Raw genomic sequence first — 57,671 nt, 5'->3', positions numbered from 1 at the left:
GCATTAACAGCGGCATGGCGCGATGACACACAACAACTGGCGATTAAGCTAACGCACCAAGCGATCCCATTTCAAGGTTTTCCTAACCAATACATGGATATGACGGATAACAAGAGTTACGGCGCCCTAGTCCGTTACCTGCGGGATTTAGATAATGACGGTGAATTTAGCGCCCAGTTAAACTGGCACAGTGTGAAGCATGAAATGGGCTTCTTCACCCCAGAAAAAACTGGCAAGATGCCAATGAATACAGAGGGTAGCGATTACAGCTACCAACTGCATTGGCGCTTACCTATGGGCGATAACAGCACGCTACTCATCGGCCAGGAATTTTATAACTATCAACTCGATGATACTTGGCCAGCGGTGCCCGGCACTATGATGGCCCCCAATGACTATATCAATATCAACGACGGTGAGCGCCGCCGCGCCGCAGTTTATGGCGAGTGGCAGCAAAACCTCACGCCACTCTGGTGGTTGTCTGCTGGGGTGCGTTATGAATATGTCACTACAAATACTGGCGAAGTGCAGGCCTACAGCAATATGCCCATGATGGGCATGCCCAATGTGGATGCCGAGGCGGCAAAAGCCTTTAATGCCATGGATAGAAGCCGTGACGACAACCTAATCGATGCGACATTGCTGGCACGTTATCAATTGTCGGCCAAACAACAATTGGAATTTGGCTTAGCCCGTAAAAACCGCGCACCAAACCTGTACGAGCGTTACAGCTGGGGCCGCGGCGTGATGGCAACCACAATGATCGGCTGGTATGGCGACGGTAACGGCTATGTCGGCAACCCAGATCTTAAGCCTGAAACGGCGCATACTCTGAGCGCGGCCTACAAGTTTAATGGCGATGAATGGCAATTCTCGACCACGGCTTGGTATAGCGCTGTAACCGACTATATTGATGCCGAGGTGATTGGCAGCTTTAACCGTACAGGCCTTGCCAGCGGTAAACGCAATATCCTTAAATTCACCAACGAAGATGCCAATTTATATGGCGCTAAGTTTAGTGCGGTCTACCTATTAGCCAATACCGACAGCGGAAAATGGCAGATGCTGGGTAAGCTCGATATCACCCGCGGCGAGCGTGATGAGGGTAATGAGGGTAATGAGCCACTTTATCAAATCAAACCGCTACAAACCGAGTTAGCCCTTAGCCATCAACTGGGTGATTGGGAAAACCGCCTATCATGGCAATGGGTAGCGACTAAGGATAAAGTCGATGAGCGCCGTTTAGAAAATGAGACCGACAGCTATTCGCTGTTAAATTTAAGCAGCAGTGTTAAATGGCAAGAGCTGAGTTTAACCCTTGCAATCAACAACCTGTTTGATACTTACTACGAACTACCACTGGGTGGTGTCAACCTTGCCGAATTTAAGGCCGATAGTACTGGTGGCTTTAGCCAAGTCGCAGGTTCGGGTCGCTCATTTGAATTAAGTGCCAGCTACAAATTCTAATGAGCACCGCCGCTAACAAGTGGTGATGCAATTTAGGGCGGGTCAGTTAAATCAAAAAGGGCAAATGCAGCTGCATTTGCCCTTTTGTGTTTCAATTGACTGAACCGTTATATGCCGCTGGCTAGTTACCCGCGACCTTCATCTCGGATAATAAAATTCCGCCGGTGCGGATAGATGAACGTAAATCGAAGTCTTTACTGACCGCCTGAATCCCACGGAACATATCCTTAAGATTGCCAGCAATGGTAATTTCTTCAACGGGGAACTGGATTTCACCATTTTCGACATAAAAACCAGCGGCGCCGCGGGAATAATCCCCCGTTACCATATTCACACCTTGGCCCATCACTTCAGTGACAATCAAGCCCGTACCCATGCCTTTGACTAGCTCATCAAAACTTTGACCAGTGTGCGCCAGCGTCCAGTTGTAAATCCCGCCCGCATGACCTGTGTTAGGTAGGCTCAATTTGCGCGCCGAATAACTGGTTAGTAAATAGGTTTCTAATATGCCGCGATCGATAATGCGTCTATCTTGGGTCGCCACGCCTTCGCTATCGTAGTTGGCACTGGCGAGTGCGCCTAATAGATGCGGCTGTTCTTCAATATTGAACCAGTCAGGGAAGATTTGGGTGTGAATGGCATCGAGTAAGAAACTTGATTTACGATACAAACTACCGCCACTGATGGCACCAATCAAATGGCCGATTAAGCCAGTCGCAATCTCTGGCGCCAGTAATATTGGCAAACGGGTGGTGGCAATCTTACGTGCCCCTAAACGGCTCACGGTTTTCTCGGCGGTTTTTAGCCCCACCGATTCAGGTGAAAGCATCTCATTGAATTTACGGGCGATAGTGTAATCGTAATCCCGCTGCATATTGCCGTCACTGTCTTCACCGATCACGCTGCAACTTAAGCTATAGCGCGAGCTGCAATAGCCATTTAAGAAGCCGTGGCTATTACCGTAAACCTTAACCGACGTATGGGCGTTTGCGCTGGCGCCATCAGAGTTATTGATGCGCGGATCGGCATCGAGCGCCGCGGTTTCGGCGCGAATGGCCAATTGGGCTAATTCGTCGGGGGAAATATCTTCAGGATAATAGAGTTTAAGATCGCGGATCTCAGTCGCCATTAAGGCTTTATCGGCTAAACCGCTAAACGGGTCGGCCGAGGTGTAACGGGCGATATCATCTGCCGCTTTAACCGCAAGAGCAATGGCTTCAGGACTGAGATCTGAGGTAGATGAACTGCCCTTGCAACCATCGCGATAAACCGTAATACCGAGGGCGCCATCTTTATTAAACTCTACCGTTTCAACTTCCTTTAAACGGGTTGAAACCGATAATCCCTGTTGTTTACTGATCGCCACTTCAGCGGCATTTGTCCCTAATTTATTCGCATATTCGAGGGCCACAGCAACCGCATCTTTCAGCGCGGTCAATTCACTATCGATTCTGTTCAAAGACACAAAGCAACTCTTTCGTTATAGGCAATGGCGCTAGCATAACAAACACCTATCCCATTCTCATTATTTATTGCGCGCTTTACTGATTGAATCGCGCTTTAACTAGGCGAATTTTGGCGGGAGATGTTATTATTAGCGCGTTATTTAACTGAGGTTTTATCTATATGAAGATTGTTGGTGATTCAGAACATTTTAAACAGCCCTATGACAGTAACGACGATTATGTCAGTAAAACTGAGGATAAGCGTGACTGCGAAGCGGCTCAAAAAGTCGGTATGGAACTGGTCTCACTCAGCAAAACCCAGCTAGATAAAATCGAGCTGGACGAGCACTTGTACGACAGCATTCAGCAAGCTCATAAGATTAAGCCAAAGACCGAAGCCTATCGCCGCCATATGCAGTATATCGGCAAGCTGATGCGTAACGTCGATATTGAACCTATCAAGGCGTCGCTCGCGGTCGTGCTTAACAAAAACAGCAACGAAACCGCCAAGTTGCAAATGTTCGAGAAAATGCGTGAGCGTTTACTCACACAAGGCGACGGTGAAATCCAAACGTTAGTGGAACATTACCCACAGTTGGACAGACAAAAACTGCGTACCTTAGTGCGCCAAGCAACCAAAGAGCTGGCAAAAGGTCCTGAGTCTAAATCCTCAAAAGAGCTGTTTAAATATTTACGCAGCGAAATCCAAGACTAGCGTGTTGAGTTTTTGAGATTACATTTTACTGTTCAAGCAAGCTCTAGCTCGCGAAGCGAGGGATAACACATCGTTATTCAACTCAAATGACGGGCGGCTCTTATGATTAAAAGTAAGAGTAAGAGCTTGCCAGAACACCCTCTTGGCCAGCATATGGCTGCAAAATAACCCTGAAAGTCAACACGCCCCAATCCCCGCACTTCGGAATATTGCCTTAGGCGCTAGGCGCGATTTAGCAAAAGTTAATGTCTCTAACCTTGCTTTCTATGGGTCAACAAAACTGGGAAAATTTTATCCACGAGTTTTGCAAACGAACAACATGGCGTCTCCAGTCGGCGTAAAAAAATGTCGTTCACTCTTAAGCGAACGACATTAGCATACCTCAGTGCTGTTACTTTATGAGTCAATACCTTAGTTAACTCTGCAACTCTACTGCTTTGCGCAAACGTAGGCTGCGCAGCGCCAAATACAACATCCCTACAGCTCCCCAAATTAAGCCAAGTTCTAAGGACTGAGGCTCGAGGTTAATCCACAGCACGCCAATGGTTGCCGCACCACACAGGGGCAAGATGAAATACTGCAAATGTTCCTTAAGGGATTGATTACGTTTTTCTTTAATATAAAACTGCACTATCACCGACAGGTTAACGAAGGTAAAAGCCACTAAGGCGCCGAAATTGACCAAAGCCAAGGCCATTTCTAAATCAAATGACACCGCCGAAAGCGCCAGTAACCCCACCAGAATCACGTTAAATGCCGGAGTACGCCATTTAGGGTGAACATAACCAAAACCTTTATTGGGCAGCATATTGTCGCGCCCCATCACATAGAGGATGCGCGCCACCCCCGCATGAGCCGCCATGCCCGATGCTAGCACCGCAATCGTTGTCGCCACCAGCACGATAGACTGGAATAAATTACCCCCCACATACAGGGCAATCTCAGGCAGCACAGCGTCTAACTGCTGGAAGCGAGAAATATCAGGGAAATAGAGTTGTAAGAAATAGGACACGCTCACAAAAATCACCCCGCCAATCAGCGCTGTCAGTACAATGGCGCGGGGGATCACTCGCTTAGCGTCCTTGGTTTCTTCACTCAATGAACTTAAGCCATCAAAGCCTAAGAAGGAGAAACACAGAATGGTTGCACCGGTAAAGAGCGGCGCTAAGGTTATCTGCTCCGAATAGAATGGACGCACGCTGGCAATGACCCCTTCACCTTCGCCAAGGGACAAGCTATGGGCCATTAAACCGATGAAGACTAAGATAATGGCTATCTGAGCAAATACGATAACGCCATTAAAATTCGCAACTAAATCAATGCCTCTCAGGTTGAGTACCGTCATGACGGTGACTAAACCAAAGATGAAAATCCAAGGCTCCACGTTGGGGAACATGGCAGTAAGGTAGATTTTGGCCAATAGCATGTTGATCATCGGCATAAACATGTAATCGAGTAGCGATGACCAACCCACCATAAAACCGACATTTGGGCTAAAGGTTTTTTGGGCATAGGTATAAGCCGACCCCGCATAGGGATATTTACGCACTAAATGACCGTAGCTAAAAGCGGTAAACAGGATACCCGCTAATGCGAGCAAGTAAGAGGTGGCCACGTGGCCAGAGGTGATCTCAGAGACAATTCCGAAGGTGTCAAACACGGCCATAGGCGTGAGGTAAGCGAGCCCCATCACAACCACTTGCCATAGATTAAGGCTTTGCTTTAAGCCCGGTTTTTGTTGGCTCATATACCACCTCCGAGTGCCGTCGGTGGAATGACTAACGCAACATCTTGATTGACGGCAATGACCGAAAATCCGGTAAACAACAGCCCCATTGAATTGTCCTCAGTAAAGTAGGTTCAAGCGAACCTCGTATCATTTCCGGATGTTTACCGGCCTCTATTGGTTTAAAACCCATATATTCAAAAAGAAAATAACCGAGGCAATGAATACCTCGGTTATTTTTTCGGCGCGCATTTTCGCCTTAAACAAGCAGGAAGACAAGCAAAAAACCATAGTTTGCTTCACAGTCCTTATCTTTGTCTCAAAAATTGGCTTTTCACGTCTTTGCTAAATCACATTGATGACACTAAAAGCCAAAAGTCACATTTACCACAAAATTGACACTGCCAAACAAATGACTAATAAATGCGAACTTCAAATAAAATAAACCACAAAATCATTTTTTATATAAATTTTTAAGACTTTATGCATAATAACCATGAACTAAGAAAGCATATAAAAACAATAAAAGCTCACTTAAACCACCAGTTAATCAGAATTAACACTGTTTTTCACCAAACTAAACACAACTTAAGCACCTTAGGCTATTTTGGTTGTTTTTATCGATAAAAAGGCAAGACTCAATGAAATCTTTTAAATTCAATACCCTGTTTAGTTGCATAGCACTTACCACCGCTGTGTTGGCCGCCCCTGCAAGCGCAGAGGGTTCTGCAATGGTCAACCCGCAAGCAGGCGTTGTCGTGGGTTACTGGCATAACTGGTGTGATGGCGCAGGTTATAAAGGTGGTATCGCCCCCTGTGTGACCTTAGCGCAGGTCAATCCGCAATATAACGTTGTCGATGTTTCATTTATGAAAAGCTATGGTGCCAACGGCAGCATTCCGACCTTCAAACTCGACCCCGCAATTGGGTTAACTGAGGCACAATTTATTGATCAAATTAGTGAGCTCAATCGTCAAGGCCGAGCAGTATTAATCGCCTTAGGTGGCGCGGATGCTCACATTGAACTGCGCAATGGCCAAGAGCAAGATCTGGCAAATGAAATCATTCGGTTAGTTGAAAAATATGGCTTTGATGGGCTTGATATCGACCTCGAACAAGCCGCAGTCACCGCTGCAGACAATCAAATCGTCATTCCCGCGGCGCTAAGGATCGTTAAAGATCATTACCGTAAGCAGCAGAAAAACTTTTTAATCACTATGGCGCCTGAATTCCCCTACCTCACCACCGGCGGGAAATATGTACCTTATATCAACGCCCTTGAGGGCTATTACGATTGGATTAACCCGCAATTTTATAACCAAGGTGGCGATGGTATTTATATCGATGGTATAGGCTGGATTGCGCAAAATAATGACAATTTAAAACAAGAGTTTATCTACCATATCGCTAATGCACTCGCCAATGGCAGCCATGGGTTCACAAAAATTCCCCATGACAAACTGGTCTTTGGCATCCCGACTAATATTGATGCGGCAGCCACAGGCTATGTGAGCGATCCACAAAAACTGTTTGCCGCATTCGAACAATTAAAAAATCAAGGGCAGCCACTCCGTGGCGTAATGACATGGTCGATCAACTGGGATATGGGGAAAAATGCTGCAGGCCAAGCCTATAATGAATCATTTATTAAGGCGTACGGGCCCTTCATCCACAATCAAGACATTACCCCACCAGAGCCAGAAAACGGCAAACCCATTTTCAGCGGCCTAGGCCATGTTCGGGTCAAATTAGGTGGCGTATTTAATCCACTGGATGGCGTTAGCGCCTATGATGCCGAAGATAAAGATCTGACGGCCGACATCCAAGTGACTGGTGATGTGAATACTCAGCAACTTGGCCTTTATCCACTAACGTATAAAGTCACCGATTCAGATAACAACACTACGGAGCAAGTACGCACTGTTGAGGTGTATAACACTAAACCTGAGTTGAGTGGCATCCATAATACTAGCATCACAGTCTCAGCCCCCTTCGATCCAATGGCAGGCGTTAGCGCCACCGATGCCGAAGATGGCGATCTGACCCATAGCATCCGTATTGAAGGTGAAGTCAATAGCGACCGTATCGGCCAATATGAGCTGGTCTACAGCGTAACTGACAGTGCTGGCGAGCAATCCCGCGCAGTGCGTATCGTAACCGTCAAAGAGCAAGGTGCAGTGTGCGAAAATTTATGGAATCCAAGCAAGATTTACTTAGGCGGTGATACGGTTAGCTACGCAGGCAAAATCTGGTTAGCGGGTTGGTGGACTCAAGGTGAGCAACCAGACTTAGCCGGTCAATGGGGCGTGTGGAAATCCCAAGGTGACAGTGATTGCGATTCAGGCTTGCCTCCGGTTATCACGCCGAACTTTACGATAAGCGGTTTAGCCTCGAGCTACCCACTCACCCAAGGGCAAGTTAGCATTAACTTTAACGTCAATACCAATCAAGCGATGGAATTAACGGCTAGCCTTGTGCAGGATGAGCGCATCCACGCGAGCAGCACAGCTAACATTAATGGTAATGGCGCCATGGTATTGCAGGGAGCATCACTCGACGCAGGAGCTTATCAGCTCATCATCAGCAACAAAGATAACAGCCTCAAACAACAGTTTGCCCTGTCCTTAGTTGCAGATGACGGCGGTATCGAGCCCGGAGAATACCCAGCATACAATGCAGGTACCCAATACCAAGCCGGTGATATTGTTACCAACGCAGGTGGCGTTTACCAATGCCGACCTTGGCCAAACAGCGGATGGTGTAGCGGCTCAGCGCCTTACTATGCCCCTGGCACTGGCAGCGCTTGGCAAGATGCGTGGACTAAGCATTAATACTCGCGTTGCGGTCATATTACTTTGACAACAAGCCCTGCGGCATCTTGTGATGCCAAAGGGCAAATCTTTGGATTCATCTCACAAGCAATTCAATACCAAAGTAAAATTTCGCCCTTAAAAATCTTCCTAAGCACACTCTCGCCACCAGTTCACAAGCTAAACCCAAGCCCGCGCCCGGCGGTGAATACCTAAGAGAGCTAAGCCAAAAAATGCCGCAAATAATCCCCAAAGCTGTAACCACTTTGGCAGTACACTTGCCCACGTCGCGCCCATTTGGTTCAGCTCCAACATCCCCATAATGGCGGGCACCGCAGGGATAATCTGCGAGCCCAGCACAAGCGGCTCAGGGATTAAGGCAATCGGCCAGACAAAGCCTGAGACAAACAGGATTGGCATTGAAATTAATAGCAATACTTGAGTAGGCAAATCGCGGCGGGTAAACAAGGTGCTCATTGCGACTCCAGCCGCCGCCGTCGCCAGTAAAAACGGTAATAGCCACAGTGCGACCAGGCCAAAGCGCGCTTGAATACTCACGTTATACCAGTGGTAGCAATAGCCCACATAAAAGCTGGTAAACACCATATAAATCAACATAAACGCCATAATTCGACCGCAAACCAATTGCAGCGGCGACACCTGTTGCCAATAACCCTGATGACGCCACTGGCCTGCACCTAAAATGCCAGTACCGATCAGCAATGTTTGATGCAGGATCAGTAAAAATAACCCCGGCACGACATAAGGTGTATAGCCTAGACTTGGGTTAAACGCAGGAACACTATTTAAGTGCAGCGAGTTGAGGTTCTGCTCGGCCTCTTTAGGATTTTTCCCCTGGGCGAGCATGCCAATCCATTGAATTTGTTTACCGGCATCCATCCCCGCACTGACAAGACCTTCGGCCACAGCAGAGTAAATCAAGAAGTAACTGGCATCACCGCCGTAGCTTAAGGTTACGCCCTTACCGAGCAACAAATCGCGGCGAAATCCTTCGGGGATCACCAATAAACCGTGCGCCTTACCCGTTTCGATAAAGCGTTTCGCCTCGGAGATAGAGCCGACTTGGCCTATCACTTGGATTTTTGCACTGGCATCCGCATGGCGAATAAGTTGACGACTCAGGGAAGAATGGTCTAAATCCACCACGATAAGCTGCTGTTCTGTTGGGACTTGGTGCAAATAAGGCAAGGGATAGAGCACCGAATAAAACAGCACACCGCCAAATAGGGTCACAGCGATAGCCTTATCGCTAATAATCGCCTTTAATTCAGTGAGCACTAACTGCCATAAATTCATGTTATTGCCCCTTCACTGATAGAGATGTATCGGTGTCAGCCGCTACCGAATTGGGGGTTAGCGTTATCGGCAGTAGTTTACTCGCCAAGGTATAAATCACGGGGAGCAGGCAAATAAATCCCCAATAACTACTCAATTGCTGCGCCATCGCTGACCAAGTAGCACCGTAACTGACCACGCTCACATGGGATTCAATATAATGGCTCGATGGCATAATGAGCCGCCACCACTGGGCAAGTTGTGGCATTTCGTGGGTAGGAAAAGTGATCCCCATAAAGGCAAAGGCAGGTGCAAATAATGCGGTACAAAAACTGATGACCCGCGCACTATCACGCATCAGCACAAACACCAGTAACACCAAACTCCATACCGCCAACAGCATGATCAACTGGGCAAACAGCAGCAGCGCTATACTGCCCGCAAAAGGCAGGGCCAGATACAAATACAACCAAGCGAGGATAAACCCACCCTGTAACATCAAGATAGGCGTAAACAACAGGATCTTAGCCAACACCTTAGGCCAAAAATGCTCGGTCAATTGATTGGAGATCCCCTCCTCTGACTGTGCGGCATTAAGGTGTAACTCGCGATTTAAGCTGTTAGCCATCACCAGCATAGATAACAACTGCCAAAGGGCTACCAATACCGGCGGCACTAAAAAGCCAATGTAGTTATTGTTACGATTAAACAATGCCGTGGTCTGGCTTTTGACCGGGCTTAAATTCACCGCCACTTGTGATTTTGGTGTGCCCGTCATCAGTTGCTTAAGGCCTGCGACCTGCAACAACCCATCGCCGAGACTCAACTGAATTTGACTCGACAACAGCTTACCCACCAACAAAAACTGGCTGTTGTAGCGCACATCGATTGTGGGTGTATGGCCGGTAAGCAAATCCTTTTTCATATCATAGGGAAATACTACCACCGCATAGACCTGCGCCTGCTGCATAGCCTCGACGGCCGAGGAGAGATCGGTAAAACTCTGGGGATCGGTCACAGGATTGGCTTTGAGTTGACGGGTCAGCATCCGGCTGAGTTGGCTATGGTCTTGATCAACAATCGCCACGGGTAACTGCCGCGGTAAACCCGCACTAAATAACCACCACAGGCACAAAATCCCCAGCAGCGGAATGTAACTGATAAGGGCTAGTTGCCAAGGATCGCGCCATAGCGCCTTAAGCTCGCGGCGCACCAATGCCATGAACAACGCCATAAAGCCTACGGAGGCAGACTCTGTCGCATCGGCGTTAGTGCCATGCTCGCTCAATGGCTTAGGCTCGCTCGGTAACTTGGTCACAGTCGTTACTCTGCACTGAGCAACACAGACATACCGACGCGCAGATCCGCAATGGGCGCCGTTGGGCGTAACTCCACCTCAAAGGTGCGCATATCAAAATCGTGGCCGCTTTCGGTCGAACGCCAAGTCGCAAAATCACCCATCACACTGATATGGGAGACAGTAAACTCTACCGTTTTATCCAGCGCTGGCAGTGTTAATTGCAGTTTATCGCCCTTTTTAAAACGCTTTAGTTGATCTTCACGTACTTGGAATACCGCCCAAGCGTCCTGCATATCAATCAGACTCACCACAGGGAAACCACTCGGCGCCAGTTCACCTGCTTGCAATAATACTTCGCTGATTTCCCCAGACTTAGGCGCACGCATTTGGCTATCAGCCATAATGGCACTGACTTCTTTCACCGCGCCTTCGGCCATACGCGCATTCCCCGCCGCAGCAGCTTTGGTTTCGACCCGCGCGCCTTCTTCGGCCATTTGATACATGGCTAACGCCGCTTGTTCTGTGTATTTTGCCGCTTGCCACTGGGTAAAGGCTTCATCGCGTTTTTGCCGTGCGGCGACTCCTTCGGCAAATAAGTTTTCGACGCGGGTATAGGTAGTTTTTGCCAGTGTTGCCGCCGCTTGCGCCTTGAGCCATTGCTCTTTAGCTGCCATCACTTCTTGGCTACGGGCACCATTATTTGCCTCTTGTTGCAAGGCTTTAGCGGCATCACGGCCACCTTCGGCCTGCATCAACTTGGCATCTAGCTCTGGACTGTGGATAGCAAACAGTAAATCACCTTCATTGACACTATCGCCACGGCGCACAAGCACTTGTTCGACCCGTCCTGGCACCTTAGAGGATACGTTATATTCGCGGGCTTCAATCTGCCCCTGCAACACACTCGGCTTTGGGCTATAAGCCAGTTTGAGCCCATAGGCTAAAATAAGGCCTAATGCGACCAACGCCGTGAGAGCAAGAATTCTGTTAGCGCGCATTGATAGTCTCCTGCGATTGAGTGCCTGTGGCACTGCGACCGATAAATTCATCTAATTGACCACTGATGGCCATTAATCTGGCATAGGCTTGCACATAGCGATAACTGGCACCGAGCTGCTGGGTTTTAACGGCGCTCAGTTTTAATTCGGCATCGACCCTATCAATAGAGGTTGAAAGCCCTTGATTAAAGGCGATTTCCCTTAAACGCAGGTTCTCGGTGGCCAGTTCGAGTGAGGTATTCAGGGCCTTGAACTCTTCTTCGGCCTGTAATAACTGGCGGTAACTTTGGTCGAGCAGCAAACTTAAGTCTTGGCGTGTCTGCGCCTTAGTGTAACGGGCTTGCAGCAAGGCACTCTTAGCCGCTTCCACTTTACCGCTGCGGCCATCGCGGCTCAGCAAGGGCACTTTTACACCGACACCGACCATCCAGTCCGGTTCTACCTTAGAAAACAAGCTGTCATCTTCGTATAAGGTGTAATTACCAAAGAGGAAAACCGTGGGGTGATATTTACCTTTCTCTAAGGAAACCAAACCATTCGCCTGCGCCTCTTTAGCCTCAAGTAGCTTAAGCGCCGGGTGTTGATTTAAGGTCATTTGGGTCAAGTCCCCCAATGACGGCGCCTGTGGCAGCACAAATAGCGGCGAGTTAGTACTAACATCACTCCGTTGCAACATACGCGATAGGGCGATAACGGCCATTTCATGTTGGCGGCGGGCGCTGCCTAAATTGACCTTAGCGTTGTCTAAGGCCACTTGAGCATTGAGGCGCTCGACCTTAGCGATTTGCCCCTCGCGCTCTAGCGCTAGCGCGTGGTCAACGTGCTTAGTTAAGGAGGCCACCAGCTCGGTTTGGGTGCTGACGAGGGATTGAGTCACATCGACGGCATAATAACGATCAACCAACTGAGTGAATAAGTCGCGAGTTGCTAACTGTAATTCCTGTTGTTTCTCGGCCACCATGGCGGCATGAATGCCTTGAGCCGCAGTGATCTGGCCGCCGGTATAAATCGGCCACATCGCCTGTAAGCTGGCGCGAAAAATATCTTGCTCGGTAAAGGGCGTGACAAATAATGAACCCGGAATACTCGCCAATATGCCACCTAATTCAGGAGGTAATGGCAATGAACCCGAGGCAAGGGGATTAAGATCCCTTAAATCTAATTCAATTGGTTTTTCGAGGTGGGTATAACTGCCATTCAGACTGAGGGACGGCAGATTTAAACTTTCGCCCGCCTCTTGCTCGCCCTTGGCGCGATTCACCTCTTGGGATTGAGCCTGGAGTTTATCGCTCACCTTAAGCACTTGCTGCCAAGCCTCAGTAAAGCTACTGGGCTGGGCATAGGCCGCTAACGGCAATAGTGAGGGCAAAGGCAATAAACACAGCCATGCCAAACGTGATAGTTTCATTAACACCTCTAGAGTAGTTACTCTAATTTCCTTTGCAAATGATAACATCCATCATGGAAGGCGGCTAGAACCCACCGCTGGAAGTGTAAGATGGGTTCTAAAATAAGTACTTAGCCAATAAACGTAGGAGCTTCTAGCTTCTAGCTTCTCGTTTTACGCAGTACCGCCTACGGTCAGCTTATCGAGCTTAAGGGTCGGTTGACCGACACCCACAGGCACGCTTTGGCCATCTTTACCACACACACCAACGCCCTTATCTAGGGCCATGTCGTTACCCACCATGGAAATCTGGCTCATGGCTTCTGGGCCATTACCAATCAGGGTAGCGCCCTTAATTGCTTGAGTCACTTCACCATTTTCAATCAGATAGGCTTCAGAGGCGGAGAACACAAACTTGCCTGAAGTGATATCGACCTGGCCGCCACCAAAGTTAGGCGCATAAATGCCCTTCTTCACCGACTTGATGATCTCGCTCGGATCAGACTCGCCCGCCGTCATATAAGTGTTAGTCATACGAGGCATAGGTAGATGCGCATAGGATTCACGGCGACCATTGCCCGTTGGTGCTACGCCCATCAGGCGCGCATTTAATTTATCTTGTATGTAACCTTTGAGAATACCGTCTTCGATTAACACGGTTCTCTGGGTTTGTACGCCTTCATCGTCGATGCTCAATGAGCCTCGACGATTCGCAAGCGTGCCATCGTCCACCACTGTCACCAGTTTCGACGCCACTTGCTGGCCGACCATACCACTAAAGGCGCTGCTGCCCTTGCGGTTAAAGTCACCTTCCAGACCATGGCCTACAGCCTCATGCAATAACACCCCTGGCCAACCATTACCGAGCACCACGGGCATTTCTCCGGCGGGCGCATCAATGGCATTGAGGTTAACTTGTGCCTGACGCACCGCTTCACGGGCAAAGGCAAAGCACATCGGCAAACTGGTTTCATCATTTACCATAAACACGCTGTAATCGTGACGACCACCGCCACCGGCACTGCCACGTTCACGCTTGCCATTTTCTTCTAAAATCACGCTGCAATTAAAGCGCACTAACGGGCGAATATCGGCAGCCAAGGTGCCATCGCTGGCAGCGACCAAGATTTCTTCGTGCACACCAGCAAGGCTAATCACCACTTGAATAATGCGACTGTCGAGGCTACGAACATAAGCATCAGCCTCTTTCAGCAGGTTGATTTTTTTCACTTCTTCCATGGCGGCGATAGGGTCGAGACTATCGTACAGCGCCAAGGCTTGTTGGCGTTTGAAGGCCTGAACCTTGGCCTGCTCACCCGCCCCTGCAATACCGCGCGCCGCCTCGGCCGCAGCGCTTAAGGCCGCTGGCGTAATATCATCGGCATAGGCAAAACCGGTTTTCTCGCCGCTGATAGCACGCACACCGACACCACGTTCGATATGGAAGCTACCATCTTTAATAATGCCATCTTCGAGCACCCAAGATTCGTGGCGACTGCCTTGGAAATAGAGATCGGAAAAATCGACTTTATGTTGATGTATGGTGTTTAAATAACTTTGTAACCCATCTAGGGCTAAGCCACCCTTTAATAAACTTTGCTCTACTTGTGCTAAAAAAGGCATCGCGGTTCTCTCTGAAAGCTTGGCTAAAATTGGCAACTCACTCATTTTTAAAATAACTTAAATTCGCTGTGAGTCTATTTCATCTAAATCTGTTGAAGGCTTAATCTGTTCAAGGTTTAAGGTTCGGTGCAGTAAAGCGATTATGTTGCGCCACGGGCATTTTACTGCGGATGCTGTGCACCTCGGCCACATCGATATCGGCATGTACCCAACCTGTACCGGTTTTCTGCTCGGCAATTACCTCGCCCCAAGGGCCTATCACCATGCTCTGCCCCCAGGTCTCACGACTACCTTCGTTATGGGCGCCCCATTGGGCTGCGGCCAAAATAAAGCATTGGGTTTCAATGGCTCTGGCCTGTAATAACACCTGCCAATGGGCTTCTCCCGTGACCTTAGTAAAAGCCGAAGGCACGGTAATAATCTCGGCTCCCGCAAGGCGCAGCGCCCTAAATAAGTCCGGAAAGCGTAAATCATAACAGATGGTCAAGCCAATTTTGCCAAAAGGGGTGTCGATGACACTGATATGATTGCCGGGGCAGAAGGTTTCACTCTCGCGGTATTGCTTAGTGCCGTCGGCGACATCCACATCAAACAGATGCAGTTTATCGTATTGCCCTAAGGTATCACCTTTATCATCAAACAGATAACAGCGGCTGTAGACGCGCCCATCCGCCGCCAGCGCGGGGATGGTTCCCGCCACCATATACACGCAGTAACGGGCGGCTAAGGCACTTAAGGCGGATTTTAACGGGCTAAGATGACTATCACCCGCATAGGCGAGTTGTTGACTCTCATGACCACCAAACAGCAAGCTGCATTCTGGCAGCACCACTAAATGCGGGGCATTTTTGTCCCATTGCAGGCGCTCACGGGTTAATTCCTCAAGCTGCGATTCGATAAACAACAGATTCGCGCTGACGTCGCGACTGCTCTGACATTGCAACAGGCTGATGCGCATGACTATCTCCTTGAATTGTGTTTATCGACAATACCACCTTGGGGCTCACAGGCTTAGGTTGTTCTGGTTCGGCTTTAGGCGGCTCAGCAGGCTCAACCTTAGGGAGCGTCGGCGTTTGCGGCGATGTCTCTTCCTTAACAGCTTTTACAGGTTTCTCTTTAGCTTTATCAGCATCTAGCGCAGGTTGCTCGTTGTTTTTTTCGGGCTCGACGGGCGGCTTATCGTCTGTCTTGGTCGGGGCGCTATTCTTGACGGGTGGCGCATCATTCGGCTCAGCACCCTCGGTTAGCGCTGGCAATTCGCCCCCCACCATAGGCAGAATCGACTCGGGGATTTCAATCTCTTTACTCTTACGTTCCAGTTCCTCTACCACAGGCTCAGACATAGTGCCCGTTACTCGGAAACGGATCTCAGAGATCACCTCAATCACAGGCTCTAACACTTTGGTTAAGGCAAACGCCCCAAGCCCGAGCGTCCACGCACTGGTACTGAGCAGCACCACAGTTGGCACACTTGAGGCCAGTTGCGGAACAAAACGGATATCGTAATTTAAGCTTTCGCTGGTGAGATCCGTATAGCCGCGCACCTTCATATTACCTGCAATCGCATCCATTTCAGTGTCCGTAGTTTTCACTACACCATTATCGATTTGCAGATTACCGGTAAAGGAATTGAAGTACATGCCTTGACCAAATACATCACTGAAATCTAAGGACAATTTACGTACTAATGAATCGAGGCTAAACAGTGAGAAAATCCGTGCGCCCTTATCGCTCACTTGGGATAAATGGCCTTTGCCCAATTCAAATTTGACTTTACCATTCAAGGTTTCAAGGGAAAACGCATAGGGTGCACCTTGCCAAGCTAGCTCGGCATTCACCTTCAATGGAGCTTCATTTACACCGGGATCGATCCCAAGTTGGTGACTCAAATAGCTAAACTGACTAGCATTCAAACTGACGGATAACTCGGTTTGATTTTGACCATTCTGCTGTTGCCAAATTCCATTCCCCTGCAAAGACACCTCAGGAGTGGTTAAAGATAACGTCTGAATGCGGTAACCCGAGGCTTGCGGACTTGCTTGCACCACTAACTGGCCAAATGGCTTATCGAAAAAACGAAAATCCTCTACATTCACCGCAACAGGCGGCAAATTAGTGAGCACCTGCTCCGCCGCAAAATCCGCTTCACCTTCAGGCTTCACATTGGGTGAAAAATAGAACTTACTGGCAGTCACTTTTAAACCTTGCGTCAACCAATTAGGGTAAAAATCTACCGTTCCTTCAAACTCACTGGCTTTGGCATCGAAGCGCCAACCATTTTCATTGGGTTTGGCGCTGAGTCTCAACTCTGTAAGCCCTTGCCCTAATAAATCAAACTTGCCGATATTTGCATCAATCCCAGCCACTGAAGGGAATAAGTTAGCGTTATTTGCCTCTTCCACCAAAATACCAGTGCGAGTCGGTTTGTTATCTGAAGCAACAAAGGCATTAATTACGGGTAACCAATTAGCTAACTTGCCACTGGTTACATCAATCTTAATATGTCCAAGCTCGGTATTGGGCACCTCGGTAGCCTCGAAGAGTCGCCCTAATAGCAGATCGAAATAACTGAATTGCGTACCTTTTTCAGCCTCAAAGCCGCCAATAAACTCAGCTTGTTTATCGAGTTTGACCCTCAGGGTTGAAGTCTGCTGATCACCAGAAAACTCGGCCATTAAAGGCCTAGGCTCGTCAGCAGGTTTTGCGAAAATGCCCGGTAATGTTAAGGTGGCACCGACCAGATCGGAACCTAAATTGGCTTGAATTTGATAGCCTTGCTCATCGAATATCATGCTCAAGTTACCGCCCCAAGCGACTTTACCTTGGTAAAACTTACTTAAGGGATTTTGTAACTCTAAGGGTAAACGACTGAGATCCCAACGACTCTTCATATCCACATTCAGCGCAAAATCTTTACCTTCGGGTTGAGTGGCAAAACTAAACTCCAAGGGCTGCTCAAACAGGCGAGACTTAATCCCTTTGCCTTCGACTATCTCGTTGGCAAATTGCACTGTGCCCGTCACCGCCTTGAGTTGTAACCCTGGCTGCGCAATAAACACCGGCGTGTTATCAAACATAATTTGACCGCGGATATCCTCAGCCTCACCCTCATACAAGGGAATACTAATATCTAAATTCCCCGTTACCGCGCCCTGCACTTGCACAACCTTTAAGGTTTTGCCCACAGTATCGGCAAGGGGAGAAGCCTGTAGCGCTTGAGTCGCAGCACTGCCTTGGGTCGCAAGATCGGCCTGAATTTTTAACAGCGAATGCTCGCCTAACTCGGGAATAAACACGTGGGCACCATCGGCAACCACATTCATCAACTTACCTTGGTTAACCCAGATATCCATGCGGGCATTTTCAAACAAGGCATCGAGGGAAAGATCAGTGACTGCGGGCCAATCCGGTTGGAATTGGTATTCGGCATTGTTTAAGGTAAATGCCGCTTGGAACACACCGCTATTATCCTCAAAGGGAAAACTCGATAATGCCCCCTGCCATAATACTTGGGCGTTTTGACTCTGCCCCGCTTTAATCGCACCATCCAGATACTCAACCAGTGACTCGCCCATGGCTTTGATCGGGAAGTATTTATCCGCATTGGCGGCATTTTTGACTTCAACATTGGCGGCAAGGGACATACTGGTAGCAGCGCTAAAATCCAGCTTTAGAGCAGCAGCAAGACCAATATCGTCGTTTTCGAACTGCACCTGAGGCACAGATAAGGTTGCCCTTTGGGTATCGAAGGCACCGGTTAACGCCGCGCCATGCAGCACTAAAGGCGCTGAAAATTGATCGCCAAAATCGAGAGTATAGGTCTGCTCTGGCAGCGAAAACACTAAGCTGTCATTCTGCCACTGCAACTTAATGTCTAATGGGTTGGTGTTAGGTATGCCTTCAACTTTCTGCCAATGCAATTGCTGGATATGTGTACTGGCGAGCAAGGGTTGCTTGGCGCTTTGATAGAGGCGAATCGGCCCAACACTGCCTTCGGGCGCGAGCTGAAACCATTGCTGCAATACGGCTAAGTCGACACCAGGGAAAAGCGGTAGCAATGGAAATAACGTGTCTAAATCCAAACGGCTAACATAGGCATATAAAGCATCGTCTTGCTGCTTGGCCGCAAACTTCAGCTCGGGCCAATGCACCCCATTGGTGATAAAATCCAAATGAGTGCTGCTGATCTCCCAACCTGCCGCGTTTGGCTCCCAATGAATGCTACCGGACTGGATCTCAAACTTTTGCGGTTGACCTTGCATCGACCATTGCAACCAACTTGGCTCAAACTGCACGAGTCCAGAACGTAAACTTCGATGGGCAAAATCAAACCACGCCTTAAGATTGACTATCCCTTCTAAGGGCAGTTTTTTGCTCGGATCATAGGGATTAGGTTGGCGTGATGCCCATTCGCCCAAATCTAAGGACTGAGCCGCCAGATAAACTTGTCCAGTTAAACTCTCGGGCGCTGTAGCATCGCCGTTAATATCGAGTTGCAGGCTGAGCGATTCCTTAACCAAGGTATTGTTATCGAGGTAAATTTCCCCCGCGCCGCGGTGGCGCTCACCACTATTACGCCAGTTAAGGTGGCGAACGTGGATGGGTCGATATTCATGTTGCAAGCTAAGCAGTTGCACCGAAGCATCCGTCAGCGAGAAACGCTCGAGCTGCTTTAAGAGCAGCTTATACAACCAATCGGTTTGCACCGTTTGATTGGCCGCCCCCTGCGCCTTATTACCCGATAATTTATCGATATCAAGGGCAATATGAACACCATCGAAATTGACATCTTCGATGCGTGGACTGGTGGTCAGTAGCGATTGCCAAAAATCCAATTTGATTTGGACATGCTTCACCAACACGGTAACAGGGAGCTTGTCCTGCGTAGGGATCACTAAATTATCAACTGTTACCGCTGGGCCAAAGGCCTGCCACTGGGCGGATAACTCGCCAACTTGGATATCAATTTGATATTCGCTTTTTACATACTCAACTAACTGCTGGCGTACTTCATCGACCTGAGGCAATAATCCACGGATCAAGCTTACCGTCAAGGCAAACAAGACTAAGATCAGTGCCAGTAATTGCCAGCAAAAACGGCTTAGTTTTTTAGCAGTAAAAAGCGTTGCCACTACATCATCACCACGTCGTATTTATGCTGGGAATACATAGGCTCATTTTGCAGGCGAATACGCTTACCTATATAAACTTCAAGCTCGGCGACCAAATGACTTTCATCTCCACTTAAGCTGTTATAGACAGCGGGCGAGCAGTAAAGCAAAAACTCGTCGGCGTCATAGGCCCGATTCAAGCGAATAATTTCGCGGAAGATTTCATAAGAAACAGTTTCTACCGTCTTCATGCTACCCGTGCCCTGACAGGCTGGACACTCACTGCATAGCACATGCTCTAGGCTCTCGCGGGTGCGCTTACGGGTCATTTCAACTAGACCCAACCCAGAGAAACCACTGACATTAGTCTTAACTCTGTCCTTGGCGAGCGCACTATTTAAGCTATTGAGTACCCGCGTTTTATGCTCGTCGCTCAGCATATCGATAAAGTCGATAATGATGATGCCGCCGAGATTTCGCAGCCGCAGTTGCCGTGCAATCGCTTGGGTAGCTTCAAGGTTAGTGTTAAAGATGGTTTCTTCAAGATTACGGTGGCCCACAAAGGCACCAGTGTTGATATCGACCGTAGTCATAGCTTCAGTCTGATCGATAATCAGATAGCCACCAGATTTAAGCTCCACCTTACGTCCCAGAGCGCGCTGGATTTCATTTTCGACATCGTACAAATCGAAAATCGGCGCAGGACCAGAATAGTGCTCAATCTTGTCGGCGATTTCCGGCATAAACTCTTGGGCGAAGGCTTGCAGCTCGGCAAAGGTGCGGCGCGAATCGACTTGAATTCGGTCTAATTCGGTGCCGACAAAGTCGCGCACAATGCGCACCGGCAGGGCGAGATCTTGATAGAGTAATGCTACGCCACGGCGCTGACGCCGCTCGGAGACCTTAGACCATACTCGGCGCAAAAAAGCCGCATCTTGGGCAAGCTCGTCCTCACCTACGCCTTCGGCGGCGGTGCGGATAATAAAGCCGCCGTCTTCATCGACGAATGGCAGAGTGATTTTTTTAAGACGACTGCGCTCTTCTTCCTGCTCAATCCGCTGGGACACCCCAACATGGCTCGAGCCAGGCATAAACACCAAATAACGGGAAGGCAGTGTGATATCTGTGGTTAGGCGCGCACCTTTAGTGCCCAGAGGGTCTTTCACCACTTGCACCATAATATCTTGCCCTTGGCGAACCAGCTCGGCGATATCACGGACCACAAAATGGCCCTTCTCCACATCGGCGACGCATTCAGTGTGCGGCACAATGTCGGAGGCATGTAAAAACGCGGCTTTATCTAAGCCAATATCCACAAAGGCGGCTTGCATGCCAGGCAACACACGGCTGATTTTGCCCTTGTAAATATTGCCCACCAGACCACGCTTCATGCGCCGTTCAATATGAACTTCTTGCAGCACGCCGTGCTCGACTAAGGCAACGCGCGCCTCAGAGGGGGTTACATTAATCAGTAATTCTGAACCCATCTTGCGCTGAATTTTATTCGGATTTAAGCGACTGGTATTCACGACTCACCCCATTAGGGAAATTAAATTAATCTCAGTATGTTCTAAGCCTGAAAACCAATACCGCAGACTAGATAATGCCCGCCTCAGATAAGAGTTGGCGAGTTTCGACTAATGGCAAACCGACAACACAGGAGTAACTACCATCAATTGACTCGACAAAACAGCCACCTAATCCTTGGATCCCATAACTGCCCGCTTTATCCATGGGCTCTTGTGAGGCAACATAGGCATCGATATCTGCATCAGAAAGCACACAAAAACGCACTAAGGTTTCAACTAAACGCACTGCGGTATGATTGACACTTGCTAAGGCGACGGCAGTCATTACTGTGTGCACCTTGCCAGAAAGCGCACGCAGTACCCGCTTGGCATCGGCCTCATCAACTGGCTTACCTAATATTTCATTTTCAAGCACCACGATAGTATCAGAACCTAATACAGCAGGCTGTGACATACCTGAGCATAATGCAAGCCCAGCCTGGGCCTTTTCAGCCGCAAGGCGCTGAACATAATCCCGTGGTAACTCTCCTGTCTTCGGAGTTTCGTCAATATCTGGTGCTACTTGCGCAAACGTAAAATCAGCCCGTCCGAATCCAATATGAGTCAGTAATTCTTTCCGGCGCGGCGATGTCGAGGCTAAAACTAAATTCACAACTAACGAACCTTATAATGACGTCGAATGCGACGTAAAATCCAAAAAATCCAAGGCCAAAAAACGAGGCCCGATAGTGCAGGCAAAAACAGTTCAGAGTGGAATGTTGCACCATCCATCACAAACTCAACCCAATAAACAATGAGGTGATAGATAGCAATTAACAGCATTATGACCAGCGACTGTTGCCATTTCGGGAAGTTACGTAAACGCTGACAATGTAAAATAGCAATATAAATCACCAACGACATTGCCAAAGAGCGAACACCTAAAGTCGCGCCCAAGAGAATATCAAGGGCTAAGCCCATAACCCAAGCCGTCAGAATGTTATATCGGTGGGGCAATGCAATCGACCAATAGATCAAAATCATCAGTAACCAATCAGGACGCCAGGCCTCAACAATTACTGGCAGTGGCATAATTTGGCTTAAGAGCCCAACAAATAGGGTTAGCCAAACCGCGATGCGTCCATTAGCAGCTTGTAAACTCATTAGTGCACCTCTGCTGGCGGTTGGGTAGTAGCAGCGTTAGATGCCCCATTCGCGTTACTGGATGCTGCATTGGGATTACTGGGTACCACATTGACATTTGTGCCCTGAGTACCGCCTTGAGTCGCTGGCGTTCCATTACTGGTATCAGGCTTAACGTCTTGTGCAGGATGATCTGCGGCCGGTACTGGCACTTGATTAGGCAGTGTCACACCCGAATCGGGCGATGGCCAAATTAACAGGAGATAACGAATACGGTCGAGTGCCGCCAGAGGCTGAGCCGTGACTCGCGCATAACTTTGGCCATCTTCGGTAAAGACTTCCACTACCCGCGCAACCGGATACCCTTCAGGGAAGCGGTTACCTAAGCCTGAAGTGACCAGTAGGTCGCCCACACGAATATCGGTACTCTTGGCCACATGGCGTAACTCAATTTCATCAAGTTCCCCCGTCCCGTTGGCGACAAGGCGCACATCATTACGGGTAATCCGTACGGGTAAGCCATGGGACACATCAGACAGTAGTAACACTCGGCTAGTCATCTCACTGACCTGCACAACTTGCCCCACCACACCTTGCGCATCCACAACAGGCTGACCAACAAAGACGCCACTGCGGGAACCTCGGTTTAAAACCACATAATGATGGGAAGGATCGCTGGCAACCTCCATGACCTCTGCAACCATCTTGAGAGAATCCTGATAGGCAGGCGAACCTAGCAAGGCGCGTAAACGTTCGTTTTCCTGACGTAAATGCTCGAAACGCTGTAAGCGTTCACTCATTAATAATTGTTGCCTTAACAGCTCTTTATTTTGCAATGCCAACATATTGCGGGTCGCAAAACTCTCAGAAGACCAATCGAGGATCGCACTGGGGACACTCGCGAGGTATTGAATAGGGCTTAAAGCGGATGAAAGGGATTCACGGGCAGGCTCAAGGCGGTGATTTGCCGCAAGCAAAATCACCGACAGGATAATTGCCAGTGTTAAACGGAACTGGTTCGAAATACCACGAACAAAAATTGGCTTCATAGGAAAGCTAAGGCGGTGATTAGCCGCCCTATACCGAAGTTAGATTAGGTTTCTTCGGAGAACAGATCGCCGCCGTGCATATCAATCATTTCAAGGGCTTTACCACCACCGCGCGCTACACAGGTCAATGGATCATCAGCCACCATGACTGGGATTCCCGTTTCTTGCATCAATAAACGGTCTAAATCACGCAATAAGGCGCCACCACCGGTTAACACCATGCCGCGCTCAGAGATATCAGAAGCTAATTCTGGTGGTGATTGCTCTAGTGCCACCATAACCGCACTCACAATGCCCGATAATGGTTCTTGCAACGCTTCTAAAATTTCGTTGCTATTGAGCGTAAAGCTACGAGGTACACCTTCGGCCAAATTACGACCACGGACTTCAATCTCTAATACTTCATCACCTGGATAAGCAGTACCGATAGTGTGTTTGATACGCTCAGCGGTCGCTTCACCAATCAAACTACCGTAATTACGGCGAACATAATTGATGATGGCATCATCAAACTTGTCACCGCCAATACGCACAGAAGAAGAATATACCACACCATTCAAGGAGATAATGGCAACTTCAGTGGTACCACCACCGATATCAACAACCATTGAACCTGTGGCTTCAGACACAGGTAAACCAGCACCGATAGCCGCGGCCATTGGTTCTTCAATCAAATACACTTCACGGGCACCCGCGCCCATGGCTGACTCGCGGATCGCACGGCGTTCAACTTGCGTTGCGCCAACGGGAACACAGACTAAAACACGTGGGCTTGGGCGAAAAAAGCTGTTGTTATGCACTTGCTTAATAAAGTGCTGCAACATTTTCTCTGTCACATAAAAGTCTGCAATCACACCGTCTTTCATTGGACGGATTGCTTGAATATTGCCAGGAGTACGGCCTAACATCTGTTTAGCTTCTGTACCTACAGCCGCTACAGATTTCTGACCAGAGCTGTTACGCTCGCCACGTATAGCAACAACTGAAGGCTCATTGAGGACGATGCCTTCATCACGAACATAAATTAAGGTGTTAGCTGTACCCAAATCGATCGATAGATCATTAGAAAAAATGCCACGCAGCTTCTTGAACATGTAACTAGCCTGTATTCTGTGGAGTCAGAAGAAAAGAAAAATCAGCTAACTTTATCAATGCCACCCTGATTCCACAAGACCGTTGAGGTTAACAATCGCTAATGGAGTGATTTTTTTTCAAATAGACCACTCAAAAACACTATTTAATCGATAAACGCGCCTTATTGAACAAAAATCAAACAACCCAAAACCCCATTTAATACAAGCTGGCAACATGCGTAAAACCTGTATCTTGCATTTTAGCCTTAGCATGATGCTTTGAGTTCATGCAACAAAACGCATCGCATAACGATAAATCACTACGGACTAATTCCAATTCAGCAAAATCGATCTACCCCACTAATTAACTTCTCGCCAGTAGATGATTCTGTCATGACCACGGTAACGCCCAAAAAATGCACTCGCACGGGGATCGGATAAGCTGGTTGGAGACACCCCATTCCAGTTCCAATACCATTCTAACCAAGTCGGTACGTCTAAAGGCGCGGTCACTTGACCGCGATATAAGTTGCCACTAGAGGTGAGAGCTCGCCACAGCAAATCAAATTGCCCCGCTTGAAATGCTGAAGATGCGCCAGTGCGAGTAATACTCTGCCCCGTGGCTAAATCCGGGTCAAAATTGTAGCCAAGGCCTGCATTATCCACCTGCGAACCTAGGCCATAAGTGGCAATGGTGCAGCTATCATTTCCATTTATTACCCAACTAGTGCCATTCCAATACTCAGCTCTTGTCGGCATTTTAAGGATTTCAGTCTCTGGGCCATAGGTGTTATCCATCACCACTCGGCCGTGGCGTAGGGTTTGAGTGGTGATTTTCTTAGCATTACAGTTAGTGCAATTACCCGTGGTTGCCGCATCCATATCGGGCGAGGCCACATAGCTGTAAAGTCCATTTGGCCGAGGATCGTTATCCATCAACTGCACGCCAATATCGAGCAGTTCGAACGGGCCATCCTGATACAGATTGGCAGCAAGATTTGGCGTTATTCGACTAAAGGTTGCTCGATAAGCGCCATCCACCGTCGCCACACCCTGACTCCAACTATCAACCTTTACAGGCAAGGCACTTAAGCGACTCTGTAAATCGACACCATTGTTATTGTTTTCTCCGACCAATTTCGCGGTCGCAAGGGAGAATGGTGGGAAATAGTTTTGTGTCACCGCGCCGCCGATATTCAAGGCTTTGATGCTCATTGACATAGGAAAAGGTTGATCCATATAACTAAAACTGCCACAGGCAGGTAAGACAGAAACGTCTCCCACTAAAAAACTATCGGGCACAAAGCGACCAATATTGGCTGAATAGCCAATCGGAATATTCAAACTGCTGGCTGAGCCAAGATAATTAGGACTCGCCTGCGCCGTAATTTGAAATACGCCAACTTCGCTAATACTTTGATTACTGATGGTGTTGAGATTATTAGTTTGCGCGGTATGGCTATAGGAAGTGACGCCTAACACCCCATCATGGCCACCACTGGCGATACTAGGCGCAACAACTTTACTGATAAGCTTCATGGCTTGGTCGCTAAAGTTAGGTGTCGATAAGTTGCCCGAACAAAAATCCGTATCGCCATCTTTTTCCCATGCCATGGCTTGTAGTGTCATACCGAAATTCTGCCCCGCTTTACGGTAAGCACTACAGCTCATATCCGCACTTGGGCAGCTGGCACTGGCATCCACGGGTTTGACACATAATCCTGCCGGCACACTGACAAACTGATCAGAGCCTGTCATCACTAGACCTGTATCTTCCCCAGTCCCATCAAACCTAGCGTCGAGTTGAACTCGCCCTGCATCGGGGTAATTAATCTCAAGGGAGGCCACGCCATTAGTAAACCGCAAAGGAATTTGAGTGCGCAAGGCTTGGGTTTTGCCAATTGCCGTTGTTGCCCCCGTTGAATTCCCCTTAATCGTTATCGCTTGCTGCAAAGCGCTCGGAATGGATGACGGGGAAACATAAGTGCTCCAAAAACCGACGTTTTTAGTCGCATTCCCAAATACGGGAACACACTCAAGGCTTGAATTTGACTTTCTCACGGCAGAAATATTGATAGAGGTGGGCTTATTCGCCAACTTATCAGGGACATCGAAAATAAACCCACTCTCTGCGAAGCTCAACGTGCAGGAAGCCGTATTTAATGGGCCAGTGCCTTTACGGCAAAGCGTATTACTCCCTGCAATGGTGGATGGGATAGAGCTACTCACACCAATGGTTACAGGAGGTGTGGTGACATTATAACGAAGGCTGGCAGTTGCTAAGCCGTTGACAAAATTGACGCTCGGAGTATTCACCCCACCCACATACCAAGCGCCATTAGCATTGGGATTTAACGATAATTGCGCCGTAACGGGATCGGTAAATAGCTGACTACAATTAGCATTTGCACAAGCACGAATGGCCATCGTTTCCGCTTTACAGGTCAACGGTGAGCTCGAATAATCAAATTCGAAATGATGCACTTGCTGACCTACGGGGCGAGATTTTAGGGCGCACACCTTAAAATTATCAATTTCATGGTTGTTGTTGGCGCCGCCAGTAGAGCCAGTAAAAGACAAGTAAAAATCTTCAGGCACTGCGCCTTGATTAGATATGGCTCTGGCGTTAAATGCCGGAACCAGAACTTGATACCCTTGCCCATTGCGCACATCACGTTCAACTGAGACCCAGGCTTGGCTAGGAATAGTTGAATCCACCTTAATCCGATATTTATGATTGGGCGCCGCAGTTGACGTACTACGAACGTCAACTCTAGGATTTAAATTCGCTGCTGTACCAGCTAAATACTTGTAGTTTGCCGCCGCAGATCCACGTAATGTAATTGATTGTGGTCTGAAATAAGGAGCAGTTGCCGGTCTTCCGACCTTCCCTTCATTGGAATCTGAAAAGTTACCATATTCATCCAATCCCACCCCAAGCCAGCCACCCGCAAAACCAGGCGTACCATCATTACGTTGTGCATATCCAAGCGCACCACCAAAACTACCGGGTTGAGGCGTGACCGCCGCATCGGAGAGAATGACCGCAACCCCATCACCACCCGTTCCTGAAGATGGCGACCACGCATAATAATCAAACTCGACCGTCACTAAGTTATTTTCTGCAGGAAATAGCCGCTGAAAGGTACTTGCGGTTGCTTGGTTCCCCGATGCGGGGGTAATTCGAAGTCGATTACTGACAATACTCGGCGGAGTTGAACTCCCCAGCACTTTTATCGCCCAATCATTCCCAAGGCTTGTGCGGGAAAAATCATCAGTAAAACATTCAAGGGCTGGACTGGTGTCATAAATCACTTTGGAATTTGAAAACATACGCACATTTTGTGCACTTAAACGACCAGTCAAAGTTGAGCGATTAAATAACGTAGCATCACCAGCAACGTAGAAACTGCCTTGTACTTTAGAATCTGTTTGCAATTCCAATTCTCTACCAACATAGATATCTGTAGTGCTCGAAGCATTAAATACTGATGTATCTGATGTTGTAAAAGTACCTCTCACATAAAACTGAGTATTGCCTGTACCAATGATATTAATCGCACCTAAGCTAAGATTAAGATCACCATCTATGATATACGTTTTTCCCGCCCTTAATGTCATTGTGCCATTCTGGTAGAATGTCACGCTTTTAAACACATAAACATCATAGGCGTCAGAAACAGTGACGCTACCGCCATTGACTTCAACATTACCGATATCCCAGCGAGTTGCATCAAACTTGGCACCATATCCCAAAGTGACGCCCAGCTCCACCGATGGTGTTGTCCAACTTGCCACTGTTGAATTACTGTTAATAGAACTATTTGTTTTATCAAGTATATCGGGAATAGTCTTGGCTAAACTTGGAATTCCACTGACTTTACACTGACCAATACCACACGAAGAATTATTCACTCCGTTAGGTTTGGCTTTTTTAAAACACACATCTAGGTTGTCATAATTAACAACCATAGATTGGTTTTGCATTTCTAACTGCCCATTAGAACTAAAACTCTGTATTGGTCCAGGAAATACGCTGCCACAATCAATCGCTGCATGTGAAGACATCATTGTCATTAGCAATATTGCCAACACGGAAAATAATTGAGTACCAATCCCAAATGCTCTAACCACGGGCTTCTACCTCTACTTGACGGCTAACACGGGTTTCACCACTCTCACACACCGCTTTACTATTGATCCGATATTGAGTGACAGCGCCAACCGCATAGGATGTGCAGCTTAAACTGACGCTACAGGCATGAAAGCCCACCACATAGGGCGGCGTCCAAGAGTTTGCAACACTGGTACATGTCGCCGTCGCATTAGCGGGGGCGTTTAATGGGAATAATTGCGCTAATGCGGCATCGGCACCGCTATTCGCCGCGGCTAAAGCCCGGGTTCCCCACACTTCTTGGGTTAATCCGCTATCGGCATCTTCCACAATGTTGATTAAGGCGGCGGCCAATAAAAACATCACGGTAATGACAAAAATACCGATGACTAAGGCGCTACCATCTTGGCGACGAGCCGAAGACTGACAATACTTTGAGCGCGATAGACTAACTAAGTTAAGGGACATTAATCACCTGCACTTGATGTCGATATTGAAATGTCTCGCCGTTGACATTAAATCGTGGTTGTAGATGCACCATCGCATTATTGACTAGACTCGATGGTGTTAAGATCAGCGGTAAATCGGCGTTATTACTCAACACATTAGCCACACTCTGTGCCATTAGCACACCCGAACTCATATCCGCAGGTGTTGGCTGGCTGGCATTCAACCCATAGCCAGTATAACGCTTTAAGCTTAACTCATTAGTCGATGACGCTTTTTCAAAGCAATAACTCACAGGTTCCGAAGCAAAATAGATCCGTTGACGCGGAGAAGCTTCGGCAAATCTCGCATTGGCAGTAAAGGTTAAAGTCACTTGGTTTGCGGCGCTGCTAATGCTGTTTATCTGCGCGCGTTTTTGTCTCGCGCTGTTATACACATCGCTATCGGTTAAGGGATAAATCCATGCATATTGGTTCGTCGCGATCTTACTGTTCAGATTATCTAAAATCACAGTTCCTGTGAGGGTGGCAGCACTCGGCGCAATTGGCATCGACAAATAAGTAGTACTCGCCTCAATAGGGACGAATTCAACACACTGATAGGTTAAGCCATTACCATTGAGCCGCACACTGTTAGGCACGGCGCGGCGCAGCTCGCGGGTCATACGCTCCACAGCAAAACGGCTCTGGCTTAGCACTTGGTCGACCGAACTCGACTCCACAAAAATCCGCGTGCCGAAGATAATAAAGCTACTCACCCCAACCACCAGAATGCCTAAGATCAGGATCACAGTGACCATTTCAACTAAGGTAAAACCCTGTGCGCATAAATGCTTACGCTTCATTGATAAAGCGCCCATTAGTAATTGCTCCTGACCAAATTGTAAGTAATCACTTCGTTATCTGGCGTGGTGACATTAATGGTCACTAACTTGGTATTAGGCGATTGCCCAAAGGCGACAGTGACACTTAGTTGATAGTTGGGGTAGGCCTCTGCATAAGTTTGGCTGGAATTGAGCATAGTGGCGTTTTGCGTTAAGCCGTGATAGTCATCCACATCGTTAAAATCGTTGCGTCCCTCTCCCGCTTCGGGCCCCAAGTTGGCCGAGCAACTACTGCCTAATGGACTCCCGCAAGCCGGCACTCCGCCATTGGTATTGGTATTTTGATCATAACGTTTGCCCCAAATCTCATTCATTACCGAATGAGCAAGTTCGGCACTTTTTACTCGGTGTAAAGTCTTGGCCGCGCGATCCGCCTGCGGAAATAACATGCTACTGAGCATCACAATAGCGATGGCAATGACTAACATGCCGACCACTAATTCGATTAAGGTGAATCCCTGTTGTGGTTTGGATTTTAAGAATGGCGTTATTATTCTGCTCTCCAGCAATCGAGGATTAATTCGCATAAATATAGCCCTCGCTGGAGATATTAATCGCCACAGTGTCATTGGCAATCACATTGATACACGGCCCATTACAAGCAAGCGACGCTCGACCATTGATATCAAAATCAAGATAAAAGCTCTTGGCATTGTTGCTGATAAGCACTAACTGCGCACCACCTTGAAAAGCTTGGCTGGATAAAGGGTTAGGAGACAATGGCGAGCCCGCACAACCTGTGCTATCGCGACTGGCAAACTGACTCACTTGATAGCCTGTCGCTGAAACGACAACGCGGTAACATCTATCGGTATTATTTAAGGCTTTTTGCTGAACCTGGCGCAGCTCGGCCATAAACTCATTACGCAGACTAAAGGCACTGTAGGAGGACTGACTAAATAAACGCGGCAATACCGTCACCGATAGAATCCCAATCAGGATAATAGTGGTCACAAGTTCAACTAAGGTAAACCCAAACTGTCTGCCGGTGGAAAATTTACGCATTGTCCGCTTTGCCGTGATGCTAGGTTCTAGGTTCTAGGTTATAGGTTCTAGGTTCTAGGTTCTAGGTTCTAGGTTCTAGGTTCTAGGTTCTAGGTTCTAGGTTCTAGGTTCAGTTTCTGCCAACTTAATTCTTAAGGCAAATATTTCGCCTAAATAAAAGAAATAATTAGCAAATTCATTTTATTATAGCCAACACTCCAATAGATTGTTGGCCTAAAAAAAAGGCCTGCTAGGCAGGCCTTTTCGTATAACTAAAATTAACAAGCTGAAGCAGCAGGTAACGCTGAGAATTTCGGAGCAGTTGTTGCATTTTCTGCTTCAGTATATGTTAGCTTACAACCTGCAGGCGCGCCTTTTTGCCATATTTCAACGGATTTAGCACCTGTTCCAGATCCAGCAGTTTCCTTAATAACCCACTCAGCAGTTCCATCTGTTGCTGTTGCCTTACCATCAGCACCTAAATCAAATTTAATGTCAACACCGTTTTCAAGTTCAGTTTTAGTTGCTTGCAAATAGCCAAAACTAGTAGTCACGTTGGCGGTACCAATATTGATTGTTGGAGCAGGACTTGCGCCAAATGCCAATTTCTCTACACCTGAAAGTGCAGCTTTTGAATATACTAAGCTGTTAGCTCCTTGGATTGCCCCCTTCAACCCTTGAAGAGCAGACACTCGAGCATCTGACTGCAGATTAATAAACTTAGGTGCTGCTGTGACAGCAAGAATACCTAAGATAATGATCACTACGACTAATTCGATTAAGGTAAAACCTTGTTGTCTTTTCATATAAAACTACCCTTTTTTGAGAACCAATTAACTAAAACTAATTAAAAGATAAACCAATTAAAACATTAAATTAAGGCGTAAATGGTGTTTGAGTGAAACTTAGTACTTTGCCTGTACCTGGATTATAAACCACGCCTTTAGCGCCAGTGGTTGATAAATCTGGTGCTGGAGTTGGCACACCTGTATTTTGGTTTAACACCAGAGAGGCCACTTGGTGATAAACACATAAATCCAAACCGCTCACGGCTGTACCCGCAATTGAATTAGTACTGCCACCCGCACCATCGATAACGCGTACGGTATAACGTTGATTTCGCGCATCTTGCGAATAAAGCACATTACGCGGCGCACTTTGCAATACCGTATTGAATACCTGCTGACAGCTTGCATCCGTCATCGCCGTCGCATCGGTGCCAGAGGTACCCGTTGGATAGCCAAAACGTGGGTCGAGTGAAACAGAAGTACCATCTAAGATCACACTGCTATTTTGGCGACCATCGACTTCCCATTGTGAACGCACAAAACTCACGGCTGTAGATAAACCACCCGCCACACCGTCCACACTGGCATCTTCAGCATCATCGGTGACGTTTAAAAAACGTGGGATTGCCGTTGCCGCTAACAGACCCAAAATGACGATCACTATGACCAGTTCAATCAATGAAAAACCATTTTGTTTAGTCTTCATTAGTTTCCCCCTACTTGATGAAAGTCCATTCTAACAGCTAAATCAGTTTATAAAAGCCCGTTACTTAACAATATTTTAGGAGTTCGTCAAAAAAATGACCCTGCCAGAGTTTAGTTGATAGCCAATACTATCCCCATTTTGTGAGCGATAACGGCAGCTATTATCCTTGAGAAAATAGCTACCAATGAGGGAGTTATCCGCCGCCTCCTGCCCCATTAGTTGCCACCATAAGGCTTGGCAACCTTGGTCACTAAGTTCGGTCGGTTGCGGCCATCCCTGCGCGCTCATGATCACCAGCGTTTGCTGCTCATTATGAGTGTTTTGCTCATTAAACACTTCCCAATCTAGTCGCATTTGTTGTGGTTTGCCAAGGGATAGCCACTGGGAGCGCACCATAGCCAACACATTTAAGAAGCGACTATGTTCGACCTCCACACTTCGGGCGGCAAGTTGTGGCATAGCGGTAAAATATTTAACCCCAATCACCGCGAGAATAATCAGCACCAAGGTCAAGCTAACGAGCCGCCCATAAACCCGTAACAGATTGCTTTCAGCCTTCTGTTGGCTCTGCATCTATTTGATCCTAATGACGTTAAATTCTCGATTCGGCATTATTTCCCGCCTTTAACCACATTGAGCATATCCCACATAGGCAGGTAAATACCCAGCGCCAGTACCAACACAATAACGGCCACAATACCGATTAAAATCGGCTCTAACTTAGCGGTAAGATTTTTAAGGTCATAGTCAACCTCACCTTCGTAAAAATCGGCGGCATCATTTAACAGTTGGTCAATTTGGCCGGTTTCTTCACCGACGGCGACCATTTGCAGTACCAGTGGCGTAAACAATTTGCTTTGATTCGATACCCTCAGCATAGATTCACCTGACTCTATACCACGGCGCATCCCAACTATTTTGTCGTGCATATACGCATTATCTACCGCATCGGCGACCAAACTGAGCGCCTGCGTCATCGGCACGCCCGCACTTAACATCATCGAAAAACTGCGGCAATAACGGGAGAGGGTCGAGCGCTCAATAATCGAACCCACGGCGGGAATATGTAATTTCCACTGATCCCATTGTTTTTCACCTTTTTCCGTATGGTGCCAATAACGGATCCCAATAATAGTTCCGAGTAGTAGCAGTAACATCAAAGGCCAGTAGTGAACAAATAAGTTAGATGTACCGATCAACACCTTAGTCGCCCAAGGTAAGTCGGCACCGAAACGGGCAAACATTTCGGCAAATTTGGGGATCACCATGATATTTAAAATCACCATGGCTAGTGCGATGGCAATCAATACAAATATGGGATAACGCATCGCGGCCTTAATCCGGCGGCGAGTTTCCTGCTCACGCTCGATATAGCCCGAGAGCTGAATAAAAGCATCCTCTAACTTACCGGTGTTTTCCCCCACATGAACCATAGAAACAAACAAAGAATCAAACACATCTGGATGTTGATTCATCGCAGACGACAGCGGGCGCCCCGCAGTTAACTGCTCTGAAATATCATTCAGTGCATCCTTCATCCGTTGGGAGTGGGCAGTTTCGGATAATCCCGCAATGGCGCGCAGAATTGGGATCCCCGAGCGCGTTAGCGAATACATTTGCCGGGTAAAAATTTGCAGTTCATCTAAGCCGACTTTACTACCAAAGAGCTGTATCAGTGAAAATGACTTCGTCACCTTTGCCGCTTTGACTTCCAAGGGAATAATGCCGCGCGCTAACAGCATATCGGCAGCAGCACTTTCGGAGGCAGCATCGAGCTGACCCGTTACGGCCTGACCTTGTCCACTGCGTCCACGGTATTGATAAACCGGCATAATTACGCCTCAACGCCTTGCTGACTGATAATATCCCGCGAGAGTGGCACCTGCGACTCACTCACATCCTCAACTAGCTTAGCCACCTCTTCAATGGTCGTCATGCCCTCGCTCAAATATTGCAGTGCTGACTCGGCAAGCGGAGTAAAATTTGGGCTTTGCAGGGCTGCACGGGCAAAATCCTGTGGATTACCGGTACGCATCGCATCGATCATCTTTTCATCCAACTCGAGGATCTCAAAAATACCGATACGGCCGCGATAACCACTGCCATTGCAGCTTTGGCAGCCCGTGCCAATGCGGAACTTGGCCGATGAAAAGTCCTGACGACTCACACTATTCAGCCAGGCTTTTTCCTGCGCCGTAGGCTGATATTCCACCCCGCAGTTATGGCACACGCGGCGCACTAAACGCTGGGCAATAATCACCCTTAACGCACTCGCTACTAAGTAACTGGCGGCGCCCATATCGAGTAAACGCAGCGCGCTGGTTACCGCATCGTTAGTGTGCAATGTGGATAACACAAAGTGACCCGTAAGTGCGCCCCTTAGACCAATCTCCACCGTTTCTTGGTCACGCATCTCACCGACCATGATAATGTCCGGGTCTTGACGCAAAGTAGTGCGCAGCACGTTAGAAAAATCGAGTCCAATCTTATGGTTAACTTGAACTTGGTTGATCCTTGGCAATTGGTATTCGACCGGATCTTCTACCGTGATAATTTTACGATCCGCAGTATTGAGCTCACTTAAGATGCCATACAAGGTGGTGGTTTTACCGCTACCCGTAGGCCCTGTCACCAGCAACATGCCATGGGGACGTTTAATCTGTTTACGAATACGCGCCAAAATATGTGGCGGCATCCCCGTCTCATTTAAGGTCAACAGCCCAGCAGATTGGTCGAGTAGACGCATCACCACAGATTCGCCGTGGTAAATCGGCATGGTCGACATCCGTACGTCAATCTTGTGGCCCTTAATTTCCATATGGAAACGCCCATCCTGCGGCAGACGTTTTTCAGAAATATCCAGCCCAGCCATAAGCTTAAGCCGCAGTACTAAGGCCGCTGCGATATTGACTTCATTTAGAATGGTCTCGTGTAACTGACCATCGATACGTTGGCGGATCCGCAGGGCTTTTTCGCCGGGCTCAATATGAATATCCGAAGCGCGCATTTGCACCGCATCTTCAAAAATCGACTGCAGCAGCTTAACCACTGTGGTTTCATTATCGCTATCGCCCGAGGTTAAGCTGGCCAGATCAAACATTTGATCGGCGGCATATTCCTCTTCAAGCTTACCAGCGATTTGCGCGATTTGGTCGGTGCGGCGATACAGGTTATCGAAGGCTTGCAGTAATTGCTGCTCGGGTGCGACTGCGACACTGAGCTTTTTCGGCGCAATTAAGCTTTCTAAATGGTCGAGCGCCTGCAAATCCGCCGGATCGCTCATGGCCACTAACACCGTATCACCCCGATCTTCAACCGCAAGGGCACGAAAACGCCTTGCTTGCACCTCAGGGATCAGATTCACCACCTCGGTGGGAATTGGGCGTTTGCTGATATCCAGCAGCGGTAGATTTAACTGCTGCGACAAAAATTGCAGCAGTTGAGTTTCGGTAATAGAGCGCAGCTCAATGAGGGTTCGGCCAAGTTTATGGCCCGTCTTACGCTGCTCGCCCAAGGCTTGCTGCAACTGCTCTTCGGTAATAATGGATTCTTGAACTAACAGATCGCCCAAACGCATCTTTAATCTGGGTTTCATTGGCTATCTCCTAGTTGTTGTAAACGTTGTTCAATAAAAGCCGTGGCCTGAGTTGATAAACCGGAATAGCTTAATGCTGTACGATAGGCTTGACTGGCTTGGGTAAATTGCTTTTGAGAGTCAAGAGCATAGGCTAATCCCATCCACCATTTCCCCTGCTGCGGCTCCTGCTGCAATAACTTGCGGTAAGCCTGTTCAGCTAACGGATATTGCCCCTGTTTTTGGGCTAAATCCGTCTGCGCTAACCACTTTTGCCGAGCTAAAGGATGACTATCGGGAATTTGCGCAAGGCTAGCAAGTGCTGCGTCAGTATCGCCCATCGCATGTTGCACCCTAGCCAATAACAAAGCAAATTCAAACTCTTGCGGATAGAGTAACCGTCCCTGCGCTAACACTTCGGCCGCTTGGGGCTGCTCACCTTGACCATAGTGCAACGCCGCCAGTTGTTTGCGCGACTCATGTAGGCTCGGGTCGAGCTTGAGCGCTTTAGCGTAGTAATCCATCGCCTTAACCAACTGACCTTGCTTTTCGGCATCGCTCGCCAATACCTGTTGTTTTTGTGCTAACTGGCTTGGAGAAAGCTTTACTTCCGTCACCGCCATTTGCCCTGTTGGCTGAGCCGAAGCTTGGCTCAAAGCTTGAGTCGAAGCAGACTCGACTGGCTCACTCGCCCTGGCCTCTGTTTGGGTTATTTTTACTTCATTCTGATTTACATTAACTTCCGCTTGATTTGCTTTAACCGCAACCTGTTGTGGCTCAGTTTGTGCCTGCACCGACTCTTGGGTTAATGCCGCTTTGTTAGCCGTATCGGTTGAGGTGTTTACCGCAACTGATTCGGTTGTCGGTTCACTCGTTGGCTCAACGGGCGCAGCATTAACACGGGGAGATTGAGCCATACTTGGGGCAGATTCTACTGACGCAGACATATCCTTTGCTGGAGTATCTGTCTGTGGGTTGGTGTTATCCGACGGAGTTTGGGCACTCATCACAGTGTTAACACTGTTATCAGTGGCATTCCTTGAGTCGTACATGGCCTGAAAGGCATAAACCGACACACCACCTACAAACAGTGACACTAAGCTGATGACTAACCATTTACGTGATGTATTTGGGCGCCCCAGAAACTGGGCCTGATGCACAGCCACATTACTGAGAGAATGCCCCTGCTGGCGTTTATCGAGATCCTGCAGCATCTTGTTGATCACACTCATGCGGCGCCTCCCCACAACTGTTGTAGGTTAACGCCAGATGCCAGCAATGCCGCAATTGCCGCTGCACATACTATCAGTGCGATCGCCATATAGGTCGGCCAGTTTTGCGAACCGCGACTGGCATCTTCGGTATCCTGTATCGCGCCCTTAATGTGGGTCATGCGCACCTGAGTTGCCCCTTCGCCAAAACTGAGCATCAGGGCTTTATGGGCTAAAATATTGATCAATCTTGGAATGCCTCGTGATGCCTCGGCGATTTTACGCGTCAGTTTAGGGCTAAATAATGCTTGCCCCGCATAGCCTGCCACCGCTAAGCGGTAACGAATGTAGGCATCGGTTTCATCCCAGGTTAACGGCCGCAGACTGTAGCTAAAGGTGATGCGCTGACGTAATTGTCTAAAGGCTTGGCGCTTTAATCGCTCATCCAACTCGGGCTGACCAAAGAGCACCACTTGCAACAGCTTACGGCTTTCGGTTTCAAGATTGGTAAACAGCCGCAACGCTTCGAGGCTCTCATCGGGCAAGGCCTGCGCTTCGTCCAGCACTAATACGATGGCGTGACCATGGGCGCTCAGGGCGAGTAATTGTTGCTGAATAAGTCCAGTGAGTTGCTGCTGATCGATTTCGCTGGTGTATTTTAATCCAAGTTCATTGGCCACCGCCCAGCGCAGCTCGGCGGGGGTGAGATAAGGATTAGGAAGATACGCACAATGAAAACCCTGCGGCAGCTCATTAATCAACTTACGGCAGATTAAGGTTTTGCCCGTGCCCACTTCGCCTGTGACTTTGATAAAACCCTCCCCGGTTTGTAGGGCGGTCTGCAATACTTGCAGCGCCTCTACGTGCGGGGATAACCCGAAAAAAAATCCGGTATTAGGGGTTAACGAAAATGGCGTTTGGCTGAGTCCAAAGTGCTTCAAATACATGAAAGCTTACTTATTTTCTGGATACCAACGGTCGAGTAAGGTCTTAGAACGCTCTAACTCGTTTTTCCACGTATCCCCGCCCACCACGGTCGGCTTTAACATAATAATCAGCTCGGTTTTCTTCTTCTGCTTACTGCGGTTTTTAAACAGTTCACCCACCCAAGGAATATCCCCAAGCAACGGTACTTGCGATACTACTTCTGAGTTTTCACTCTTCATCAAACCACCAATGACGACAACATCGCCAGAGGCCGCGCGGATCACAGTATCAGATTCGCGAATTTCACTTTGCGCCAAGGGTAATTTTAAAGGCTGGTCATTGATTACAATGCCTTTTTCCTGTTCTTTGACATCGATCACCGATGGATGAACATGCAGTAATACGTTGCCATCTTTATCGATTTGCGGAGTTACATCCAACGCAATCCCCGAGAAAAAGGGAGTTAATTGAACTTGAGGTGTCGTAATAGGCGTAGTGCCAGCCACAGTAGTTGATGAAACATCGGTAACAAAATACTCATCGGTACCGACTTTAATTACCGCTTTTTGGTTATTCGATGCCGTCACCCTTGGGCTGGATAATACATCCACATCACCTTGGGTATCGAGCAGGTTAATCATCCCCGCAAAATCCGCACCCTTGAAACTAATCGTCGTTACGCCACCCAGCGTTGAGCTAATTTGATCACTCAAACCTGGACCTGCAGACGTACCTACTTCTACCTGAGTATTTCCCCCTGCTAACGCTGAGCCAAGCGCTTGCCATTGAATCCCCTGCTGATAACCATCAGACAGAGTCACCTCGAGGATCTTTGCCTCAAGGATCACTTGGCGTTGTAAATGTGTCTCTGCCGAACTTAAAAAAGCACGCACTTGACGTAATTCATTCGGATAGGCACGAATCGTCACTAATCCCGCCTGTGGAGTGACGACCACTTGGCGACCGCCGCCCGTGTCACCCACAATGGCGGTTAAGGTTTCTTTTAACTCGCCCCAAAAATCGGTCTTAGTGTGCGAACGGATAAAGGTGCCATTGCTGCTATCGCTGCTGTTATTGTTGGCATTATTACCGTTGCTCGAATTGTTATTGCCACTAACGTTACCGTTATTCGAGTTATTATTGCCGTTATTGTTATTCGAGTTGCTGTTATCGGAAATTCGACCCGAACTCACCGAGGTTAACGACAGGCCATCGCGTACCATGTATAAGTAATTGACCGGAAAAGTCTCAGTACGCATCCCCGCAGGGAATACTCGCAAAATACGTCCTTCACGGCTGACCTCATAGCCATAAATATCTTCAACCACTTGAATGGCTTCGCTCAATGTCACGCCTTTTAGCGACAATGAAATCGTGCCCTGCACATCGGGATGCACCGCCACACTAAAGGGGGTGCCCTGAACGAGGCTCGGGAAAAACACCCTCGCATCGACATCATGGGCAGAAACATCGATACGACGTTCGGTTTCCATGGGCGCAGCTAAACTGCCCATTAAGGTATTAGTATTCAGTTCACGCTGCACCGCGTCTGGCATAACGGCTGGCGGAGGTGGCGTTGACTGCTTCGCGGCCTGCATCGACGCAGAAAGAGCCTCTTTTGATGCCATAGGCTGCGGTCTATCTGTGGTTTGGCAAGCCATAAGGCAAAGTGAGAGTAGAGGTGTGAAGTATTTAATGGCAGTCATCTGAGTCTTATTCCCTATCTCTCTGTTATTGCTTGAAATAATGCTAATTTCCGTCCATCAGAAAGTGATACTGACGAGGGGGTAATACGCACGACTTTGACCCCTTGGATGCTATCACCTACGGACACAATTTTATTATTAATCACGGCGTAAGCCGTGTTGCCTGAGCTGACAATACTGTTGAGCACTAAGGCTTGATGCTGATTTTGACTCGCAGCGCCTACAGCCGAATAGCTTTTACCGGGCAAAGTAGGGTCCCGTAAGTTTTCAGCCGACACTTGTGCCGAAATCACCAGTAATGCGATGAAAATATAAGGCTTATTGAGCAACACTGATAAAGTCCTTATTAATACTCAAGGTATAAAGCTCGATATCGATTTTCCCTTTGGGGTAATCAGCCACTTTATAGTCGAGGCGTTTCCAGTAAAGTTTGTCGGGCATGGCTTCTACTGCTTCAACAAAACGCAATACCGAGAAATAATCACCTTCTAAGCTCATGCGGATCCCATGGCTATACAAATTCAACTTTTTCTCTTCACCCACCGCAAGCAGTGGTACGGGCGCGACAGAGGTAAACTTCAGTAAGGTGATTCCCTGAACCTGCCCAAGCAGATTACCCAATAGTTCAGGCATATAATCGGCGGGCACCATATCGACCATCTGCTCGTTAAGCTGAGTATCAAGCTGTTGGTTTTGTTGCTGTAGCAAGGTTAAACGCTGGCGATAGTCCTGATTGGGATCTAGCGCTAATCGCTGCTGATATAAATCAATCTGTTGCACCGAAACCTGATTTTCTTGCTCTATGACCTTTAACTGCTGCGCCGTCGAATGCTGTTGTTTCCAAAGCGACTCAATAGGCATATAAGCCAACATAGCGATCAGTGCTAACAGGGCAATGGCGATTAGCCCACGCTCGCGTTGGCTGAGAGCATCAAACTTTTGCGCTAATTGTTCAAATTGGGCTTTCATCGCGCCTGCTCCTCTGGGGTCTCACTCGTCAGCGTGAAAGCCAGCGGTTTATCCTCACCGCGATCCATGGTCATAGACGAAAAAGCCTGCCCTTTTAAGGTCTGGGTCGCTTTTAGCTTACTCACCCAAAGCGGGATACTCTGAGGATGATCTGCAAATCCTTCAAACATAAAGTGCTGCTCGTTAATCACAATATGGTTAAGCCAAACACTCGCATCGGCCACCATAGCCAAATCCTTCAATACAGGTGCAAAACCTCGGCTGGTGAGGGAGGAACGCAATGCCAGCTCATTCATTAATAATTGCTTTAGCTCGAGCTGCTGTGACTCTAACTCGACGCGCGCAACTAACTCAGGATCGGGTTTACGGGCGGCGATTTGTGCTTCAAACTCCGCCTTTTGCTGGTCAAATTGCTGTTTTTGCGCTGACGCTTGGCTTAGCGCCTGCACAGACTCATTTAATGTCCAATAGCTAAAACCAGCGACTGCACCGCAGACAACTAACAAGCCTACGGTATAACTGATTAATTTAGCGAAGGTTAAGCTCTGCTTTGGCGGCAATAGGGCGGCAGAATATAGGTTGACTCTCGATTTTATCACTCGTCACCTCGTGAAAGCTCACTAAAGGCCAATCCTGCCATTTTCGCGCCAACGGAGGTCTTATTAACCACGTTTACAGCTTGATTAAAGTTGGCCGACACCAACTTCGCTAAGGCATCGACCGCACCGTCGGCAAATAACTCAATGGAGTTAACTGGAGGCTGGCGCAGTTGACTCTCAAAATAATCCATAGATCTTTGAATTTCTAGGCTTAAGTTATCTGCCAATCCATAGTTTAGTTCATCCACTTCAGCCTTATCTAATTGGCTAAAACCGCGTACACGGCGCTGCATATATAACAGCCCCTGTTTTACCACCGTCAGTAACAACTCCTGCCCAGAATGATGGCTAACGACCAATCTTGCCTGATTATCATCGATAAACAGGTTGGTCATCGCGAGTTCTTCTATGCTAATCCCTAAAACAGTCAAACCTTGCTCACTGATGGCTTGAACCATATTGATCAATTTATCTTTATCAACCACGACAACATTGAGTTTATTGCTTGGCAAAGGGGACTCAAAATAATCCAAGTGAATTTGCGGCACAGGAATATTGACCATATCTTTGATAGACCAAATCAAAGCTTGAGATAATTCTTCACTATTGACATTCGGTTTATCGGCGACGAGCAATTGATAGCGACCACTACTAAGAGTGATCTGTAAAGCGGCATGGGGGAAAGTGCTGGCAAGTTCAGCAAAGACACTTTGCCATTGATCTTGTTGTAATTCAAAAGAAACCCACTGCTCATGCAGACGTTCGGTGGCAGGTGCATAGACCCACAGCTTATCAGCACAGACATACACCCCCAGTGCAACACCCGTCTGTTTGGCTCGCCAAAAGGCCAACCGAGCAAAAAGTCCTTTATCCATAAAAATGCCTGTCTTCCGATAAAGTTAAGCTTGAGTGATAAGCCAGCGAATTGCGCTATTTCTACACCACCAGACGGAGATAAGCTCACAGCATTTAGAATGCGAAATTCGTCATATCCAGCGTCATAATTTTGGCACAGGCTAGTTTATCCGCTAATCTGTGAATTTTATAGAGAAATTCAACAACCCAGCCCTATTCTTCCACGAGGATCACATCACTCGGGGAAAACAATACGACTTATAACACCTCTGCTGGATCGCTAAAATACATGCCCTGGGCCATCCCCACCCCGAGAATTTGCAAAGTTTGCCATTCTTCAAACACTTCAACCCCCTCCGCACACACTTGCACTTCAGTACGGTACAAACCACCGATTAAACTACGAATAAACAATTGATTTTCAGGGCGTAAATGAATATGACGTACGATAGAACGGTGCAGTTTAATCATGTCGAAATGGCACTCTCGGATATAGTAAGTGCCAACAACCTGTTGTCCCACATGGTCGACACACAGACGAGCGCCCATCTTACGGATCATATCGAGTTTAGGCTGAAGCTTGTCTTGATGCTGGATCACTATATCCTCTGACACCTCAAAAATCAGTTGAGGTGTCAGATGGCGATGCTCAAGTAAGGTCGTTTTAAGCCACTGGGTAAAGGCGCGGCTCATCAAACTATCTAAGCTAAGATTCACACTATAGATTTGATCTTTATGCTGCTCTTGGCCGAGCAACCCCAATACACGCTCAATCATCTGCCGTTCAATTTGTGGCATCAAACCACATTTGTTTGCCATGGGGATAAACAACGTCGCCCGCACTAATGTCCCTTGATTATCCCGCGCCCGGGTAAAGATCTCTTTATGGTGCTCTCCCCCATCTAAATCCATAATGGGCTGACTAAAGGGATAAAAACGCCGCTGAACTAAGGCATTCTCTAAGAAGCTGCGCCAACGCACTGAACCTTTGGCAAACTCCTCATCAATCGCGCCCTTATCGTACATAAACCAATTACTATTACCTTGTAATTGAGCAGCACGTAACGCCATATCGGCCTCATCAAGCAGCTGATTAACATTATCCCCGGCGGTAAAATAAGCACAGCCCAAGTGGTAAAAGTTATCTCTATTGTCCACATCATCGGGCAAGGTTTGACTCAAGCAGACTTTAAGTAACTTACTGGCGAGCTGATCTGCCTCAATCAAAGAGACGTGGGGCACAACTATCGCAAATTGATTATGGTTACGCCGCGCAAAAATACTGTTCGGCAAGGTTTGCAAGATAGAGTTAATACTATTGACCGTCGCATGGAGTAACTCTTTAACAGCAGCTTCACCCTTTGCCTGCTGTATCAAATCGAGATCATCCATTTCTAACAGATAAATCACCCCATGAGCGACCATACCTTGGTCATGGCTCATGGCATCGAGGCGGTTATTTAAAAACAACCGATTACCAATACGGGTTTGCGCATCTAAAAAGGTATTGGAGCGAATAAACTTATCGAAACGACCTCGTTCCTTATGGGCATCCTGCAATTCCTCAAGCAGTTTGGTTAAGGCTCTATTGATTAGCCTTGGCTTACCATTACCAGGGGTTGCCAGCGCTTGTTCATGTTTACCTTGTAAAATTAATCGACTGCGCTGAGCAAGTTCCTCAATACCATCCAACTGCTGCGAAAACCATATATGTCCGAAACGAACCAAAGCAATCACAGCTAGCAAACCAATGCCCAAGATCAGCAACTCGTACCAACTCACACTGTAATGTTCGAAAGGTTGTGGCAAGCTCAGAGCCATTGTGAGACCCGACTGAGGATCGAGCAAATGGGTATACACCATGGCATTTTGCGTCTGCACATTGCCGTGATAGGCGAAAAGCACTTCGCTCTTCATGGTTAAACGAAATTCAACGGCGTTATACGCCAGCAACATGGGAGGCAGCCAAGACTCCAACTCCCAATCGGGCTGGGAGTGATAATGCTCTATTAGAAGGGATTCAAGTTCAGACACTTTCTGCTGCTGAAACTTATAGGTTAATTGTACAAAACTCATCATTGCGCTGAGTAAAAACACGAAGGCAATAGCGGCTAAAGACATTAACCAGAAGCTGGTTAGTTTTGTTGTTAACATTCGAGTGAATTTCATCGAGCCGCTATCCTGCAGGATTATTATAATTATTGGTGCACTCTTAACATGAGTTAAACAAATGCTACTCAAGATTATTCAGTAGCATAAGCTAAAAGGCAACCTAGGATTTATTTTCAAAGACATTGAAAATCGCGCCAATAGCAGAGATTTCAGCCAACGTTAAAACAAAAAAGAGGCTAATTAGCCTCTTCTTCTATTAATTCTGTTGTCGCTTAATCCGCATATTGGGGCAAAGTCGTTATTGCAGCAACACCCGAATCAATGGCCGCTTGCGCCACGGCGCGGGCCACGCGCGGCAATAAACGTGGATCCATCGGTTTTGGTAACACATATTCAGGACCAAAACTTAATGAACTTACCTTTGGATAAGCCTTAAGTACACTTGCTGGGACTTCTTCTTTCGCTAATCCGGCAATGGCATGCACAGCCGCAATCTTCATCTCATCGTTAATGCACGATGCACGCACATCTAATGCACCGCGGAAAATAAATGGGAAACACAGTACGTTGTTCACTTGGTTTGGATAATCGCTGCGACCAGTGCCCATAATTAAATCGCTGCGCGTCGCGTGGGCAAGTTCAGGTTTTATTTCAGGGTCTGGGTTTGAGCAGGCAAAAATCACTGGCTTATCCGCCATCATGGCCACTTCTTCAGCACCAATCACATTTGGGCCGGATAGCCCTAAGAAAACATCAGCGCCTTTAATCACATCTTGCAAGGTACGCTTGTCAGTCTCATTCGCAAACAAGGCTTTGTATTCATTCAGATCAGTACGACCCGCATGGATCACGCCTTTGGTGTCAAGCATGTAAATGTTGGCGCGGTTAGCACCACACTTCACTAACATGGTCATACAGGCAATGGCAGCCGCACCAGCACCCATACACACAAAAGTGGCATCGCTAATCAGTTTACCTTGAATGTCTAAAGCGTTAATCATGCCAGCTGCGGTAACAATGGCTGTGCCATGCTGGTCATCGTGAAACACAGGCACATTACAACGCTCAATCAATTCGCGCTCGATAACAAAGCACTCAGGCGCTTTAATATCTTCAAGGTTAATCCCACCAAAGGTGCCAGCAATAGCCGCAACTGTATTAATAAACTCTTCAGCAGTGTTATGCGTTACTTCAATATCGGTCGAGTCGATATTAGCAAAGTGTTTGAATAATAGTGCCTTACCTTCCATAACTGGCTTTGAAGCCAATGGACCTAAGTTGCCTAGGCCCAGAATCGCCGTACCATTAGAAATAACGGCAACAGTGTTACCTTTGTTGGTATAACGATAGGCATTTTCAGGATTAGCGGCAATTTCACGTACTGGTTCAGCCACACCAGGGCTATAGGCTAGCGCGAGGTCATGGCTCGTTTCAGCAGGTTTGGTGAGGCATACTGCAGTTTTACCGGGAACGGGGAATTCATGATAATCGAGTGCTTGTTGACGAATATCTGACATTTTAACATCCTGAAATGCGACATTTATAAGTATGGAAGTAAGGCCGACCGACTCAAGATCACCTCATTTATGGGTGATTTAAACAGTGTGGCAGGTCGGGGTAAGATACGCCAATTAGGTCACATTTTAAATAAGATCTTGAGAAATTTCGCCTTTACGGCTGAATTGTCGCCCTAAGCTAAGTTTTACAAACTTATCTTAGTCGATAACGGATGATTACCTGTTTAATTTTGTAGAAAACAAACGAAAATATGCAATAAAACAAGGGTAAAACTTTAGTCAAACCTAAAAAATGTTGACTAAATTACAATAAAGACACTAACTAGCATTATCTTATCGTTAATTACTATAAATAAGTCGATTTTGCGCAATTTCAACAGGAAGAAAGTGATAGTGGTGTTTTTTTAATTGAAGTCGTACCAGAAAGGCTAAAAAGTAGCGATTACGTGCCAGCTAACGACAAAAAGCAAAAAGGCGCCAGAGGCGCCTTTGAGAGAAATATTGCCAACGCAATTATTTCTTGCCAAGCATACCAAAACGCTTGTTGAACTTGTCGATACGACCGCCTGTATCAACAATTTTTTGTGTACCAGTGTAGAATGGGTGACATGCACCACAAACGTCTAAATGCAGGTCTTTACCAGCAGTAGAGTTTACTTTGATTACGTTGCCACAAGTACAGTTTGCAGTGATTACTGCATATTCTGGGTGGATACCTGGTTTCATTGGGGTTACCTCAAAAGTAAGGCCATGTCGCTCTTCCAACCCGAAGTCGGACACCACATGCAGTTAATAACGGATATGTTAGGGCGCAGGATATTACAGTATCACCTAAGCGGATACAAGTAGATTATCTGAGCATTTTAACGATAATCCACTTGTTTACTGCCCATTTGTCTCAGCTTTTATTGGCCGGCTTCCCTATCTTCGAAACTCGCCTTAGCGGCCTGTGCATTGGGATAACGCGCGAGTATCTCAGCCGATGGACAAGTTAAAGTGGCGTCTTTCTTTAAGGCATTGATACGATTTTTAGCAAATGCTTTAGGATTAGCGTCATGAATCGCCAACATCGCACCATATACACTGACTTGCCACTCAAGGGCATAGCGATTGGCAATCCGCCATAGGGTCTCGTTGTGATAATCCAACATACACTCACCCGAGCTTGTTGCATTGGCATTTGTCGAGCTAGCAATCTTAGTCACTTCGGCTGTCTTAGCTTCAGACACATCAATCCCATTTGTACTCTTATCAGCTTTTACCATATCTGCGTTTGCAGATGAGACTTGGGCAGCAGATGGTTCGGTCGATGGCTTAGCTATAGAAGGTTCTGTAGACAAACTCGAAGCTGAGGATGCTTTCGCCTCAGGCTTATCCTCTGGGAAGGTAAATCCAGAAGCGCGGGGCGCTGCAACGTTTGCCGTCACAGCCGCCACAATAACGGGCGCAACATCTGCTTCAGCGGTGACTAAATTCACCTCTTGCACAACCTTAGTTGATTTAACTGTGGTTTTGTCACTTTTAGCAGAGCTTGCCGCCAACTGACTAGTTTCGGCTTTGGCTGCTTTGCTTGATTTAACAACCGCGGTTTTTGCTTGCGATACTGAAGACGTCGCAGAGGAAGTATTATCAAACAGCGGCAGATTTTTCACTTCATACCAGCGATCGACTCGATATTCACGAACTAACAAGCGTGCCTTAGGATCAGTGACATCCTCAACTCCCGTCAGCAATATCAAAAAACGATTAAGCTGCTCAGCCATCAGCTTTTCTTCACCGCTGGACTGATGCAACACAAACTCAAGCCGCGTCATATCCTGATTATCACTGATCACATTCACGCGCATTTTGGGATAGGCGCCCAATTCAAACATCCGACTGTTGATGCTCACATGGGAAACCTGCGCCGACACTGCCGCACTGCACACGAAGGCAAAGAGTCCTAATGATTTCACTATTTTAGTCATTTACTTACTCTCAACTATCCTTGGATAAACTGTCATTAGGACTAGCCCTTGCTAGCCGTGCTGAGTACACTAAACCTCATTCCCCTTTTAGACTCGCCCAGCATATGTCACTGTTTGTTGAAGTTGCGTTACCTGTGCCTATGCGGCAAAACTTTACTTATCGCGTAAAGACAAACGAGCAAAGCGATGATAGCCCCCAAGCCAATCCGCAAATTGGCGTTCGGGTCAAAGTCCCCTTTGGACGCCAACAACTTATTGGTCTCGTCACCGCCATTACTGACAGTTGCGATCTGGCGCCAACGCAACTCAAATCTGTCATAGAGTTTATTGATGACGCGCCCTTATTGCCAGATTCGCTTTATAAGTTAACCCTATGGGCAGCCCGATATTACTTTTGCAGCCAAGGCCAAATGCTCACGCAAGCCTTACCTGTGGCACTGCGCAAGGGCCTAGATGCCGCGCCACAAAAAATTCAATATTGGCAAATCACTACACTTGGCAGCAATATTGCGCCAGAAACCTTAAAACGCGCGCCCGCTCAAAAAAAATTACTTGAACAGCTAAAACAAACCAGCCTCACCCAGGAAGAAGTCATCAGCCTAGCGCTGAACAAAACCGCGCTCAAAACCTTAGAAGAGAAAGGCTGGATTGCCCGCCACGAGAAACTCGCCGAGCTCAATCTCGATTGGCGCAGCCAACTCGAGCTCGATGAAACGCCCCACAGACTAAATAAAGAACAAGCGATTGCCGTAACGGTATTAACCCAGCAACAAGGATATCACTGTACTCTGCTCGAGGGCATTACCGGTTCGGGTAAAACAGAAGTCTATTTAGCCTTGCTCGAACATATCCTAAAGCAAGGTAAACAAGCACTTATTCTAGTGCCTGAAATTGGCCTCACGCCGCAAACCATTAATCGCTTTAAACGCCGATTTAAGGTGAATGTTGCCGTGCTGCACTCAGGTTTAACCGACAATCAGCGCCTCGAAGCCTGGCGGCAAGCTCGCTGTGGCCAAGCGGCCATCATCATTGGTACTCGCTCCGCATTGTTTACGCCGATGGCATTTCCCGGTGTAATCATCCTCGACGAAGAGCACGACAACAGCTTTAAACAGCAAGAAGGCGTTGGTTATCATGCCCGCGACTTAGCGGTAATGCGCGGGCATTTAGAATCTATTCCGGTGATTTTAGGTTCAGCAACGCCTTCCTTAGAAAGCCTGCAAAATGCGCTCAGTGGTCGTTATCATCATCTGCAACTCGGTGAGCGGGCTGGCAATGCTAAAAAAGTACGCCAAGGTATTATCGATATTAAAAACCTGCCCCTTAAGGCGGGCATGTCGGCACCACTTATCAACGAGATCCGCAGCCATTTAGAGGCCGGAAATCAGGTATTACTATTTTTAAACCGCCGCGGCTTTGCGCCAGCATTGCTCTGCCACGAGTGTGGCCACTTACATGAATGCGACCGCTGCGATGCATTTTTTACCGTGCATCAATCCCTTGGGGAAATTCGCTGCCACCACTGTGGTAATCAATATGCCATCCCAAGGCAATGCCATAATTGCGGCAGTACCATGTTGATGGGCCAAGGTATTGGTACCGAGCAGCTCGCCGAAGCACTGCAATTGGAGTTTCCAAAATATCCAGTGGTACGTATCGATCGCGATACCACCCGCCTTAAAGGTTCACTTGAAAACCATTTAAGTGCGATTCATAAGGGCGAGTATAAGATCCTCGTCGGCACCCAAATGCTGGCCAAAGGGCACCACTTCCCTGATGTTACCTTAGTGGGCTTACTCGATGTCGATGGTGCGCTATTTAGCGCCGACTTTAGGGCGCCAGAGCGCTTCGGCCAGCTTTATACCCAAGTGGCGGGCCGCGCTGGGCGGGCCAATAAACCCGGTACAGTGCTTCTGCAAACTCACCAGAGTGATAACCCGATCCTTAGGGATTTACTCCACCGCGGTTATGGTGAGTTTGCCCGCAGCCAATTAAAAGAACGGCAAATGGCGCTGCTGCCTCCCGCTTGGCATATGGTGCTAGTGCGCGCAGAAGCTCACTCCGCCGTGGATGCCGATAACTTTCTTAATGCGTTTGCATCCTTGCTGCCCCAAGATAAAGAGTTTGAGATTATCGGCCCAATGCCCGCGCCACTCGATCGAAAGGCCGGTAAGTTCCGCCGCCAGTTGATGTTTCAAGCCAAACATAGACATAGATTACAGCAGGAGTTTGAGCGTATTTATCCGCTTGTGGAACAACTGCCCGAAGCCAAACGCTGCCGCTGGAGCCTAGATAGGGATCCGCAGGATCTGTTGTGATTCAATAATTTGATAAAAAATCATCGGGAAGATAGCAATTAGTCACCACAAACGGCTAAAATACGCGGTTATTCCCTGTATTCACTCTTAAAGTTAGTAGCTAATTAACCCATGAAATCACATATCCAATCATTACTTGAACAAACTATCGAATCCTTTAAACAACAAGGTATTTTACCTACGGATTTTGAGGCCCGAATTCAAGTAGATCGAACCAAGGATAAGAGCCATGGTGACTTGGCAACCAACGTAGCCATGATGCTAACCAAGGCGACGGGTAAAAATCCGCGTGAATTAGCACAGCTGATCATCGACACCCTTCCCGCCTCCGCTTACGTGGCAAAAGTTGAAATCGCAGGCCCAGGCTTTATCAACTTCTTCATCGATGACAGCGCACTGGCAAACCAGTTACAAGCCGCGATTGGCGATGCGCATTTAGGGATCAAATTACCCGCACCACAAACTGTTGTGGTGGATTATTCGTCACCCAACCTCGCCAAAGAGATGCACGTAGGTCACCTGCGTTCAACTATCATTGGCGATAGCGTGGTGCGCACCCTCGAGTTTTTAGGTCACAAAGTGATCCGTCAAAACCACGTGGGCGACTGGGGCACCCAATTTGGTATGTTGTTGGCTTACATGGAAGAATTACGTGCGGCCAATGGCGAACAAGCTCAATTAGAGTTATCGGATCTCGAAACCTTCTACCGCGCTGCCAAACTGCGTTTTGACGAGTCTGCCGAATTTGCTACCCGCGCCCGTCAGCTTGTGGTTGCACTGCAATCCGGTGATGAGTACTGCAACAAACTGTGGCGCGAATTTAACGATATTTCACTAAGCCACTGCCACGAAGTGTACGAGCGTTTAGGGGTGAGTTTAACCCGCGCCGACGTGCACGGTGAAAGTGCCTACAACGCCGATTTAGAGCAAGTTGTTAAAGATTTAGATGCCCAAGGTTTATTGACTGAAAGCAACGGTGCCAAAGTTGTCTTCCAAGAGGCCTTCCGCACAAAAGAAGGCGAACCACTGCCGGTTATCATTCAAAAAGCCGATGGTGGTTACCTGTACGCCACAACCGACTTAGCCGCGATGCGTTACCGCTCAAACGTGCTCAAGGCTGACCGCGTGCTGTATTTTGTTGATTTACGCCAAGCGCTGCACTTCCAGCAAGTGTTTAGCCTTGCCAAACTGGCCAAGTTTGTCCGCGAGGATATGTCACTCGAGCACTTAGGCTTTGGTACTATGAATGGCGAAGATGGTCGTCCATTTAAAACCCGTACTGGTGGCGTGGTGAAATTAGTTGATCTGCTCGACGAAGCCAACACCCGCGCGCTGGAATTAGTTCGCAGTAAGAATCCAGATATGGATGAAGCGACACTTGCTGAAATCGCCCGCGTAGTCGGGATCAGCGCGGTGAAATATGCTGATCTGTCGAAAAACCGTACCAGCGATTACATCTTCAGCTTCGAGCAAATGTTGAGTTTTGAAGGCAATACCGCGCCTTACCTGTTATACGCTTACACCCGTGTAGCGGGCATTTTCAAGCGTGCGACCGATGTTGACTTAAGCCAAGCCAAAATCGTACTCGACCACGAAAAAGAGAAAGATCTAGGCAACAAACTGGCGCAGTTTGGTGAAATCCTAAGCCGTGTTATCGACAAAGGCCAACCACATGTGCTCTGCGGTTACCTCTATGAATTAGCAGGGGCTTTCTCTAGTTTCTATGAGGCCTGCCCAGTGCTTGCAGCCGATAACGACGAGCAAAAACACAGTCGTTTACTGCTGTCACAACTGACGGCGAGCACTCTGCAAAAAGGCCTAAATCTACTAGGTATCGAAACCCTAGAACGGATGTAAGCCATGAGCAATCGTGACTATGCCAACAGAAGACCGCAATCGGGCGCAAAACCGCGCCCGATCCGCGCGACACGCGCAAGGCCTGCGGCTAAAAAGGCCCCTCCTAGCCGTAAACTTCCTATTCCTTTGATCCTGTTTGCCTTTGTAGCAGTAGGCAGTTTTGGGTATTTTCTGTGGAGCATTAAAGACACAGCTAAGCAGGAAGCGCCTGTTGAAGTCAAAACAGAAAAAGAAGTGAAGGCAAGAGAACCCGCTGCAACGCTAACGCCAAAGGTGAAAGAGGTTGAGCGCCAAGAAGTCGCCGTCGCCGCTCCGGTAGAGGAACAGCCGGTAGTTGAAGTTGAAGTGCCGAAGAAAGATCCGAATGCCTTGCCGCCAAAACCCAAGGAAGAATGGACCTATCTGGACGAGCTTGAGAATAAACACGTCGAAGTGGATATTCCTGATGTCGTGGCGACGCGAGCGCCACAGCAATATCAATTGCAGTGCGCCTCATTCCGTCAGGAGTCGCAGGCGAACCAGATGAAGGCCGTGATTGCATTCCAAGGATTAGAAGCGCAGGTCAGACAAATTGAGGGCACCTCAGGCACTTGGTACAAAGTCATCCTCGGGCCTTATGAGCGCAAACGTGATGCCGAGCGTAAGCGTCACACCTTGCAAAATGCAGGGATCAATGGCTGCCAACTCTTAGCCATTCCTAAGTAATCCTACTCGGAAATGGGTCTCTGAATCGCGGCGCGTGAGCCATCACGCGCCGCGATTTTTTATCTTCTTGCCAACTGAAGTCCGCTCCCAACCACCCTCTTTCGCCTCGTTTTAAACATTGAGCTAATACCAATCGTATTAAATATCTGTTCATTCAGCGGGAGTTAAACGGGTTTTAGACAAGGCGAAGGCTTGAAGGCATAGTGGCGCTCTGTCGAAAGCCTTAAACGCAGTATAAAGCACGTTCAACCCCGCCCTTCGGGAGCCTCACAGGCATCTCACTCCCGTGTTACATTGACTTAAAAGGGAATAACCATTTCTGCGTCAATGCGCCTTGGATTGAGATGCCTGTGAGGCTCTGAACTGATTAGATATTTAATGTGATTGGTATAAGTCACAACTTCATTTTATGGAATTTATAACCACCTATTTTTACACAGTAAATTTGTTTATTAAGAAAGATTAATATGGCGTTTAATTGACCTAGATCAAACTTAGGCGTATCTCTTAATAAACAGCAAAACCTGTTGTCTACTCTCCAAAAACCAACCTCAGGGTGAAGTATTATGAATGCATTAATCGAGATCGAAGCCTCTGAATTTAGCCAACTGTTCAAAAGTGGTGACGCCTTAAGTATCCGGATGTTTATGGAGCATGTTCACATGCCTTTAGATGTGCAGGATAAGATTTACAACGAAATTTCCGCCTTAGCAGTACTTGAACAAGACACTATAGCGCGGCTTATCGAAACCCATTCCCACTCTGAAATCTCTGAACGTTTGGCCTATTAACGCGCTTAGTCTTAATACAATGTAACGCCAACGGATGGCTTCATTGAATTCCCCCTGTACCGCGTCAATTAGATGCATTCGTCCGAAACATTTTCAACCAATCATCCTTGTCAATCCTATGCAAAACCGCAAAAAATAAGGCCAAATATCACTATTTGGCCTTAGGTTTATTGGTGCTTAAGTTATGAATATTTAAGCAACTGCATGGTTTAGTGTCTTAAGCTTTCTCTTTTAAGCCTATGCTATTCATCCAGTAATCGAAATCGACCATATTACCGGGCAACACAATACGGCTAGACTTTTGGCTTAAACCATCAAGCTGCTTAAAGTATTGCTCACCGAGTTGCATACGCAGTGCGTTATGGCCACCAGGAGCGGCAATCACTGTTGCTAAACGTTCAATCGATTCGGCAGTTGCGCGCGACAGCGTTAAAATCTCCTCCGCTTTACCTTCGGCCTCGTTGATACGACGCTGCATTTCCCCCTCAGAACGGTTAATCGTTTCCGCTTTAATCCCTTCGGAACGATTGATCTTACTCTGCTTATCACCCTCACTCTTTGCCAGTAATGCACGGCGCTCACGCTCGGCATTCACTTGCATTTCCATGGCGTTTTTCACCGTCTCGGGCGGCGTAATGTTTTTAATCTCATAACGATGCACGCGGATCCCCCACATGGCGCCTGCTTGGTCGAGCACTTCCACTACCTTGGCCGAAATCACATCCCTCTCTTCAAAGGTGCGGTCGAGATCTAAAGTGCCGATCACAGAGCGCGTGGTGGTCTGTGCCAGCTGGATAGCAGCATAACGATAGTCGGTGATGCCGTAGCTTGCCTTCACAGGATCGGTAACAGAGATATAAATCACCCCATCGACTTCCACATTCACCTCATCGCTCGAGAAGCACTCCTGTGGTGGCACGTCGATAGTTTCCTCTTTTAAGTCATGGATATAAGCCACTTTATCGACAAATGGGATCAGGGTGTGGAAACCCGCATCTAACGTCGAGTGGTACTTACCTAAACGCTCAACGATATAGGCCGATTTAGTCGGGACTAAGCGAATGGATTGGAACAGCTTAATCACAAATATGGCGAAAATCAGTCCCCAAATAACCATTACTGCGACATCAGTATTCAATGGGATTTCCATTAGCGAGCTCCTTTGCTAGTTGCATTATGGCCAGCCACGGTTTGGGTGACTTGTTCCATACCTTCGAAGAATCCTTCGAGTTTTGCCATTTCAGCGGGGACGACCGACACTTGCGAATCGTTGAGGATCTTACCAACCTGAGCAATAAACTGCTCTTTTAACAACATATTCATCGCATCGGTACCACCATTAACCGCTAACGCTTGGGAAATCATAGCCATGCCTTCGGACTTTGCCTTAGCAATAATGGCAATCTCTTGGCCTGTACCTTTAGCTTCGTTGATACGCTTCTGTTTTTGGCCTTCAGAAATGTTAATCGCCTCTTGGCGTTCACCCTCTGACATATTGATCATCGCAGCCTTTTCAGCATTGGCTAGGGTAATTTCAGCGCGTTTACGGCGCTCGGCTTCCATTTGTTTTTCAAGGGTATGGATCACGTGGCGCGATGGTGTGATATTACGGATCTCATAACGTAACACTTTGATCCCCCAAGGCTCAGACGCCTTATCAATCTCGCGCACTATGGATTCGTTTAAGCGGTCACGCTCGGAAAAGGTTTCACTCAAAGTGAGCTTACCGATTTCAGAACGCATCGTAGTTTGCGCCAGATTGACGGCAGCTTTACGATAGTTTTCAATACCGTAGCTAGCTAGTTTTCCATCCATAACCTTCAGATACACTAAACCATCCACTTCAAGCTGAGTGTTATCCTTGGAGATACAGCTTTGTGGCGGCACGTCGAGCACTTGCTCACGGGTATCGTGGCGATAGGCCACACGGTCGAAAAAGGGAATTAAGAAATGAAATCCCGGTTGTAACACAGTGCGAAATTTCCCTAAACGCTCAATGACATGCACCTCGCGCATTGGCACTATTAGCATGAGCTTATAGAGAATAAACAAGACAAATAAAATGATTAAGGTAAACACAAACATAGACTCATCCTTTAGTTTTGAGACGTTGCCTGATGAACAGGCTCAACCACTAGGGCAATGTTTTCACGGCAGATAATCCTGACCTCAGAGCCCGCAGCAATGACACTACCATCCCCCAATGCGGGCCATTCGCTCCCTTGAAACTCGACTCTTCCTGTCGATTGTCCTGGGCCTATGGTTTGTTTCACTCGAGCGATTTGATTGTAGATATCAAGTTCTTCATCGGTGTTGTCCACATGGGAATCCCCACCGACCAATTTTTGTGTGACTTGCCGAAAGGCAAGCAATAGAACAATGGCCGACATAAACCACAGTGTCAGACTTTGAACTAGGCCTTCCACTAGGCCAATACCTAAGGCACCTGCGACCACTAAACAGGCGGCACCAAGAAGCACAACTATACCTCCGGGTATCACCAGTTCCGCTAGCATCAAGATAATCCCGATAATAGACCAGATGACAATCAGATTCGAAAACTCCATATTTCCCCCTGAAATGAGAGCATCCAGTGCAGCACTATAGCAGCAGAACAACAGACGCGCGACATAATATGTCATAAATTTATACGCCGATTTTTACACGACAGCAAGGGAAATAACTGAAGCTGACTAATAGGCTGAATCGCCTTATAGTGAAAACGCTATGGGCTTCTGTTCTAAAATTAAGCACAATCAATTCAAAAAGTTAGCTTAAAACATCAACAAACAAGAATGGAAACAATAAATAATCATACAAAATCAATAAATTAAGCAAATACAAACCCACAATATGATTATGTGATTTTCACAACAACATTCGATAAAAACTTTGAATAATTGTAAATTTTTGCATATATTGCCCGCACTTTTGACCTAGCTCTCTGTCGGGGGTCGACTCAAGACACAACACCTGAGTCGCTTTGCCATACAGTGCACAGAGCAGGAACTGAGTACAACCTTATTAACCTCTACCCCTACAACAGGAAATAACAATGAAAAAGACATGCCTATGTCTAGCATTAATGCTTACACCTCAAGCATTTGCTGGTGACTTAGTACAGTGGTGGGATTTCAGTGCAACCGCCCTTTATGGCGAAGACTACGACTTGGCTCCTTCGGACAAGCAAACAACAGTCACACTCGAAACCGCTGGTGCATGGAAATACGGTGATTGGTTTGCCTTCCAAGATTTTATCTATTTCAAAGGCGACCACACGGGCATGGATAGCACCACCTACGGAGAGATTTCACCTCGCTTTAGCGCGAGTAAAATCCTCGGCGAAAAGATTGCCTTCGGCCCAATCACCGATCTTTCATTAGCCCTCACCTACGAAGAAGGTGAAGGCCCTGTGCATAGCTTGCTCTATGGCTTAGGGGTCGATGTTGCCGTGCCTTACTTTACCTACCTTAACTTCAACACCTATCGTCGCGATGCGATGAGCTCAGGCAATATCAGTGATGGCTGGCAGTTCACCCCAGTATTCAGAATCGATATCCCTGTAGGGTCTGCTAACATCATTCTCGATGGCTTTATCGATTGGGTATTTGCAACAGACAACAGTGGTTATGAAGAGAACTTCCACTTTAATCCTCAGCTTAAATACGATTTAGGTAAGAGCCTATTTGGTGACCATAAGGCAAATAAACTGCTGGTAGGTATCGAGTACGATCTGTGGACCAATAAATACGGCGTGAAAGGTGTCGACCAAGACACTTACTCTGTAATTGCTCAGTACCACTTCTAACAGTGACTGGCAAAAGTCAAAGTTACTTTTGAACATTAAAAAGGTGCCCAAGGCATAATGCCGTTCACTTAAGAGTGAACGGCATTTTTCTTTGGTCTAACCGGAAACTTGTTTTTGCTCATTTTAAGGACTCGTGGATATGCCCTTTCCCGTTTACCATCCAGCTTAAATTGCCGTGCATT

46 protein-coding genes (1 of these 46 running past the window's edge) are annotated in these 57,671 nt (G+C 47.6%); 8 read left to right on the top strand and 38 right to left on the bottom strand.

The window, feature by feature from the left end:
• Positions 1–1,467 carry the 3' portion of a TonB-dependent receptor gene (locus IEY09_RS15815; RefSeq protein WP_188871807.1) on the top strand. The gene continues 684 nt to the left of window position 1, outside the view, so only the last 1,467 of its 2,151 coding nucleotides appear in the window; its start codon lies off the left edge, out of view; its stop codon occupies positions 1,465–1,467.
• A 121-nt stretch (positions 1,468–1,588) separates the two neighbouring features.
• Here IEY09_RS15815 and pmbA read toward each other — a convergent pair whose 3' ends face one another.
• Positions 1,589–2,932, bottom strand: coding sequence for a metalloprotease PmbA (pmbA, locus tag IEY09_RS15810; RefSeq protein ID WP_188871805.1), 1,344 nt, complete (start codon positions 2,930–2,932; stop codon positions 1,589–1,591).
• 161 nt (positions 2,933–3,093) lie between these two features.
• On the opposite strand from pmbA, the gene yjgA reads away from it, so the two are divergent.
• Positions 3,094–3,627: a ribosome biogenesis factor YjgA gene (yjgA, locus tag IEY09_RS15805; RefSeq protein WP_037422477.1), complete on the top strand. Its 534-nt coding sequence runs from the start codon at positions 3,094–3,096 to the stop codon at positions 3,625–3,627.
• Positions 3,628–4,042: 415 nt separating this feature from the next.
• Here the strand turns inward: yjgA and IEY09_RS15800 are convergent, their stop codons facing one another.
• Positions 4,043–5,374 carry an APC family permease gene (locus IEY09_RS15800; protein ID WP_037422470.1) on the bottom strand — a complete coding sequence of 444 codons (1,332 nt, stop codon included), beginning with the start codon at positions 5,372–5,374 and terminating at the stop codon, positions 4,043–4,045.
• 620 nt (positions 5,375–5,994) lie between these two features.
• Here IEY09_RS15800 and IEY09_RS20370 point away from each other — a divergent pair.
• A complete protein-coding gene (locus tag IEY09_RS20370) occupies positions 5,995–8,184 on the top strand; it encodes an immunoglobulin-like domain-containing protein (protein WP_188871803.1) in 2,190 nt (729 codons plus the stop codon).
• Positions 8,185–8,343: 159 nt separating this feature from the next.
• Here IEY09_RS20370 and IEY09_RS15790 read toward each other — a convergent pair whose 3' ends face one another.
• The 33 genes from IEY09_RS15790 to IEY09_RS15630 form a co-directional block, all read right to left on the bottom strand.
• The gene (locus IEY09_RS15790) at positions 8,344–9,480 is read right to left on the bottom strand and encodes an ABC transporter permease (RefSeq protein ID WP_188871801.1); all 1,137 of its coding nucleotides are present in this window, start codon (positions 9,478–9,480) and stop codon (positions 8,344–8,346) included.
• A 1-nt stretch (position 9,481) separates the two neighbouring features.
• Positions 9,482–10,693, bottom strand: a complete 1,212-nt coding sequence (locus IEY09_RS15785) for an ABC transporter permease (protein WP_188871813.1) — start codon at positions 10,691–10,693, stop codon at positions 9,482–9,484.
• Positions 10,694–10,782: 89 nt separating this feature from the next.
• Positions 10,783–11,757 (bottom strand): HlyD family secretion protein, encoded by a 975-nt coding sequence (locus tag IEY09_RS15780; protein ID WP_037430615.1) that lies wholly within the window; start codon positions 11,755–11,757, stop codon positions 10,783–10,785.
• Positions 11,747–13,165, bottom strand: a complete 1,419-nt coding sequence (locus IEY09_RS15775) for a TolC family protein (RefSeq protein ID WP_047534431.1) — start codon at positions 13,163–13,165, stop codon at positions 11,747–11,749. The genes IEY09_RS15780 and IEY09_RS15775 overlap by 11 nt, the downstream gene beginning before the upstream one ends.
• A gap of 153 nt (positions 13,166–13,318) precedes the next feature.
• On the bottom strand, positions 13,319–14,767 hold the full coding sequence (gene tldD / locus IEY09_RS15770) for a metalloprotease TldD (RefSeq protein WP_109277784.1): 1,449 nt from the start codon (positions 14,765–14,767) through the stop codon (positions 13,319–13,321).
• Between the two features lie 109 nt (positions 14,768–14,876).
• Positions 14,877–15,725, bottom strand: coding sequence for a carbon-nitrogen hydrolase family protein (locus IEY09_RS15765; RefSeq protein ID WP_188871799.1), 849 nt, complete (start codon positions 15,723–15,725; stop codon positions 14,877–14,879).
• Positions 15,649–19,899 carry a YhdP family protein gene (locus IEY09_RS15760; protein WP_188871797.1) on the bottom strand — a complete coding sequence of 1,417 codons (4,251 nt, stop codon included), beginning with the start codon at positions 19,897–19,899 and terminating at the stop codon, positions 15,649–15,651. Before IEY09_RS15760 ends, IEY09_RS15765 begins: the two co-directional genes overlap by 77 nt.
• A complete protein-coding gene (gene rng, locus IEY09_RS15755) occupies positions 19,899–21,365 on the bottom strand; it encodes a ribonuclease G (RefSeq protein ID WP_051714234.1) in 1,467 nt (488 codons plus the stop codon). The genes IEY09_RS15760 and rng overlap by 1 nt, the downstream gene beginning before the upstream one ends.
• Positions 21,366–21,474: 109 nt before the next feature.
• On the bottom strand, positions 21,475–22,059 hold the full coding sequence (locus tag IEY09_RS15750; protein ID WP_037428165.1) for a Maf family protein: 585 nt from the start codon (positions 22,057–22,059) through the stop codon (positions 21,475–21,477).
• Positions 22,060–22,061: 2 nt separating this feature from the next.
• Positions 22,062–22,550: a rod shape-determining protein MreD gene (gene mreD / locus IEY09_RS15745; protein WP_037422445.1), complete on the bottom strand. Its 489-nt coding sequence runs from the start codon at positions 22,548–22,550 to the stop codon at positions 22,062–22,064.
• Positions 22,550–23,578 carry a rod shape-determining protein MreC gene (gene mreC, locus IEY09_RS15740; protein ID WP_188871795.1) on the bottom strand — a complete coding sequence of 343 codons (1,029 nt, stop codon included), beginning with the start codon at positions 23,576–23,578 and terminating at the stop codon, positions 22,550–22,552. The genes mreD and mreC overlap by 1 nt, the downstream gene beginning before the upstream one ends.
• A gap of 44 nt (positions 23,579–23,622) precedes the next feature.
• The gene (locus IEY09_RS15735; RefSeq protein WP_007651015.1) at positions 23,623–24,672 is read right to left on the bottom strand and encodes a rod shape-determining protein; all 1,050 of its coding nucleotides are present in this window, start codon (positions 24,670–24,672) and stop codon (positions 23,623–23,625) included.
• A gap of 339 nt (positions 24,673–25,011) precedes the next feature.
• Positions 25,012–28,785 carry a DUF6701 domain-containing protein gene (locus IEY09_RS15730; RefSeq protein ID WP_188871793.1) on the bottom strand — a complete coding sequence of 1,258 codons (3,774 nt, stop codon included), beginning with the start codon at positions 28,783–28,785 and terminating at the stop codon, positions 25,012–25,014.
• The gene (locus IEY09_RS15725) at positions 28,778–29,233 is read right to left on the bottom strand and encodes an MSHA biogenesis protein MshP (RefSeq protein ID WP_188871791.1); all 456 of its coding nucleotides are present in this window, start codon (positions 29,231–29,233) and stop codon (positions 28,778–28,780) included. The genes IEY09_RS15730 and IEY09_RS15725 overlap by 8 nt, the downstream gene beginning before the upstream one ends.
• On the bottom strand, positions 29,223–30,071 hold the full coding sequence (locus tag IEY09_RS15720) for a PilW family protein (RefSeq protein ID WP_188871789.1): 849 nt from the start codon (positions 30,069–30,071) through the stop codon (positions 29,223–29,225). The genes IEY09_RS15725 and IEY09_RS15720 overlap by 11 nt, the downstream gene beginning before the upstream one ends.
• On the bottom strand, positions 30,071–30,622 hold the full coding sequence (locus IEY09_RS15715) for a prepilin-type N-terminal cleavage/methylation domain-containing protein (protein WP_188871787.1): 552 nt from the start codon (positions 30,620–30,622) through the stop codon (positions 30,071–30,073). Before IEY09_RS15715 ends, IEY09_RS15720 begins: the two co-directional genes overlap by 1 nt.
• Positions 30,612–31,100 carry a prepilin-type N-terminal cleavage/methylation domain-containing protein gene (locus tag IEY09_RS15710; RefSeq protein WP_188871785.1) on the bottom strand — a complete coding sequence of 163 codons (489 nt, stop codon included), beginning with the start codon at positions 31,098–31,100 and terminating at the stop codon, positions 30,612–30,614. The genes IEY09_RS15715 and IEY09_RS15710 overlap by 11 nt, the downstream gene beginning before the upstream one ends.
• Before the next feature lie 257 nt (positions 31,101–31,357).
• On the bottom strand, positions 31,358–31,885 hold the full coding sequence (locus IEY09_RS15705; RefSeq protein ID WP_188871783.1) for a type II secretion system protein: 528 nt from the start codon (positions 31,883–31,885) through the stop codon (positions 31,358–31,360).
• Between the two features lie 70 nt (positions 31,886–31,955).
• Positions 31,956–32,573 (bottom strand): pilus assembly FimT family protein, encoded by a 618-nt coding sequence (locus tag IEY09_RS15700; RefSeq protein ID WP_023266932.1) that lies wholly within the window; start codon positions 32,571–32,573, stop codon positions 31,956–31,958.
• Positions 32,574–32,648: 75 nt separating this feature from the next.
• Positions 32,649–33,146, bottom strand: a complete 498-nt coding sequence (locus IEY09_RS15695; RefSeq protein ID WP_172589024.1) for an MSHA biogenesis protein MshF — start codon at positions 33,144–33,146, stop codon at positions 32,649–32,651.
• A gap of 38 nt (positions 33,147–33,184) precedes the next feature.
• Positions 33,185–34,405: a type II secretion system F family protein gene (locus IEY09_RS15690; protein ID WP_037428181.1), complete on the bottom strand. Its 1,221-nt coding sequence runs from the start codon at positions 34,403–34,405 to the stop codon at positions 33,185–33,187.
• A gap of 2 nt (positions 34,406–34,407) precedes the next feature.
• The gene (locus IEY09_RS15685; protein WP_037422422.1) at positions 34,408–36,168 is read right to left on the bottom strand and encodes a GspE/PulE family protein; all 1,761 of its coding nucleotides are present in this window, start codon (positions 36,166–36,168) and stop codon (positions 34,408–34,410) included.
• Positions 36,165–37,379 (bottom strand): tetratricopeptide repeat protein, encoded by a 1,215-nt coding sequence (locus tag IEY09_RS15680; RefSeq protein WP_188871780.1) that lies wholly within the window; start codon positions 37,377–37,379, stop codon positions 36,165–36,167. Before IEY09_RS15680 ends, IEY09_RS15685 begins: the two co-directional genes overlap by 4 nt.
• On the bottom strand, positions 37,376–38,305 hold the full coding sequence (locus IEY09_RS15675; protein ID WP_069454192.1) for an ExeA family protein: 930 nt from the start codon (positions 38,303–38,305) through the stop codon (positions 37,376–37,378). Before IEY09_RS15675 ends, IEY09_RS15680 begins: the two co-directional genes overlap by 4 nt.
• Before the next feature lie 6 nt (positions 38,306–38,311).
• Positions 38,312–39,991 carry a pilus (MSHA type) biogenesis protein MshL gene (mshL, locus tag IEY09_RS15670; protein WP_188871778.1) on the bottom strand — a complete coding sequence of 560 codons (1,680 nt, stop codon included), beginning with the start codon at positions 39,989–39,991 and terminating at the stop codon, positions 38,312–38,314.
• Between the two features lie 14 nt (positions 39,992–40,005).
• Complete coding sequence (locus tag IEY09_RS15665; protein ID WP_188871776.1) at positions 40,006–40,323, bottom strand: MSHA biogenesis protein MshK; 318 nt, start codon at positions 40,321–40,323, stop codon at positions 40,006–40,008.
• Positions 40,310–40,960 carry an MSHA biogenesis protein MshJ gene (locus tag IEY09_RS15660; RefSeq protein WP_144376305.1) on the bottom strand — a complete coding sequence of 217 codons (651 nt, stop codon included), beginning with the start codon at positions 40,958–40,960 and terminating at the stop codon, positions 40,310–40,312. Before IEY09_RS15660 ends, IEY09_RS15665 begins: the two co-directional genes overlap by 14 nt.
• Positions 40,957–41,559, bottom strand: a complete 603-nt coding sequence (locus IEY09_RS15655) for a PilN domain-containing protein (protein ID WP_037422409.1) — start codon at positions 41,557–41,559, stop codon at positions 40,957–40,959. Before IEY09_RS15655 ends, IEY09_RS15660 begins: the two co-directional genes overlap by 4 nt.
• Positions 41,556–42,434: an MSHA biogenesis protein MshI gene (locus IEY09_RS15650; RefSeq protein ID WP_188871774.1), complete on the bottom strand. Its 879-nt coding sequence runs from the start codon at positions 42,432–42,434 to the stop codon at positions 41,556–41,558. Before IEY09_RS15650 ends, IEY09_RS15655 begins: the two co-directional genes overlap by 4 nt.
• 238 nt (positions 42,435–42,672) lie before the next feature.
• Positions 42,673–44,583 carry an RNase E specificity factor CsrD gene (csrD, locus tag IEY09_RS15645; RefSeq protein WP_188871772.1) on the bottom strand — a complete coding sequence of 637 codons (1,911 nt, stop codon included), beginning with the start codon at positions 44,581–44,583 and terminating at the stop codon, positions 42,673–42,675.
• 215 nt (positions 44,584–44,798) lie between these two features.
• Positions 44,799–46,043 carry a malic enzyme-like NAD(P)-binding protein gene (locus tag IEY09_RS15640; protein WP_069454188.1) on the bottom strand — a complete coding sequence of 415 codons (1,245 nt, stop codon included), beginning with the start codon at positions 46,041–46,043 and terminating at the stop codon, positions 44,799–44,801.
• Between the two features lie 513 nt (positions 46,044–46,556).
• Entirely contained in the window at positions 46,557–46,769 is a 213-nt protein-coding gene (rpmE, locus tag IEY09_RS15635; protein WP_037422397.1) for a 50S ribosomal protein L31, read from the bottom strand.
• Between the two features lie 179 nt (positions 46,770–46,948).
• Complete coding sequence (locus tag IEY09_RS15630; RefSeq protein WP_188871770.1) at positions 46,949–48,010, bottom strand: FimV/HubP family polar landmark protein; 1,062 nt, start codon at positions 48,008–48,010, stop codon at positions 46,949–46,951.
• A 104-nt stretch (positions 48,011–48,114) separates the two neighbouring features.
• Between IEY09_RS15630 and priA the strand changes: the two genes are divergently transcribed.
• The 4 genes from priA to IEY09_RS15610 all read left to right on the top strand — a co-directional run bounded on the left by priA (position 48,115) and on the right by IEY09_RS15610 (position 53,681).
• On the top strand, positions 48,115–50,328 hold the full coding sequence (gene priA, locus IEY09_RS15625) for a primosomal protein N' (protein ID WP_188871811.1): 2,214 nt from the start codon (positions 48,115–48,117) through the stop codon (positions 50,326–50,328).
• A gap of 111 nt (positions 50,329–50,439) precedes the next feature.
• Complete coding sequence (gene argS / locus IEY09_RS15620) at positions 50,440–52,185, top strand: arginine--tRNA ligase (protein ID WP_188871768.1); 1,746 nt, start codon at positions 50,440–50,442, stop codon at positions 52,183–52,185.
• 3 nt (positions 52,186–52,188) lie between these two features.
• Positions 52,189–52,890: an SPOR domain-containing protein gene (locus tag IEY09_RS15615; RefSeq protein WP_188871766.1), complete on the top strand. Its 702-nt coding sequence runs from the start codon at positions 52,189–52,191 to the stop codon at positions 52,888–52,890.
• 566 nt (positions 52,891–53,456) lie between these two features.
• A complete protein-coding gene (locus IEY09_RS15610; RefSeq protein ID WP_023266915.1) occupies positions 53,457–53,681 on the top strand; it encodes a hypothetical protein in 225 nt (74 codons plus the stop codon).
• Between the two features lie 217 nt (positions 53,682–53,898).
• On the opposite strand, the gene IEY09_RS15605 is transcribed toward IEY09_RS15610, so the two are convergent.
• Genes IEY09_RS15605 through IEY09_RS15595 form a run of 3 tightly spaced genes read right to left on the bottom strand, consistent with a single transcriptional unit; the run spans position 53,899 to position 56,248 of the window.
• Positions 53,899–54,831 carry an SPFH domain-containing protein gene (locus IEY09_RS15605; RefSeq protein ID WP_037422379.1) on the bottom strand — a complete coding sequence of 311 codons (933 nt, stop codon included), beginning with the start codon at positions 54,829–54,831 and terminating at the stop codon, positions 53,899–53,901.
• Complete coding sequence (locus tag IEY09_RS15600; protein WP_037422376.1) at positions 54,831–55,766, bottom strand: SPFH domain-containing protein; 936 nt, start codon at positions 55,764–55,766, stop codon at positions 54,831–54,833. The genes IEY09_RS15605 and IEY09_RS15600 overlap by 1 nt, the downstream gene beginning before the upstream one ends.
• An 11-nt stretch (positions 55,767–55,777) precedes the next feature.
• Positions 55,778–56,248: an NfeD family protein gene (locus tag IEY09_RS15595; protein ID WP_055648046.1), complete on the bottom strand. Its 471-nt coding sequence runs from the start codon at positions 56,246–56,248 to the stop codon at positions 55,778–55,780.
• 488 nt (positions 56,249–56,736) lie between these two features.
• Here IEY09_RS15595 and IEY09_RS15590 point away from each other — a divergent pair, with 488 nt between their 5' ends.
• The gene (locus IEY09_RS15590; protein ID WP_037428198.1) at positions 56,737–57,489 is read left to right on the top strand and encodes an outer membrane protein OmpK; all 753 of its coding nucleotides are present in this window, start codon (positions 56,737–56,739) and stop codon (positions 57,487–57,489) included.
• The last annotated feature ends 182 nt before the right edge of the window (positions 57,490–57,671 follow it).

Origin of the sequence: Shewanella xiamenensis (genome assembly GCF_014647135.1) — a bacterium.
Taxonomy (GTDB): domain Bacteria; phylum Pseudomonadota; class Gammaproteobacteria; order Enterobacterales; family Shewanellaceae; genus Shewanella; species Shewanella xiamenensis.
Note: the sequence above shows the minus strand (reverse complement) of the source record. Positions and strands in the feature narration are given on the sequence as shown.

What these genes read in the sequence shown, in the direction of transcription:
- IEY09_RS15630 (WP_188871770.1), bottom strand. Translation starts at nt 48,010, where the DNA reads ATGACTAAAATAGTGAAATCATTAGGACTCTTTGCCTTCGTGTGCAGT.
- IEY09_RS15695 (WP_172589024.1), bottom strand. Translation starts at nt 33,146, where the DNA reads ATGCAGAGCCAACAGAAGGCTGAAAGCAATCTGTTACGGGTTTATGGG.
- IEY09_RS15785 (WP_188871813.1), bottom strand. Translation starts at nt 10,693, where the DNA reads ATGGCGTTGTTCATGGCATTGGTGCGCCGCGAGCTTAAGGCGCTATGG.
- mreC (WP_188871795.1), bottom strand. Translation starts at nt 23,578, where the DNA reads ATGAAGCCAATTTTTGTTCGTGGTATTTCGAACCAGTTCCGTTTAACA.
- mshL (WP_188871778.1), bottom strand. Translation starts at nt 39,991, where the DNA reads ATGACTGCCATTAAATACTTCACACCTCTACTCTCACTTTGCCTTATG.
- IEY09_RS15640 (WP_069454188.1), bottom strand. Translation starts at nt 46,043, where the DNA reads ATGTCAGATATTCGTCAACAAGCACTCGATTATCATGAATTCCCCGTT.
- rng (WP_051714234.1), bottom strand. Translation starts at nt 21,365, where the DNA reads ATGGGTTCAGAATTACTGATTAATGTAACCCCCTCTGAGGCGCGCGTT.
- IEY09_RS15590 (WP_037428198.1), top strand. Translation starts at nt 56,737, where the DNA reads ATGAAAAAGACATGCCTATGTCTAGCATTAATGCTTACACCTCAAGCA.
- IEY09_RS15780 (WP_037430615.1), bottom strand. Translation starts at nt 11,757, where the DNA reads ATGCGCGCTAACAGAATTCTTGCTCTCACGGCGTTGGTCGCATTAGGC.
- IEY09_RS15605 (WP_037422379.1), bottom strand. Translation starts at nt 54,831, where the DNA reads ATGGAAATCCCATTGAATACTGATGTCGCAGTAATGGTTATTTGGGGA.
- IEY09_RS15685 (WP_037422422.1), bottom strand. Translation starts at nt 36,168, where the DNA reads ATGAAACCCAGATTAAAGATGCGTTTGGGCGATCTGTTAGTTCAAGAA.
- mreD (WP_037422445.1), bottom strand. Translation starts at nt 22,550, where the DNA reads ATGAGTTTACAAGCTGCTAATGGACGCATCGCGGTTTGGCTAACCCTA.
- csrD (WP_188871772.1), bottom strand. Translation starts at nt 44,583, where the DNA reads ATGAAATTCACTCGAATGTTAACAACAAAACTAACCAGCTTCTGGTTA.
- IEY09_RS15610 (WP_023266915.1), top strand. Translation starts at nt 53,457, where the DNA reads ATGAATGCATTAATCGAGATCGAAGCCTCTGAATTTAGCCAACTGTTC.
- IEY09_RS15765 (WP_188871799.1), bottom strand. Translation starts at nt 15,725, where the DNA reads ATGCGCATCAGCCTGTTGCAATGTCAGAGCAGTCGCGACGTCAGCGCG.
- IEY09_RS15790 (WP_188871801.1), bottom strand. Translation starts at nt 9,480, where the DNA reads ATGAATTTATGGCAGTTAGTGCTCACTGAATTAAAGGCGATTATTAGC.
- IEY09_RS15775 (WP_047534431.1), bottom strand. Translation starts at nt 13,165, where the DNA reads ATGAAACTATCACGTTTGGCATGGCTGTGTTTATTGCCTTTGCCCTCA.
- IEY09_RS15675 (WP_069454192.1), bottom strand. Translation starts at nt 38,305, where the DNA reads ATGTATTTGAAGCACTTTGGACTCAGCCAAACGCCATTTTCGTTAACC.
- IEY09_RS15725 (WP_188871791.1), bottom strand. Translation starts at nt 29,233, where the DNA reads ATGTCCCTTAACTTAGTTAGTCTATCGCGCTCAAAGTATTGTCAGTCT.
- IEY09_RS15735 (WP_007651015.1), bottom strand. Translation starts at nt 24,672, where the DNA reads ATGTTCAAGAAGCTGCGTGGCATTTTTTCTAATGATCTATCGATCGAT.
- tldD (WP_109277784.1), bottom strand. Translation starts at nt 14,767, where the DNA reads ATGCCTTTTTTAGCACAAGTAGAGCAAAGTTTATTAAAGGGTGGCTTA.
- priA (WP_188871811.1), top strand. Translation starts at nt 48,115, where the DNA reads ATGTCACTGTTTGTTGAAGTTGCGTTACCTGTGCCTATGCGGCAAAAC.
- IEY09_RS15720 (WP_188871789.1), bottom strand. Translation starts at nt 30,071, where the DNA reads ATGGGCGCTTTATCAATGAAGCGTAAGCATTTATGCGCACAGGGTTTT.
- IEY09_RS15800 (WP_037422470.1), bottom strand. Translation starts at nt 5,374, where the DNA reads ATGAGCCAACAAAAACCGGGCTTAAAGCAAAGCCTTAATCTATGGCAA.
- IEY09_RS15705 (WP_188871783.1), bottom strand. Translation starts at nt 31,885, where the DNA reads ATGAAAAGACAACAAGGTTTTACCTTAATCGAATTAGTCGTAGTGATC.
- IEY09_RS20370 (WP_188871803.1), top strand. Translation starts at nt 5,995, where the DNA reads ATGAAATCTTTTAAATTCAATACCCTGTTTAGTTGCATAGCACTTACC.
- IEY09_RS15650 (WP_188871774.1), bottom strand. Translation starts at nt 42,434, where the DNA reads ATGGATAAAGGACTTTTTGCTCGGTTGGCCTTTTGGCGAGCCAAACAG.
- yjgA (WP_037422477.1), top strand. Translation starts at nt 3,094, where the DNA reads ATGAAGATTGTTGGTGATTCAGAACATTTTAAACAGCCCTATGACAGT.
- IEY09_RS15715 (WP_188871787.1), bottom strand. Translation starts at nt 30,622, where the DNA reads ATGCGAATTAATCCTCGATTGCTGGAGAGCAGAATAATAACGCCATTC.
- argS (WP_188871768.1), top strand. Translation starts at nt 50,440, where the DNA reads ATGAAATCACATATCCAATCATTACTTGAACAAACTATCGAATCCTTT.
- IEY09_RS15690 (WP_037428181.1), bottom strand. Translation starts at nt 34,405, where the DNA reads ATGCCGGTTTATCAATACCGTGGACGCAGTGGACAAGGTCAGGCCGTA.
- IEY09_RS15660 (WP_144376305.1), bottom strand. Translation starts at nt 40,960, where the DNA reads ATGAAAGCCCAATTTGAACAATTAGCGCAAAAGTTTGATGCTCTCAGC.
- IEY09_RS15600 (WP_037422376.1), bottom strand. Translation starts at nt 55,766, where the DNA reads ATGTTTGTGTTTACCTTAATCATTTTATTTGTCTTGTTTATTCTCTAT.
- IEY09_RS15595 (WP_055648046.1), bottom strand. Translation starts at nt 56,248, where the DNA reads ATGGAGTTTTCGAATCTGATTGTCATCTGGTCTATTATCGGGATTATC.
- IEY09_RS15615 (WP_188871766.1), top strand. Translation starts at nt 52,189, where the DNA reads ATGAGCAATCGTGACTATGCCAACAGAAGACCGCAATCGGGCGCAAAA.
- IEY09_RS15680 (WP_188871780.1), bottom strand. Translation starts at nt 37,379, where the DNA reads ATGAGTGTGATCAACAAGATGCTGCAGGATCTCGATAAACGCCAGCAG.
- IEY09_RS15700 (WP_023266932.1), bottom strand. Translation starts at nt 32,573, where the DNA reads ATGAAGACTAAACAAAATGGTTTTTCATTGATTGAACTGGTCATAGTG.
- IEY09_RS15710 (WP_188871785.1), bottom strand. Translation starts at nt 31,100, where the DNA reads ATGCGTAAATTTTCCACCGGCAGACAGTTTGGGTTTACCTTAGTTGAA.
- rpmE (WP_037422397.1), bottom strand. Translation starts at nt 46,769, where the DNA reads ATGAAACCAGGTATCCACCCAGAATATGCAGTAATCACTGCAAACTGT.